The organism is Pseudomonas sp. RIT-PI-q, assembly GCF_001297125.1.
Classification (GTDB): Bacteria; Pseudomonadota; Gammaproteobacteria; order Pseudomonadales; family Pseudomonadaceae; genus Aquipseudomonas.
The window spans coordinates 227,643-283,597 of record NZ_LHPC01000021.1; the positions used below are offsets into that span (position 1 = coordinate 227,643).

At 59.5% G+C, this 55,955-nt stretch carries 56 protein-coding genes (2 of these 56 cut by a window edge); 34 read left to right on the forward strand and 22 right to left on the reverse strand.

Annotated elements, in window-relative coordinates:
• Both AEQ67_RS07835 and AEQ67_RS07840 read left to right on the forward strand, forming a co-directional pair.
• Window positions 1–153: the end of a LysR substrate-binding domain-containing protein gene (locus AEQ67_RS07835; protein ID WP_059403311.1), read on the forward strand. Its footprint begins 795 nt before the window's first position; only the last 153 of its 948 coding nucleotides appear in the window; the start codon falls outside the window, past its left edge; its stop codon occupies window positions 151–153.
• A gap of 213 nt (window positions 154–366) precedes the next feature.
• The gene (locus AEQ67_RS07840; RefSeq protein WP_059403312.1) at window positions 367–777 is read left to right on the forward strand and encodes an HPF/RaiA family ribosome-associated protein; all 411 of its coding nucleotides are present in this window, start codon (window positions 367–369) and stop codon (window positions 775–777) included.
• 263 nt (window positions 778–1,040) lie between these two features.
• On the opposite strand, the gene fecA is transcribed toward AEQ67_RS07840, so the two are convergent.
• The 3 genes from fecA to AEQ67_RS07855 form a co-directional block, all read right to left on the reverse strand.
• Entirely contained in the window at window positions 1,041–3,374 is a 2,334-nt protein-coding gene (gene fecA / locus AEQ67_RS07845) for a TonB-dependent Fe(3+) dicitrate receptor FecA (protein WP_059403313.1), read from the reverse strand.
• Between the two features lie 174 nt (window positions 3,375–3,548).
• Entirely contained in the window at window positions 3,549–4,487 is a 939-nt protein-coding gene (locus AEQ67_RS07850) for a FecR domain-containing protein (RefSeq protein ID WP_059403314.1), read from the reverse strand.
• Complete coding sequence (locus AEQ67_RS07855) at window positions 4,484–4,972, reverse strand: sigma-70 family RNA polymerase sigma factor (protein ID WP_152974808.1); 489 nt, start codon at window positions 4,970–4,972, stop codon at window positions 4,484–4,486. The genes AEQ67_RS07850 and AEQ67_RS07855 overlap by 4 nt, the downstream gene beginning before the upstream one ends.
• A 200-nt stretch (window positions 4,973–5,172) precedes the next feature.
• Between AEQ67_RS07855 and AEQ67_RS07860 the strand changes: the two genes are divergently transcribed.
• From AEQ67_RS07860 to AEQ67_RS07885, 6 genes are all read left to right on the forward strand, one after another.
• Complete coding sequence (locus AEQ67_RS07860; RefSeq protein ID WP_059403316.1) at window positions 5,173–5,478, forward strand: DUF3649 domain-containing protein; 306 nt, start codon at window positions 5,173–5,175, stop codon at window positions 5,476–5,478.
• A complete protein-coding gene (locus tag AEQ67_RS07865; RefSeq protein WP_059403317.1) occupies window positions 5,475–7,055 on the forward strand; it encodes a PepSY-associated TM helix domain-containing protein in 1,581 nt (526 codons plus the stop codon). Before AEQ67_RS07860 ends, AEQ67_RS07865 begins: the two co-directional genes overlap by 4 nt.
• Window positions 7,056–7,382, forward strand: coding sequence for a DUF3325 domain-containing protein (locus AEQ67_RS07870; protein ID WP_059403318.1), 327 nt, complete (start codon window positions 7,056–7,058; stop codon window positions 7,380–7,382).
• Between the two features lie 4 nt (window positions 7,383–7,386).
• The gene (locus AEQ67_RS07875) at window positions 7,387–7,950 is read left to right on the forward strand and encodes an RNA polymerase sigma factor (RefSeq protein WP_152974809.1); all 564 of its coding nucleotides are present in this window, start codon (window positions 7,387–7,389) and stop codon (window positions 7,948–7,950) included.
• Entirely contained in the window at window positions 7,947–8,936 is a 990-nt protein-coding gene (locus tag AEQ67_RS07880) for a FecR family protein (protein ID WP_059403320.1), read from the forward strand. Before AEQ67_RS07875 ends, AEQ67_RS07880 begins: the two co-directional genes overlap by 4 nt.
• Window positions 8,937–9,137: 201 nt before the next feature.
• Window positions 9,138–11,567 (forward strand): TonB-dependent siderophore receptor, encoded by a 2,430-nt coding sequence (locus AEQ67_RS07885; RefSeq protein ID WP_059403321.1) that lies wholly within the window; start codon window positions 9,138–9,140, stop codon window positions 11,565–11,567.
• 141 nt (window positions 11,568–11,708) lie between these two features.
• Here the strand turns inward: AEQ67_RS07885 and AEQ67_RS07890 are convergent, their stop codons facing one another.
• The gene (locus tag AEQ67_RS07890; RefSeq protein WP_059403322.1) at window positions 11,709–12,584 is read right to left on the reverse strand and encodes a helix-turn-helix domain-containing protein; all 876 of its coding nucleotides are present in this window, start codon (window positions 12,582–12,584) and stop codon (window positions 11,709–11,711) included.
• 138 nt (window positions 12,585–12,722) lie between these two features.
• Here AEQ67_RS07890 and AEQ67_RS07895 point away from each other — a divergent pair, with 138 nt between their 5' ends.
• A complete protein-coding gene (locus AEQ67_RS07895) occupies window positions 12,723–13,625 on the forward strand; it encodes a DMT family transporter (RefSeq protein ID WP_059403323.1) in 903 nt (300 codons plus the stop codon).
• A 90-nt stretch (window positions 13,626–13,715) separates the two neighbouring features.
• Here AEQ67_RS07895 and AEQ67_RS07900 read toward each other — a convergent pair whose 3' ends face one another.
• Complete coding sequence (locus tag AEQ67_RS07900; protein ID WP_059403324.1) at window positions 13,716–14,690, reverse strand: 2-hydroxyacid dehydrogenase; 975 nt, start codon at window positions 14,688–14,690, stop codon at window positions 13,716–13,718.
• A gap of 191 nt (window positions 14,691–14,881) precedes the next feature.
• On the opposite strand from AEQ67_RS07900, the gene AEQ67_RS07905 reads away from it, so the two are divergent.
• On the forward strand, window positions 14,882–15,139 hold the full coding sequence (locus AEQ67_RS07905) for a hypothetical protein (protein ID WP_007905458.1): 258 nt from the start codon (window positions 14,882–14,884) through the stop codon (window positions 15,137–15,139).
• A gap of 154 nt (window positions 15,140–15,293) precedes the next feature.
• Here the strand turns inward: AEQ67_RS07905 and AEQ67_RS07910 are convergent, their stop codons facing one another.
• The 5 genes from AEQ67_RS07910 to norR form a co-directional block, all read right to left on the reverse strand.
• Window positions 15,294–16,043: a YkgJ family cysteine cluster protein gene (locus tag AEQ67_RS07910; protein WP_059403325.1), complete on the reverse strand. Its 750-nt coding sequence runs from the start codon at window positions 16,041–16,043 to the stop codon at window positions 15,294–15,296.
• A gap of 95 nt (window positions 16,044–16,138) precedes the next feature.
• On the reverse strand, window positions 16,139–16,465 hold the full coding sequence (locus tag AEQ67_RS07915) for a hypothetical protein (protein ID WP_059403326.1): 327 nt from the start codon (window positions 16,463–16,465) through the stop codon (window positions 16,139–16,141).
• 173 nt (window positions 16,466–16,638) lie between these two features.
• The gene (locus tag AEQ67_RS07920; protein ID WP_059403327.1) at window positions 16,639–17,097 is read right to left on the reverse strand and encodes a GNAT family N-acetyltransferase; all 459 of its coding nucleotides are present in this window, start codon (window positions 17,095–17,097) and stop codon (window positions 16,639–16,641) included.
• Window positions 17,098–17,124: 27 nt separating this feature from the next.
• A complete protein-coding gene (locus AEQ67_RS07925) occupies window positions 17,125–18,027 on the reverse strand; it encodes a chemotaxis protein CheV (protein ID WP_059403328.1) in 903 nt (300 codons plus the stop codon).
• A gap of 270 nt (window positions 18,028–18,297) precedes the next feature.
• A complete protein-coding gene (gene norR / locus AEQ67_RS07930; RefSeq protein ID WP_059403329.1) occupies window positions 18,298–19,848 on the reverse strand; it encodes a nitric oxide reductase transcriptional regulator NorR in 1,551 nt (516 codons plus the stop codon).
• A gap of 156 nt (window positions 19,849–20,004) precedes the next feature.
• On the opposite strand from norR, the gene hmpA reads away from it, so the two are divergent.
• The 9 genes from hmpA to AEQ67_RS07980 all read left to right on the forward strand — a co-directional run bounded on the left by hmpA (window position 20,005) and on the right by AEQ67_RS07980 (window position 29,091).
• Entirely contained in the window at window positions 20,005–21,186 is a 1,182-nt protein-coding gene (gene hmpA, locus AEQ67_RS07935) for an NO-inducible flavohemoprotein (protein WP_059403330.1), read from the forward strand.
• Window positions 21,187–21,474: 288 nt separating this feature from the next.
• Window positions 21,475–21,984: a disulfide bond formation protein B gene (locus tag AEQ67_RS07940; protein WP_059403331.1), complete on the forward strand. Its 510-nt coding sequence runs from the start codon at window positions 21,475–21,477 to the stop codon at window positions 21,982–21,984.
• Between the two features lie 829 nt (window positions 21,985–22,813).
• Window positions 22,814–23,758 carry a ubiquinol oxidase subunit II gene (gene cyoA, locus AEQ67_RS07950; protein ID WP_059403332.1) on the forward strand — a complete coding sequence of 315 codons (945 nt, stop codon included), beginning with the start codon at window positions 22,814–22,816 and terminating at the stop codon, window positions 23,756–23,758.
• A gap of 3 nt (window positions 23,759–23,761) precedes the next feature.
• Window positions 23,762–25,792: a cytochrome o ubiquinol oxidase subunit I gene (gene cyoB, locus AEQ67_RS07955; protein ID WP_059403333.1), complete on the forward strand. Its 2,031-nt coding sequence runs from the start codon at window positions 23,762–23,764 to the stop codon at window positions 25,790–25,792.
• 3 nt (window positions 25,793–25,795) lie between these two features.
• Window positions 25,796–26,422, forward strand: coding sequence for a cytochrome o ubiquinol oxidase subunit III (locus AEQ67_RS07960; RefSeq protein ID WP_059403334.1), 627 nt, complete (start codon window positions 25,796–25,798; stop codon window positions 26,420–26,422).
• Window positions 26,423–26,770 carry a cytochrome o ubiquinol oxidase subunit IV gene (gene cyoD / locus AEQ67_RS07965; protein WP_059403335.1) on the forward strand — a complete coding sequence of 116 codons (348 nt, stop codon included), beginning with the start codon at window positions 26,423–26,425 and terminating at the stop codon, window positions 26,768–26,770.
• Window positions 26,771–26,781: 11 nt separating this feature from the next.
• Entirely contained in the window at window positions 26,782–27,669 is an 888-nt protein-coding gene (gene cyoE / locus AEQ67_RS07970; RefSeq protein WP_027922713.1) for a heme o synthase, read from the forward strand.
• 347 nt (window positions 27,670–28,016) lie between these two features.
• Window positions 28,017–28,655: a DUF6036 family nucleotidyltransferase gene (locus AEQ67_RS07975; RefSeq protein WP_059403418.1), complete on the forward strand. Its 639-nt coding sequence runs from the start codon at window positions 28,017–28,019 to the stop codon at window positions 28,653–28,655.
• Window positions 28,639–29,091 (forward strand): hypothetical protein, encoded by a 453-nt coding sequence (locus AEQ67_RS07980; RefSeq protein ID WP_059403336.1) that lies wholly within the window; start codon window positions 28,639–28,641, stop codon window positions 29,089–29,091. The genes AEQ67_RS07975 and AEQ67_RS07980 overlap by 17 nt, the downstream gene beginning before the upstream one ends.
• Before the next feature lie 176 nt (window positions 29,092–29,267).
• Here the strand turns inward: AEQ67_RS07980 and AEQ67_RS07985 are convergent, their stop codons facing one another.
• The gene (locus AEQ67_RS07985; protein WP_059403337.1) at window positions 29,268–30,677 is read right to left on the reverse strand and encodes an aminotransferase-like domain-containing protein; all 1,410 of its coding nucleotides are present in this window, start codon (window positions 30,675–30,677) and stop codon (window positions 29,268–29,270) included.
• Window positions 30,678–30,825: 148 nt separating this feature from the next.
• Between AEQ67_RS07985 and AEQ67_RS07990 the strand changes: the two genes are divergently transcribed.
• From AEQ67_RS07990 to AEQ67_RS08035, 10 genes are all read left to right on the forward strand, one after another.
• Window positions 30,826–31,926: a hypothetical protein gene (locus AEQ67_RS07990; RefSeq protein WP_059403338.1), complete on the forward strand. Its 1,101-nt coding sequence runs from the start codon at window positions 30,826–30,828 to the stop codon at window positions 31,924–31,926.
• A 42-nt stretch (window positions 31,927–31,968) separates the two neighbouring features.
• Entirely contained in the window at window positions 31,969–33,249 is a 1,281-nt protein-coding gene (locus tag AEQ67_RS07995) for an ATP-grasp domain-containing protein (RefSeq protein ID WP_059403339.1), read from the forward strand.
• Between the two features lie 50 nt (window positions 33,250–33,299).
• A complete protein-coding gene (locus tag AEQ67_RS08000; RefSeq protein ID WP_059403340.1) occupies window positions 33,300–33,794 on the forward strand; it encodes a RidA family protein in 495 nt (164 codons plus the stop codon).
• Between the two features lie 83 nt (window positions 33,795–33,877).
• Window positions 33,878–34,330: a cupin domain-containing protein gene (locus AEQ67_RS08005; protein ID WP_059403341.1), complete on the forward strand. Its 453-nt coding sequence runs from the start codon at window positions 33,878–33,880 to the stop codon at window positions 34,328–34,330.
• Between the two features lie 213 nt (window positions 34,331–34,543).
• A complete protein-coding gene (gene yfcF / locus AEQ67_RS08010; protein WP_059403342.1) occupies window positions 34,544–35,188 on the forward strand; it encodes a glutathione transferase in 645 nt (214 codons plus the stop codon).
• 32 nt (window positions 35,189–35,220) lie between these two features.
• Window positions 35,221–36,561 (forward strand): KamA family radical SAM protein, encoded by a 1,341-nt coding sequence (locus tag AEQ67_RS08015; RefSeq protein ID WP_059403343.1) that lies wholly within the window; start codon window positions 35,221–35,223, stop codon window positions 36,559–36,561.
• 24 nt (window positions 36,562–36,585) lie between these two features.
• Window positions 36,586–37,458, forward strand: coding sequence for a branched-chain amino acid aminotransferase (locus AEQ67_RS08020; RefSeq protein WP_059403344.1), 873 nt, complete (start codon window positions 36,586–36,588; stop codon window positions 37,456–37,458).
• A gap of 21 nt (window positions 37,459–37,479) precedes the next feature.
• On the forward strand, window positions 37,480–38,238 hold the full coding sequence (locus AEQ67_RS08025; RefSeq protein WP_059403345.1) for a TauD/TfdA family dioxygenase: 759 nt from the start codon (window positions 37,480–37,482) through the stop codon (window positions 38,236–38,238).
• Between the two features lie 66 nt (window positions 38,239–38,304).
• Window positions 38,305–39,264 (forward strand): diiron oxygenase, encoded by a 960-nt coding sequence (locus AEQ67_RS08030; RefSeq protein WP_059403346.1) that lies wholly within the window; start codon window positions 38,305–38,307, stop codon window positions 39,262–39,264.
• A gap of 14 nt (window positions 39,265–39,278) precedes the next feature.
• Window positions 39,279–40,079, forward strand: a complete 801-nt coding sequence (locus tag AEQ67_RS08035; RefSeq protein ID WP_059403347.1) for an N-acyl homoserine lactonase family protein — start codon at window positions 39,279–39,281, stop codon at window positions 40,077–40,079.
• 125 nt (window positions 40,080–40,204) lie between these two features.
• Here AEQ67_RS08035 and AEQ67_RS08040 read toward each other — a convergent pair whose 3' ends face one another.
• The 5 genes from AEQ67_RS08040 to AEQ67_RS08060 all read right to left on the reverse strand — a co-directional run bounded on the left by AEQ67_RS08040 (window position 40,205) and on the right by AEQ67_RS08060 (window position 45,602).
• The gene (locus AEQ67_RS08040; RefSeq protein WP_059403348.1) at window positions 40,205–41,635 is read right to left on the reverse strand and encodes an aminotransferase-like domain-containing protein; all 1,431 of its coding nucleotides are present in this window, start codon (window positions 41,633–41,635) and stop codon (window positions 40,205–40,207) included.
• A 220-nt stretch (window positions 41,636–41,855) separates the two neighbouring features.
• Window positions 41,856–42,560 carry a hypothetical protein gene (locus AEQ67_RS08045; protein ID WP_059403349.1) on the reverse strand — a complete coding sequence of 235 codons (705 nt, stop codon included), beginning with the start codon at window positions 42,558–42,560 and terminating at the stop codon, window positions 41,856–41,858.
• A gap of 245 nt (window positions 42,561–42,805) precedes the next feature.
• On the reverse strand, window positions 42,806–43,306 hold the full coding sequence (locus tag AEQ67_RS08050; protein WP_059403350.1) for a hypothetical protein: 501 nt from the start codon (window positions 43,304–43,306) through the stop codon (window positions 42,806–42,808).
• A gap of 65 nt (window positions 43,307–43,371) precedes the next feature.
• Complete coding sequence (locus tag AEQ67_RS08055; protein ID WP_059403351.1) at window positions 43,372–44,889, reverse strand: sensor histidine kinase; 1,518 nt, start codon at window positions 44,887–44,889, stop codon at window positions 43,372–43,374.
• A complete protein-coding gene (locus AEQ67_RS08060; RefSeq protein ID WP_059403352.1) occupies window positions 44,886–45,602 on the reverse strand; it encodes a response regulator transcription factor in 717 nt (238 codons plus the stop codon). The genes AEQ67_RS08055 and AEQ67_RS08060 overlap by 4 nt, the downstream gene beginning before the upstream one ends.
• A 264-nt stretch (window positions 45,603–45,866) precedes the next feature.
• On the opposite strand from AEQ67_RS08060, the gene msrB reads away from it, so the two are divergent.
• From msrB to msrA, 3 genes are read left to right on the forward strand one after another with little or no spacing between them, the layout of a single operon-like run.
• Window positions 45,867–46,385, forward strand: a complete 519-nt coding sequence (gene msrB / locus AEQ67_RS08065; protein WP_059403353.1) for a peptide-methionine (R)-S-oxide reductase MsrB — start codon at window positions 45,867–45,869, stop codon at window positions 46,383–46,385.
• Between the two features lie 32 nt (window positions 46,386–46,417).
• Entirely contained in the window at window positions 46,418–48,193 is a 1,776-nt protein-coding gene (locus AEQ67_RS08070) for a cytochrome c biogenesis protein DipZ (protein WP_059403354.1), read from the forward strand.
• 31 nt (window positions 48,194–48,224) lie between these two features.
• Entirely contained in the window at window positions 48,225–48,929 is a 705-nt protein-coding gene (gene msrA, locus AEQ67_RS08075) for a peptide-methionine (S)-S-oxide reductase MsrA (RefSeq protein WP_059403355.1), read from the forward strand.
• 43 nt (window positions 48,930–48,972) lie between these two features.
• Here the strand turns inward: msrA and AEQ67_RS08080 are convergent, their stop codons facing one another.
• Entirely contained in the window at window positions 48,973–49,878 is a 906-nt protein-coding gene (locus AEQ67_RS08080; protein WP_059403356.1) for a LysR family transcriptional regulator, read from the reverse strand.
• Between the two features lie 102 nt (window positions 49,879–49,980).
• Between AEQ67_RS08080 and AEQ67_RS08085 the strand changes: the two genes are divergently transcribed.
• The gene (locus tag AEQ67_RS08085) at window positions 49,981–51,156 is read left to right on the forward strand and encodes an aspartate aminotransferase family protein (protein ID WP_059403357.1); all 1,176 of its coding nucleotides are present in this window, start codon (window positions 49,981–49,983) and stop codon (window positions 51,154–51,156) included.
• Window positions 51,157–51,164: 8 nt separating this feature from the next.
• Here the strand turns inward: AEQ67_RS08085 and AEQ67_RS08090 are convergent, their stop codons facing one another.
• From AEQ67_RS08090 to AEQ67_RS08110, 5 genes are all read right to left on the reverse strand, one after another.
• A complete protein-coding gene (locus AEQ67_RS08090; protein WP_059403358.1) occupies window positions 51,165–51,419 on the reverse strand; it encodes a Txe/YoeB family addiction module toxin in 255 nt (84 codons plus the stop codon).
• Complete coding sequence (locus tag AEQ67_RS08095; RefSeq protein ID WP_059403359.1) at window positions 51,416–51,670, reverse strand: type II toxin-antitoxin system prevent-host-death family antitoxin; 255 nt, start codon at window positions 51,668–51,670, stop codon at window positions 51,416–51,418. The genes AEQ67_RS08090 and AEQ67_RS08095 overlap by 4 nt, the downstream gene beginning before the upstream one ends.
• 162 nt (window positions 51,671–51,832) lie before the next feature.
• Complete coding sequence (locus AEQ67_RS08100; protein ID WP_059403360.1) at window positions 51,833–52,354, reverse strand: adenylate kinase; 522 nt, start codon at window positions 52,352–52,354, stop codon at window positions 51,833–51,835.
• Between the two features lie 64 nt (window positions 52,355–52,418).
• Window positions 52,419–54,335: an alkaline phosphatase D family protein gene (locus AEQ67_RS08105; RefSeq protein WP_059403361.1), complete on the reverse strand. Its 1,917-nt coding sequence runs from the start codon at window positions 54,333–54,335 to the stop codon at window positions 52,419–52,421.
• A gap of 87 nt (window positions 54,336–54,422) precedes the next feature.
• Window positions 54,423–54,971, reverse strand: a complete 549-nt coding sequence (locus AEQ67_RS08110) for an NAD(P)H-dependent oxidoreductase (RefSeq protein WP_059403362.1) — start codon at window positions 54,969–54,971, stop codon at window positions 54,423–54,425.
• 91 nt (window positions 54,972–55,062) lie between these two features.
• Here AEQ67_RS08110 and AEQ67_RS08115 point away from each other — a divergent pair, with 91 nt between their 5' ends.
• Window positions 55,063–55,955: the 5' portion of a LysR family transcriptional regulator gene (locus AEQ67_RS08115; RefSeq protein WP_059403363.1), read on the forward strand. It continues 13 nt past the right edge of the window; 893 of the gene's 906 nt are visible here — the first part of the coding sequence; it begins with the start codon at window positions 55,063–55,065; its stop codon lies beyond the right edge, outside the window.

Sequence of the window (55,955 nt, forward strand, 5' to 3'; positions counted from 1 at the left end):
TTTGGCCTGGCGGTGCCCAATCACAAGCGCTACATGCTGCTTTATGCCCCAGGGGCGCTGAGCCATCCGGGCGTGCGCGCGGTGCATGACTGGCTGGTAGAGGAGGCGGGGAATTTTCGCAGTTTGCACCCGCTGGCGGAGCAGCAGATGTGAGTAATTATGACAAAGAAGCGAGGCGACCCAACTCCCGACCTTAACAGCGCTTTTACCGGTTGTCCGGCTTTTTTTGCGAATCCATATTTATCTTTTTTTAGGGGTTGAAATGTTCTGCGCACAGACCGATTGTGTAAGTAAGAGGTCACGGTGATGACGCCCAAGGGCTAGCCGAAGGGCCTCTAGCGAGCTAGCTGAAATAAGGGATGAACTATGCAAATCCAAGTCAACAGCGATAACCATATTCAAAGCAGCATCCGACTGGAGGAGTGGGTACGTACTACCATTGAGAGCACGCTCGAACGTTATGAAGAGGACCTGACCCGCGTCGAGGTTCACCTGCGGGACGAAAACGGCGACAAGCCCGGACCGCACGACATGCGCTGCCAGCTGGAAGCGCGGCCAAAAGGCCACCAACCGATTTCTGTCACCCATAAAGCTGACTCCCTGGAACTGGCGATCGACGGGGCAGCCACCAAACTTGAGCATGCGTTGGATCACCTGTTTGGCAAACTGCGGGGCAAACCACGCGCCGCTGTGGTGCCGTTCGAGAGGGGGGCTCACGCAGATGTGCTCTTGGAAGAAGAGTTTCTCGAGAACGAACAGGCTGCGCAAAACGGCTGAAGCCTGATTTGATTTTTACCTTTCCACTGACAAACGGGTCTGCAATTGCAGGCCCGTTTTTGTTTGTGCGTTCATTCAACTCCGCCGCAATGCGCTTCTTTGTAGCAGCTGCCGAAGGCTGCGTTCGGCTGCGAAGCAGTCGTAAAACCTGAGTGCGCGATCATCCTGAATCACCGCACCGTCTGACTTGACGACTGCTGCGCAGCCGAACGCAGGCTTCGCCAGCTGCTACATGGAGTGTTACGTCTCTATAGGGCGTTCGATCAGAACGCCACAGACGTCTGCACATAAACCGTCCGTGGTTCCCCCACATACTTGCCCTTGTTGTTGTCATCGAACGACCGTGTGAAGTATTGGGTGTTGAAGATGTTCTTCACCCCCACCGCCACATTCAAATCCGATAACTGCGGGCCAAAGTCATAGGCGGCCCGGCTGCTGAACAACATGTACCCCGCAATCTTGCCCGTGCTGCCGTCGACGCTTTCGGCCGAGGTGTTGGCGTTGTCGGCAAACTGGTCGCTCTGGTAGCTGCTGTCGAGATTCAACTTCCAGGCGCCTTCGGTATAACCGACGCCCAGCGTGCCTTTGTGTTTCGAGGAGAACGGCACACGATTGCCTTTGTTCGGCCCGTCTTCGCGGATGGTCGCGTCCACATAGGCGTAAGTGGCATAGACATCAAAACCCGCCAACGAGGGGCTCAGGTCATCGAGTGCGTAGTTGACGCTGGTTTCGATGCCTTGATGGTGTGTTTCGCCACGGGCGATCACCGAGTCGTTGGTCTGATTACTTTCGTACTGGTTGTCGAAGTTGATCAGGAACGCACCGATTTCCGCTCTCAACGCACCGTTGTCGTAACGGGTGCCCAGCTCCCAGGTGCGAGCCTTCTCCGGTTTGACTTCACCGCTGGTCACCCGGTTGGGCATCTGACTGTATTGCACGCTGCCGAAAGAGCCTTCGGTGTTGGCGTAAAGGTTCCAGCTGTCGGTCAGGTGATAAAGCACATTCAACGCCGGCAGCGCGGTGTTGTAGTCGCCCTTGTACTTCTCGTTCGTCAGGTTGTTGGTCTGTTGCGAGTCAATCATTTCGTAGCGGATACCTGGCGTGAGCGTCCATTTGCCAATGTCGATCCGGTCATCGACGAAGAACGCATTGGCTTCGGTGCCGCCTCGGGTGTCGCGGTCGTTGCGGCTGCTGGTGGTCGGGTACTCGTTGCTGGCGATCGGCGTGCGGTAGCGCAGTTCGTGGCCGGCCTCGTTGATGTAGCGATAGCCGACGCCGACTTCATGGCTGGTCGGCCCGAGGTCGAAGCCCTGGGCAAATCGGGTCTCCAGGCCACGCACCCAATACTCGCGAGGCGACAGCGAGAGGAAGGTGCCCTGATCCAGATAGCCACTGCGCAGGGTTTTGGTGAAGAAGGTATTGGCGGTGAATTCGCGGCGATCTTCCTGATAGCGATAGCCGAAGTTGAACATCGTCCGTCGACCCCAGAACTGATCCTTAGGGCGGGTCGATTGGTACGGGTCGGCATCGTAATCGGCGACGTTCAGACCACCGGGCATATCGGCCTTGCCTTCGTAATACTGGGCCATGGCGTTGAAACTGTTGGCGTCGTCGAGCTGGTATTTGCCCTTGAGAATCAGGTCGTCGATTTCGGTGTCGCTGTGTTCGCGCCAGTCGCCACCACGCGTGCCGGAATACAGCAACGCGCCGCCCAGGCCATTCTCGGCAGTGCCGCCGGCCAGCAGGTTGCCGGTGGTTTTGAAACCGTCGTGGCTGGAGGACGGGCTGGTTTCGGTCTGGAAGCCACCCTTGACCGTCGGCTCATCGGGAATCGCCCGGGTCACGAAGTTGACCACGCCGCCGACGTTCTGCGGGCCGTAGCGTACTGCGCCGCCGCCGCGCACCACGTCGACGGCATCCATGTTGCCCATGCTCACCGGGGCGAACGACAACTGCGGCTGGCCGTAAGGCGCAAACGGCACCGGAATGCCGTCCATCAGCACCGTCGATCGCGACGCCAGCCGCGGGTTGAGCCCGCGAATACCGAAGTTCAGCGCCATGTCATGGCTGCCGGTGCCGTTGTTGTCCGGAGCATTCACGCCGGGGATGCGGTTGAGCACGTCCCTGGCCTGGGTCGCGCCTTGACGTTCGAACTCTTCACGGCGGATCACGTCGCGCGCGCCGGGGTGTTCGAAGACGTTGATGGCTGCCGCATCGCTGAGCCAGTCGCCGACGACTTTGGAGGTGTCCAGTTCCAGCGCGGCATCGCTCGCCGGTTGCAGGCTGAAGGCGTTGTTGCCCTCGGCGCGGGCTTGCAGGCCGGAGCCTTTGAGCAAGGCGTTCAAGCCTTGTTCCGCGGTGTAGTTGCCTTCCAGGCCACGACTCTGCATACCGCTGGTGACTTGCGAGCCAAAGGAAATCAGCACACCCGCCTCACGGCCGAACTGGTTGAGGGCGCTTTCCAGCGAGGACGGCGCGATGTGGTACGACTTGGCGTCAGCGGCGTATGCCAGCGACACGGCAGCGAAACTCAGGCTGGCGCCCAGCAAGAGTTGGCGCAGGGTTCGGGCCAGCGGGGTGAGGCGGGGGGGGGGCATGAAGGACGATCCTGAGAAGGTGGAATCAAGGTGGCTTTCCTTCTCTGTCACGCCAGATCTGAAAAACGGCTCATTTATTTTCAAGATCAAAAGATCGCAGCCTTCGGCAGCTCCTACATGGATCGGCGTACACCTGTAGGCGCTGCCGGAGGCTGCGATCTTTTGATCTGGCTGTTAAACCTTCGCCTCGACCGTCACCCAATACCGCGTAAAGCGCTTCACCTTCACCGGCAAACTGATTTCCAGCAGGTCGAGAATCCGTTCGCTGTCGTCCAGTGGATACGTCCCGGAGATCAGCAGATCAGCCACCTTCGCATCGCAATGAAGTTGCCCGCGACGATAGCGACCGAGTTCATCGAGGAAATCCCCAAGGCGCATGTGCGCCGCCACCAGCATGCCCTCCGCCCAGGCACCGCTGTTCGCGTCCAAGGGCAGCGGTTTGCCGACACCGCGCGCGCCAAAGCTCAACTGCTGGGCGCTTTGCAGCCTCAGCGGTGAACCACCATCGGGCGTCAACTCGACGCTGCCCTCGAACACCGCGACTTGGGTGTGATCGGAAAACTGCCGCACGTTCAGGCGCGCGCCTTGGGCCCGCAACAGGCCTTGGGCGGTGCGAACTTGAAACGCTTTGGCGGCGGTGAGCAACATTTCGCCTTCGAGCAAACGGATCAGCCGTGGCTGACTTTCAACGCGCACATCCACCGCGCTGGCAGTGTTGAGCTGCAACTGGTTGCCATCGCCCAACGCTACTTTGCGGCGCTGGCCGATGGGGCTGCGGTAATCGGCCAGCAACGCCGGCAGTGGCGTGTGCTCGCGCATGCCCCAGGTGACCGCCGAGCCGGCACCGAGAATCAGCAGCAGCTTCAACGCCTGACGACGGCCGGCGGATTTCGGCGCGTTGAGGGTGGCGTGAGCCAAGGGCGAAGACAAGCCGCGCAAGCGCTGATTGACCCGCTGGATATGCTCCCACGCCCGTTGATGCTCACTGTGTGCATCGTGCCATTGCTGCCAGGCGTGTTGCTGGCGCGGGGTCAATGGCCCTTGCTGCATTTCCATCAGCCAATGCACCGCCTGTTCGGCGACCTGGGAGGAAAAGTCCGGCGAACCGTTCATAGCGCGAAATAGCAGCGCATTGCCGCTTTGTTCAGGTGCCGCTTGACCGTGGCGATGGAAATGCCCAGCTCGGCGGCGATCTGTGGATAAGTCAGGCCATCGACCTGCGCCAGTAAAAACGCGCGCTTCACCAGCCGTGGCAGGCCATCGAGCAACTGATCGAGTTCCATCAGGGTTTGCAGGATGATCGCCCGTTCTTCCTCCGACGGCGCAACCCTCTCCGGCATCTGCGCCAACGCATCGAGGTAAGCGCGCTCCAGGTCCTGACGGCGGTAATAGTTGAACAACACCCGTTTCGCGATGGTCGTGAGGAAGGCGCGTGGCTCGATGATCTGCGGGGTTTCCCGCGCAGTCAGCACCCGCATGAAGGTGTCCTGGGCCAAATCCGCGGCGCTGTCAGGGCAGCCGAGCTTGCGCCGCAGCCAACCGGTGAGCCAGTTGTGATGGGCGTGATAGAGGACTTCGACGGTATTGGCTGGCTGCAACAGAACCCACTCCGAGCGCATTCGAATGCGTTAGAGAACAAGAATTGTTCGCATTGTAGTGGTGTGTAACGGCATCCGGCAATCGGCGGTATTGGCGATATCGTCGGAGCCTTTTGCGTATGAGAATATTTATCATTAATATTGAGCCCTTGTTGGCTCCGTGACGTGCGCGCGGCCTCACCCGGTTTCAAGGTCGAAACATGAAAGGCAAAACCACCTCGCTTCCCGTTTCCTACCGATTGGCGGTCACCTCGCGGGTGCTCGCCGCCGTGCTGGGCGGTTATCTCGTTTCGGCGCTGGCCAGCGTCAGCCTGACGATGTGGCTGCCCATGGCTCGCGCCGAAGCCGTCGTGACCGGGATGATGAGCTCGTTTCTGGTCTATCTGGTGGCGGTGCTCTGGTGCTTTGCCTGTCGCAACGCGTGGCAGGCCTGGATCGGTTTGATCGTGCCGAGCCTGGTGTTGGCGGCCGTTTCGGGGCTGGCGTACTGGATGGGCCACTCATGAAAGAGGGCTTTCGCCAGGCCATGGCCTGGCTGCACACCTGGGCCGGTTTGATCTTCGGCTGGCTGCTGTTTGCGATTTTCCTGACCGGCACACTGGCCTATTTCAACGATGAGATCAGCCACTGGATGCAGCCGGAAATTCCCGCACGTTCGGTGTCCTCCGAAGCCAGTTTGACCCTGGCGCAGGATTATCTTCAGCAGCACGCCGCCGGCGCCTCGCGTTGGCTCATCGAGTTGCCGAACGCTCGGGAACCTGGCCTGTCAGTGCGCTGGCAACAGTCGCCGGCCAAGCGCGGTGAACGCGGCCGCTTCACGGAAAAACTCCTCGACCCGCAAACCGGCGCCGAAGTGCAGGGCCGCGAGACGATGGGCGGCGACTTCTTTTATCGCTTCCATTTCCAGCTGCAAATGCCTTATCCGTGGGGCCGCTGGTTGTCGACGATCGCCGCCATGGTGATGTTCATCGGTCTGATCACCGGGATCATCACCCACAAGAAAATCTTCAAGGACTTCTTCACCTTCCGCCCGCGCAAGGGCCAGCGCTCTTGGCTGGATGGGCACAACGCGGTGGGCGTTCTGGTGTTGCCGTTTCACCTGATGATCACCTACAGCAGCCTGGTGATTTTCATGGCGATGGTCATGCCAGCGAGCATTCTGGCCTCGTATAAAGGGGATGCCAGCCAGTTTTACGCCGAGGTCTTTCCGGCGTCCAATACACCGGAAGTCGCTGGCAAACCCGCGCAGTTGGCGCCTTTGGCACTGCTGCTGGAAAAGGCTCGCGAACAATGGTCCGGTGGGCGAGTAGGGCGGTTGACGGTGAACAATCCGGGCGACGCAAATGCCTCTGTCGTGCTGGCACGTGACGGCAGCGACCGTGTGGTCCACGACTTTGGCAGCGCGGTGACGTTCAACGGCGTGACCGGCCAACTGCTCGGCACGACCCCGAAGCAAGCACTGCCAGTGGCGATTGCCGGGAGTTTCTATGGTTTGCACATGGGGCATTTCGCCGGTCCGGTGTTGCGCTGGTTGTACTTTATTTGCGGTCTGGCGAGCACGGCGATGATCGGCACCGGGTTGGTGATCTGGCTCGGCAAGCGTCAGCTCAAACATGCCAAGAGTGGCGTGATGCCGTTCGAGTTGCGCCTGGTGGAAGTGCTGAACATCGCCAGCATGTCCGGGCTGGTGATCGCAGTAGCTGCGTTCTTCTGGGCCAACCGCTTGTTGCCGGTCGAGATGGCCGGGCGAGCGGAGTGGGAAGTGAACAGCTTCTTTATGGTCTGGGGCTTCAGCCTGTTGCATGCCATGGTCCGCCGTGGCCGCGCGGCGTGGGTCGAGCAGTTGGCGCTGGCGGCCCTGTTGTTTTGCGTGGTGCCGTTGTTGAACGCCCTGAGCACGCCGTATCACTTGGGCGTCACCCTGGCGCAGGGCGATTACGCTTTGGCCGGTTTTGATCTTGCGTGCCTGGGCAGCGGGCTGTTTCTCGCTTGGGCAGCGTGGAAAATGCAGCGTTCGGCAAAGGCCGATACCGTTGTTCGCAAGCGTGCTCAACCGATCACGCTTGAGCGAGGAATCAACTGAATGCTCCTGGCCCTGATGCTCTGCTATGGCGGTTTCACCGCGCTGTGTTTATCGATGGATCGGCATCACACCGACCTGCTTGGCAGTAAACCATCGGCCCGTCGTCGCCAATGGCTGAAACTCGGTGGCTGGCTGTTGCTGGGCGTGTCGCTGTGGGCGGTGGTGTCGGAGACCGGTTGGGGCCTGGGATTGGTGGAATGGTTCGCGGTGTTGATGCTTAGTGCTTTGTTGCTGGTGCTGTTGCTGCCGTATCGCCCGCGCCTGGCGCTGGGGTTGGCTGGCGTGAGCCTGCTCGCCAGCCCGGTTGCCGTGTTAGTGCAGGGCTGAACTGATGATCGCCAGTCCCCCGGAATCCCATGACGATGAACACCGCGGTGCGCGTGCGCATTTTCTGCAGGTGTTCCTGTCGCAGCGTTCGCAGATGGAAGCGCTGGTGAACCGGCGTGTCGGTTGTCGGGCGACGGCGGCCGACCTGGTGCAGGATTTGTTCGTACGTTTCTGGCGTCGGCCGCTGGTGCAAGTCGAGGAACTCAGCACCTACTTGTTGCGCTGCGCCGGCAACATCGCCATCGATCACTTGCGCAGTGAAGGCACGCGGGTGCGGGTCAACGAAGGCTGGATGCCGGAGGCGCCGGACAGCCAGGGCAGTGAACCGCAAGCAGCGCTGGAGGCGGGCAACGATTTGCGTCATGTCGAAGCGGCGTTGCGCGCGTTGCCTGAGCGCACGCGGCAGATCTTTTTGCTCAACCGCATCCATGGCCGCAAATACGCCGAGATCGCCAAGGCCATGGGCCTGTCCCAAAGCGCCGTGGAAAAACATATGATGCGCGCCCTCGAAGCCTGCAAGGCCAGCCTTCGAGAACCCGAACCGCGCACGCCAGGGAAAGCACCGTGAACAACTTCGAACGCGTCACACCGACGCCCGCTCAGGAACAGGCGGCTTTTGCCTGGCTGAGCCTGTTGCATGACCAGCCCAGCAGCGGTGATCAATCCACTTTCAGTCAATGGCTGCTGGCCGATCCCGCCCACGCCGAGGCTTACGCCCAGGCGCAAGTGGTGTGGGAATTGAGCGAAGGGCCGGCACGCACCCTGGCCGATGAAGAGGCGTTTGCCTTGCAGGGTTATCTCAACGCAATGGATCGTTCGCGCCGCAGCAGCGTGCGTCGATGGTCCGGTGCGCTGGCGATGGCCGCGTGTCTGTTGCTGATGATCAGCCTCGGTGCGGGCTGGCAGCCGACGCGCTGGATCGATGACCTTAGTGCGGATTACGGGTCGGCGCCGGGGGAGATTCGCACCGTCACCTTGGCCGATCAGTCGCAAGTGACCCTGGATGCCGACAGCGCGATTGCCGTGGATTTCAGTCGTGGCGAACGGCATGTCCAGGGGCGTCGTGGTGCCGGATTTTTCAGCGTGACCCACACCGGCGAGCCGTTTGTGGTTGATGCGGAAAAGGGTCAGGCGCGGGTGCTGGGCACGCAGTTTGAAGTACGCCTGCAACCTCACGGCGCGCAGGTCACGGTGTTGTCCGGACGGGTTGGCGTGACAGCGGACAAAAACGCCGAGCAGCAAATCCTCACGGCTGGCCAGCAAGTGGCCTATGGCGGTGGCTCGGCAGAACAGCTCCATGCAGTCGACAGCGAAGCGCAGTTGGCGTGGCGTCAGGGATGGCTCAATTACTACAAGGCGACACTCGCCGATGTGGTGCAGGATTTGGGGCGTTATTTCCCGGGGCGGATTGTGTTGCTCAACGACGAACTGGCGGCACGGCGGGTCAGTGGCAGTTTTCCGAGCAAGGATCCGCAGGCGGTGTTGAGTTCGTTGCAAGGCGTGCTGGGGTTTGAGCAGCACAACGTTTTGGGGCATTTGATTATTTTGCGTTGAGGCAAAGTCAAAAGATCGCAGCCTTCGGCAGCTCCTACAGGGGAACGCGTACACCTGTAGGAGCTGCCGAAGGCTGCGATCTTTTGATCTTGCTTCAAATATTTTCAAATATTTGATGAGGTAAACCCCGACGCCATCCGTGTAGTGACTGAAACTGCGAGTCATTCGCATTCCGTAGCGGTTCTACACAGGTCATGAGCAATGAAGTCCAGGGCAAAATCGGGTTCGGTCAAACAATGGTTGGGTGTTTCTGCATTGAGCTTTTCGGCGCTGGCATTGCTGCCGCTGAGCGTAGCGCTGGCCGCTGAAACCGGCACTCGCCAGCTGCGCACGCAGTTCAGTTTCGCGATGGCCGCCAAACCGCTGCCCCAGGCCTTGAGCGACTTCAGCCGGATCACCGGCATCAGCGTGGTCTACACCGATGAAGCGCCCTACGGCCTCAATGCGCCGGCCGTCAGCGGGCAGATGAGCGCCGAACAGGCGATGCAGCGTTTGCTCGGCGGTTCGGGCTTCACCTTCCGCCGTACCGATGGCCACACCCTGGTCCTTGAACCACTGCCAACCGAAGGCGCGCTGAACCTGGGCGCGACCACCATCACCTCGGTGATGGATCAATCCATGAGCTATCAGCCGCCTCCCACCAGTTCGGTGATGCGCTCTTCGGCCTTGCTCCAGGAAATCCCGCAGACTGTTAACGTCGTTGCCGCCCAGGTCATTCGCGATCAGGCGCCGCGCAATCTCGATGACGCCCTGGCCAACGTCAGCGGCATTACCCAGGGCAACACGCTGGCGAGCACCCAGGACTCGGTGATGACCCGTGGCTTCGGCGACAACCGCAACGGCTCGATCATGCGCGACGGCATGCCGATCGTGCAGGGCCGTGGCCTCAACGCCAGCGTTGACCGGGTCGAAGTGCTCAAGGGCCCGGCCTCGTTGCTTTACGGCATCCAGGACCCGGGCGGCGTAGTCAACATGGTCAGCAAAAAGCCCGAGCTTGAACAGTACAACGCCCTGACCGTGCGCGGCTCGAGCTACGGCGACGGCAAAAACGGCAGCGGCGGCGGCCTCGACAGTACCGGTGCACTCGGCACTTCCGGCCTCGCTTACCGCATGGTGCTGGACCACGAAGACGAAGATTACTGGCGCAACTTCGGCACCCATCGCGAAACCCTGGTGGCGCCATCGCTGGCCTGGTTCGGCGAAAGCACCAAGCTGTTGTTCGCCTATGAACACCGCGAGTTTCTGACCCCGTTCGACCGCGGCACGGTGATAGACCCGCGTGATAACCACCCGCTGGACATCTCCCGTGAGCGTCGCCTCGACGAGCCGTTCAACAACATGGAAGGTCGCTCGGACCTGTATCACTTCGAGGCCGATCACGAGCTCAACGACAACTGGAACGCCCACTTCGGCTACAGCTGGAATCGTGAAACCTACGACGCCAGCCAGGTCCGCGTCACGGCCATCGACACCACTAAAGGCACGCTGACACGGAGCATGGACGGCACGCAAAACGCGATCAGTACTGATCGCTTCACCACCGCCAGCCTCGAAGGCAACGTCAATGTGCTGGGCATGCAACATGACCTGGTGTTCGGTGTCGATGACGAGTACCGCAAGATCTACCGCGAAGACCTGATCCGGCAGAAAAGCCGGGGCAACTTCAGCTACGTCGACCCGGTCTACGGCCGCGAAGTTGCCGGCACCACGGTCAGCCCGGCGGACAGCGCGCAGACCGACCTGCTGCGCAGCGACTCGGTATTTTTGCAGGATTCGATCCACCTCACCGACCAGTGGATTCTGGTCGGCGGCGCGCGTTTCCAGGCGTACGACCAGTACGCCGGTAAAGGCGTGCCGTTCCAGGCCAACACCGACAGCAACGGCCAGAAATGGGTGCCCCGCGCCGGCCTGGTGTATCGCTACACCGACGCGTTGTCGTTCTACGGCAGCTACACCGAATCGTTCAAACCCAACTCGACCATCGCGCCATTAAGCGGCAGCAGCACCGTGCTCGACGGCAGCGTTGCGCCGGAGGAAGCCAAGTCCTGGGAGGTCGGCGCCAAGCTCGATATGCCGGGGCGCGTGACCGGTAACGTCGCGCTGTTCGACATCAAGAAACGCAACGTGCTGGTCGCCAACTCCGAAGGCCCGGTGACGATCTACAGCGCCGCCGGTGAAGTGCGTTCCCGTGGGTTGGAAGTGGACCTGAGCGGCCAGCTCAGCGATCGCTGGAGCCTGATCGGCAGCTATGCCTACACCGATGCCGAAGTCACCGAAGACCCGGTTTACAAGGGTAAAAAACTGCAGAACGTGGCGAAGAACAGCGGCTCGCTGTCGGCGGTGTATGACTTCGGCACCATTGTCGGCGGCGACCAGTTGCGGGTCGGCGCAGGGGCGCGGTATGTCGGGGAACGGGCGGGTAACGCCGTGAACGATTTCGACTTGCCGAGCTACACCGTGGCCGATGCGTTCGCTACTTATGACACCAAGGTCGAAGGGCAGAAGGTCAAGTTTCAGCTCAACGTGAAGAACCTGTTCGACCGCACCTACTACACCTCGGCGGCGAGCCGGTTCTTTGTGTCGATGGGGGATTCGCGGCAGGTGATGTTGTCCAGCACCTTGGAGTTCTGACGGTAGACCGCGTCATCGTTCATCGCGGGCAAGCCCGCTCCCACAGGAATAGTGTCGAACCCAACTTTTGTGATCGACACATACCCTGTGGGAGCGGGCTTGCCCGCGATGGCGGCCTGACAGGCCAAGAAAATCCCGGGATTACCGCAAAAACGCCTGCCGATACTCCCCAGGCGTCCCACCCAAGGCCTGACGGAACCGATTGGTAAAGTGACTGGCACTGGCAAACCCGCACGCCAAGGCAATCTCCCCCAACGGCTGTGACGTCGAGCGCAACAATTCCCGCGCCCGGCTCAGTCGCCGCGCCAACACATACTGATGCGGCGGCAAACCAAAGCTCTCCCTGAACATCCGCGCAAAGTGGTATTCCGACAGCGCGCACAACCCCGCCAATTGCCCCAGGCTGATGGCCTCGGCCAACTGACTGTCGATGAACTCCACCAACTGCCGCCGCTGATGCGCCGCCAAGCCACCCTTGAGCCGCAATCCCTCGCGCATGCCGACCTGGCTGAGCAGCGCGTGGCTGAGCATTTCATGGGCCAGGCTGCTGGTGAGCACGCGTTCGCCCGGTTCCTCCCAATTCAGCGTGATCATCTGCCGAAAGCGCCGGGCTTGCTGCGGGTCGTCGAGAAAGGTGCTTTCGCGCAACTGCAGTTCACGCGGCTCGCGGTCCAGCAGCGTGACGCAGCCGAGGGCGAATTGTTCGGGGCTGAAGTAAAGGTGGGCCAGGCGAATGTCGCCGTTGATCACCCAGCCAGACTGATGGTCGGCCGGCAGAATGCATAGCTTGTCCGGGCCGCCCTTGGTGCCGGGCTGGTCGCGGCGGAAGGTTCCGGTGCCACCGGCGATGTAGCAGGACAAGGTGTGGTGGCTCGGCGCTTCGTAATCCTGGGCGTCGTGATGGTTGCTCCACAAGGCTGCAGCCATGCCGTCACCGAGCTCGGCGCTGAGCTCGAGGCGAGCATTGGGCGAGCGGTTGAGGGCTTGAAAGACTTGCAACGTTTCCAGTGCGGGCATGATCGGTTCTCTCCAACGCCTTGCATCCTACTCCGTAGACGTTGGCCTGCCAGCCTGCCACCCGACAAAAGCGCAAGTTTATGCAAGTGCTGCGCAGCTCGACGCAGGACACTGAACGCCTATTCAGGAGTCTGTGCCATGAACCTTTCTTTGTACCTGCTGACCGTGTTGATCTGGGGCACCACCTGGATCGCCCTGAAATGGCAGTTGGGCGTGGTGGCCATCCCGGTGTCGATCGTCTATCGCTTCGGCCTCGCCGCGCTGGTGCTGTTCGTGATGTTGCTGCTGAGTCGACGCCTGCAAGTGATGAACCGGCGTGGACACCTGATCTGTCTGGCGCAGGGCTTGTGCCTGTTCTGCATCAACTTCATGTGCTTCCTGACCGCCAGCCAGTGGATCCCCAGCGGCCTGGTCGCCGTGGTGTTCTCCACTGCCACCCTGTGGAACGCCCTCAATGCGCGGGTGTTCTTCGGTCAGAAAATCGCCCGCAATGTGCTGATGGGCGGCGCGCTGGGCTTGTTCGGGTTGGGGCTGTTGTTCTGGCCTGAACTGGCCGGCCATACCGCGAGCCCGGAAACCTTGCTCGGCTTGGCCCTGGCGCTGCTCGGCACCCTGTGCTTTTCGGCGGGCAACATGCTCTCCAGTTTGCAGCAGAAGGCCGGGCTCAAGCCGCTGACCACCAACGCCTGGGGCATGGCGTATGGTGCGGCGATGCTCTCGGTGTGGTGCCTGGTCAAAGGCATTCCGTTCGATATCGAGTGGAATGCGCGCTACATCGGGTCGCTGCTGTACCTGGTCATTCCGGGCTCGGTGATCGGCTTCACCGCGTACCTGACGCTGGTCGGGCGCATGGGGCCTGAGCGTGCCGCCTACTGCACCGTACTGTTTCCGGTGGTGGCGTTGAATGTCTCGGCGTTTGTCGAAGGGTATCAATGGACCGCGCCGGCGCTGGTCGGGTTGGTGCTGGTGATGCTGGGGAATGTGCTGGTGTTTCGCAAACCCAAGGCGCCGCTGGTGCAGGGCAATGGCACGTTGGCTTGATTAAGAGCAAAAGATCGCAGCCTGCGGCAACTCCTACACAGGAATGAATTCCCCTGTAGGAGCTGCCGAAGGCTGCGATCTGTTGATTTATTAGCCTTTCCACACCTGCGGGTTGACCAGATCCTGCGGCCGCTCACCCAACAAGGCGCTGCGCAAGTTGGCCAAGGCACGATTAGCCATGGCTTCGCGGGTTTCAGTAGTGGCTGAGCCAATGTGCGGCAAGGTCACGGCGTTTTTCAGCTGGAACAGCGGCGACTCGGCCAGTGGTTCTTTCTCGTAGACATCCAGCCCGGCGCCACGGATCCGGTTGTTTTGCAGTGCTTCGATCAATGCCGGTTCGTCCACCACCGGACCACGGCTGATGTTCACCAGAATCGCGCTCGGCTTCATCAGCGCCAGTTCGCGATGGCTGATCAGGTGTCTGGTTTTTTCGCTGAGCGGCACCACCAGGCAGACGAAATCGGCTTCGGCCAGCAGTTGATCAAGGCTGCGCAACTGCGCGCCGAGTTCTTGCTCCAGTTCGGTCTTGCGGCTGTTGCCGCTGTAGATGATCGGCATGTTGAAACCGAGCCGACCGCGACGGGCGATGGCCGCGCCGATATTGCCCATGCCGACGATGCCCAGGGTCTTGCCGTGCACATCGCAACCGAACAGCTGTGCGCCGACGGTCGCTTGCCATTGGCCAGCCTTGGTCCAGGCATCCAGTTCGGCTACGCGTCGGGCGCTGCTCATCAACAAGGCGAAGGCTAGGTCGGCGGTGCTTTCGGTGAGCACGTCGGGGGTGTTGGTCAGCATGATCCCGCGTTCGTTGAAGTAGGCGACGTCGTAGTTGTCGTAGCCGACCGAGACGCTGGAGACCACTTCCAGTTTGGCGGCGTTTTCCAGTTGTGCGCGGCCCAGTTTGCGGCCCACCCCGATCAGCCCGTGGGCGTGGGGCAGGGCTTCGTTGAATTGCGCGTTGATGTCACCGTTTTTCGGATTCGGCACGATGACGTCGAAGTCCTGCTTGAGGCGTTCGATCATTTCGGGAGTGATGCGGCTGAAGGCGAGGACGGTCTTTTTCATGGGAGGAGGGCTCGTCGGGCGAAGGTGAATGGTAAGCACGCTAACATTCTTCACGGGATTTGTGCGAGCCGAACGTCAACCGCTCAACGGCGGTTGCAAGCTTGAAGCTTGCGGCGCGCCATCCAGTTATACTGCCGCCTTTCGCGGCTCGCTCACCGGGCCCGACTTTATGTGTATCACCCGGAGCTTTCATGACTTCCCCGACACAACCGCCGGTTGCCGACGCCTTGAGCGACGACCAGGCAGACCTGCCAGACAGCGTCGACTCCAGCGCAGACAGCGAAACCAAAGCCGCGATCCCCGCCTTCAAGTTCCCGTTCAAACCGGGCGAACTGGCGGCTGCGAAGAACGCCAGCCAGCCTTGGTACAAGAATGGCGCGAAGAACGGCCACACCAAGACCCCGGGCGCTGCGCCTCCGGGTACTCGTCGTTCGATGGGTAAGCGCTAGGATTTCAGCGTTGCGGTGATGCGGCTGCCGTCTTCGCGGGCAAGCCCGCTCCCACAGTGGATCATTGCTGTACACAAAATCTGTGTTCACTGAAGATCATTGTGGGAGCGGGCTTGCCCGCGATGAGGCCGACACTGACGCCAAATCTTTTGGATCAAACCGCCCGCAACGAAATAAACCCATAGTTCACCGGCTCATCCGCCACCACTTGCGCGCCCGCCGCCACGACTTGCCCGGCAATGTCATCCCCCGACACATGAAACAGCCATTCGCTGCTCCACTCCGGCAATGTCTGCCCGGTCAACTCGTCGATGATCGTGGCGAACTCCGTCATGTCCGGCAGATAAGCGGTAAAGCCATCGCCCTTCAACGCTGTCGTCCTGAACCCCAATAACGCGCAAATCGCATCCTTGTACGGGATGTCATCGCGATCCGCTTGACGCGAGCGCTCGATCAAACCCGCCAGTTCCTGATCCACCAACTCACCACCTACAATCAGCTCCGGTCCTTTTTCCCACGACTCCGGCGGACATTCCTTCACGGCGGTGTTCAGTGGAATTTGCGGATTGATTTCCATCGGGTAGATACGGCACACCAGTGGCCGGCGTTCATAGATGCGGCAGAGGTTGTCTTCGTCAAGATTCCGGCAGGGACCGACGTTGTACGCCGCAAAAGTGATGGCGACATACGCCTCGGACGCGCCGCTTTGAACCAGCGCCGATCGGCGTGTGGCATGCTCGCGTTGTTGCACCGGCACCCCCAGGCCATTGCCCAGGAAACCTTCCACCAACACGATCACCTGACCACCGTCGGCCGCCCACAGGCGGGCTTCAGCCAGGGTCAGGGAGACATGATGGTCATTGCAGCATTTGCCACACCCTACGCAGGAAAACGTCGTATTCATTGAACGGTCTATCGCCTATGAGGGCACGAAACGGCGACAGAATGCCGCCGCAAAGACCGCTGTCGAAGCAAGTTATGCGCCAGACCCTTTGCGGGTCATTGGGCCTTGGCGGTTGGGCGGATGGAGTCCCATTCGGTGACGTAGGCGGTTTTGTCCTTCTTGTTATAGAGGCACAGCTCGGTGCCTTGCTGGCCTTTCATGTGCTTTTGCGGGTACTGGCCTTGCAGCAGCAATGCGGTGTAGCCAACCCGGTCATCGAACTGCGCGGCGTTGCCGACGGGTTTGGCGTTCTTCAAACCGCTGGCCTTGGTGCAACTGGCGAGTACGGCTTTGTCGTAGGCGGCCCAGGCGTCGGGGCTGGAGGCATGGGCCTGGGTGGCGAGCGCGGTGAGGCAGAGGAAGGTCAGGGTGACAGCTTTCATGGTTCAGGCGTCCTTGGGGTGTTTTGGCCAAAGCGGGAGTATGCCTGATGTTATGTGGGTGTTTATGCTGGCCCCATCGCGGGCAAGCCCGCTCCCACAAGGTTTGGTGGTGTACATAAAATTGGGGTTCACGCTGCCCCTGTGGGAGCGGGCTTGCCCGCGAATGCGGTGTCTCAGACCGGAACCGGCTCCCTGCGGACCACGTACATCCCGGCACTTTCATACAACCGCTGCGCCCGCAGGTTATCTTCCAGCACTTTCAAATCGACAAAACCTTCACGCCGCTGCGCAAACACGTTGAAAGCATGCAGCAGCAAGGCACGGCCTAATCCCAGCCCCTGAGCCCGTGAATGCACCACCAGGCTTTTAATGTAGGCGCTGGTCCAGCACTGGCACACACCGACGATGCCGTCTGCATCCAGGGCTATAAAACACAGGGTCGGATCGTATTCGGGGTCGGTTTCAAAACGCCGTTGCCAGACGTCCAGCGCCGGGACGCGTCCGCCCCCTTGCGCATAGCCCAGCTCCATCAAACGATGAACGTCGGTTGCCAGTTCCGGGCGGTATTCGCTGAGGACAATGCCCTGCGGCCAGATGATCGCGGGCACCGCCTCGGCGAGGTTGCGCCGCATCAGAAAGCAAAAGTCCCTGGTCAAGACTCAATGACCTTGTTCGGCGACGGCCTTGGCCGCTTCGATCAAACACTTGGTCAGCTCCGGCGAGGAGAACTTGGTCAGCACCGCGTTCGCCCCGGCAAGACGCGCTTTTTCGCTGTTCATCGCGCTGTCCAGCGAGGTGTGCAGCAACACGTAGAGGTGCGCGAAGTCCGGGGTTTCACGCAGGGTGCGGGTGAAGGCGTAACCATCCATCTCGGACATTTCGATGTCCGAGACGATCAGGTTGATCTGCTGTGCGGTGCCTTGCAGGTCCAGCAGGCAGTCAATCGCTTCCTTGGCGCTGCGGGCGGTGTGGCATTGCAGGCCGAGGTTGCGCAGGGTGTGCACCGATTGCTGCAACGCGGTTTGGCTGTCGTCAACCACCAGGATGCGTGCGTTACCCAGCACTTCGGCGTCTTCCATGCTGAGTTCGGTCGGGGCCATTTCGATCTGCGCCGGGGCGATGCCGTGGATGACTTTTTCGATATCCAGCACCTGCACCAGCGTGCCGTCGACCGAGGTCACTCCGGTGATGTACGACCGCACGCCGCCGGAGCCAAAGGGCGGCGGACGGATGTCGGTGGTCAGGCAATGGACGATCTTGCTCACCGCCTGAACATGCAGGCCCTGCTTGGAACGGCTGACGTCGGTGACGATCAGGCAACCGCCGTTCGGGTCTTCCAGCGGCCGCCCGCCGATGGCCCGACTCAGGTCGATCACCGACAGCGACGCACCGCGCAAAGTGGCGATGCCTTTGACGTGAGGGTGCGACTCCGGCAGCTTGGTCAGCGGCGGGCAGGGGATGATTTCACTGACTTTCAGCAGGTTGATCGCCATCAGCTTGCCGCTGCGCAAGGTAAACAGCAGAAGCGAAAGTGAGTCTGCGCGGGCTTTGTTGGAAGACATAAAAACCTTCTGTGGAAAAAGGTGATGGGCAACCGCGAGGATCGCCAACAGCTATCGATGCCGGGTTATCGACTTGTTGGGGGCAGGCTTTAGGCCAACTCCCCGGTATTGCCGACCAACGCGACCCCGTGTAGCAGCTGCCGAAGGCAGCGTTCGGCTGCGAAGCAGTCGTAAACCCTGAGCACGCGGAGCATCAGATACAGCGCGGTGAATGGTTTAGCGAGGACTGCGTCCTCGGACGCAGCCTTCGGCAGCTGCTACAGGGGGTTGTTATTTCATGCCTAGCCGCTTGGCCATCCGTCCGAGATTTGCCCGATCCAGGCCTAGCTCGCGGGCGGCACTCGCCCAGTTATCGTGGTGCCGCTCCAGGCAGGCGCTGATCAGTTGGCGCTGATAATTCTCGGTCGCTTCACGCAAATCTCCCGCCACCAACGGCACCGGCGCAGCGCTGGGTTGTTCGGCGGCGACTTCAATACTGCCACTGGGCAAGTCCAGATCCGCTGCACTCAAGCTGAGGATTTTCGGCCGTTCCTTGCAGTTACCCAACGCTTTCAGGGCGCTGCGGCCGATCAAGTGTTCCAGCTCGCGCACATTGCCCGGCCAGTCGTATGCCAGCAACGCGGCTTGGGCATCGCTGTTCAGGCGCAGGCTGTTGAGGCCCATGCGTGAGCGGTTCTGTTCCAGGAAATAGCCGCTGAGCAGCAGCACATCGCGCCCACGATCGCGCAATGCCGGCACCAGCAACGGGTAAACGCTCAGGCGATGATAGAAGTCGGCGCGGTAGCGACCGCTGCGCACTTCTTCGGCCAGGTCGCGGTTGGTCGCCGCGATCAGGCGCACGTCGACCTGATGTTCTTTATCCGAACCCAGTCGCTGCAGCTGACCGCTTTGCAACACGCGCAGCAATTTGGCCTGCACCGTCAGCGACAGTTCGCCCACTTCATCAAGAAAAAGTGTGCCGCCATTCGCCAGTTCGAACTTGCCGCGCCGATCGTTCATCGCCCCGGTGAAGGCGCCGCGAACATGACCGAACAATTCGCTTTCCACCAACGTGTCGGGCAGCGCGGCGCAGTTGAGGCTGATAATCGGTTTGTCGGCCCGGGGTGAGGCCGCGTGGATGGCCTGCGCGACCAGTTCCTTGCCGACCCCGGTTTCGCCGGTGATCAGCACGGTAAGGTCGCTGCCGCCGACCAGATTGATCTCTTCCACCAGCCGTTTATGGGCCTTGCTCTGGCCGATCATCTCGCGGTTCTGCTGGCCGCTGGCCTGACGGTAAACCTCGGCGCGCTGGTGTTCGTCTTCGGCGCGATTGGCCAGGCGTTCGATACGCTCGGCGGCGTTGACCGTGGCCGCAGCGAGGCTGGCGAAGGCTTGCAGGGCGTCGAGTTCAATCGGTTCGAAGCGCTCCGGATCGAGTGCGTCGAGCGTCACCAAACCCCACGGACGCTCATCGATAAACAACGGGCAACCCATGCAGTCGTGGACTTCCAGGTGATCGTCGAGGCCATCGATCAGCCCGTCGTAAGGATCGGGCAAGTCGCTGTCGGCGGCGAAGCGGGTCGGGCCGGGACTGCTGAGCAAGGCTTCAAAGCGTGGGTGTTCGCTGACCTTGAAACGTCTGCCGAGGGTGTCGGTGCTCAACCCGTCGACGGCCAGCGGCACCAGCCATTCGCCATCGAGGCGCAGCAGGGCGGCTGCGTCGCAAGGGAGCAGGGCGCGCATGGCTTCGAGCAGGCGCCGATAGCGCTCGCCTTCGGGCAGTTCGCGAGACAGGTCCGAGACCAGCGGGAGCAGGGCGGTCAGCAAGGATTTTGCAGTCATAGTGACTCCATGTAGTCGGTATGACTATAAAACAGTCTTGGTCGATATGACTATAGAGTTATTAAGCTATTGATTTGTATGGATTTAATTATTGGCACGAAAACTGATAAGCATGGGGCAGTCATTTGGTAATCCAAGAAGCTCAGGAGTCACTCTATGCTTAGCGTTCAAGACCGTGCAATCGTCAAATCCACCGTGCCGTTGCTGGAAAGCGGTGGCGAAGCGTTGATCACTCACTTCTACCGCATGATGCTCTCCGAATACCCGGAAGTCCGCCCGCTGTTCAACCAGGCTCACCAGGCCAGCGGTGATCAGCCGCGTGCGTTGGCCAACGGCGTATTGATGTATGCGCGGCACATCGACCAGCTCGACCAGTTGGGCGACCTGGTGGCGAAGATCATCAACAAGCACGTGGCCCTGCAGATTCTGCCGGAACACTACCCGATTGTCGGCGCCTGCTTGCTGCGCGCCATCTCCGAAGTGCTGGGTGACGAGATCGCCACCCCTGAAGTGATGAGCGCCTGGGGCGCGGCCTACGGTCAATTGGCCGAGATCCTGATCGGTGCCGAAACCAGCATCTACGACCAGAAGGAACAGGCACCGGGCGGCTGGCGTGGTGCGCGGGACTTCATCGTCGCGGCCAAGGTGGAAGAAAGCGCGGAAATCACCTCGTTCTACTTCGAACCGGCTGACAAAGGACCGATTCTGGCGGCAGAGCCCGGCCAGTACATTGGCATGAAACTGATCCTCGATGACGAGGAAATCCGTCGCAACTATTCACTGTCGGCCTTGGCCAACAATGGCCAGTACCGCATCAGCGTCAAACGTGAAGCCGGTGGCCGCGCCTCCAACCACCTGCATAATCAACTGCACGTCGGTTCGAGCATCCAGCTGTTCCCACCCTCGGGCGAGGTCACCCTGACCGCCAGCGACAAGCCGTTGGTACTGATCAGCGGCGGCGTCGGCATCACTCCGACCCTGGCCATGCTCGAAGCGGCGCTGGCCACCGAGCGGCCGGTGCACTTTATTCACTGCGCACGTAACGGCAGCGTCCACGCCTTCCGCGACTGGATCGATGGATTGGCCGAGCGTCACCCGCAACTCAAGCGCTTCTATTGCTACGCCGAAGATGATGGCGTGAGCCCGGCGGCGGATAAAGTCGGTCTGCTGAGCCAGGAGCTACTCGGCGAATGGTTGCCGCAGCAGCGTGACCTGGATGCTTACTTCCTCGGGCCTAAGGGGTTCATGGCGGCGATCAAGCGTCATCTCAAGGCGTTGGGTGTGCCGGAGAAGCAGAGCCGGTATGAGTTCTTCGGGCCGGCTTCTGCGCTGGAGTAAACGGTTGCGGCGACTTGGGGGACCGAGTCGTCTGCTTCGCGGGCAAGCCTCGCTCCTACAGGTTTTGTGTCGTTCTTGATTGATAGGAACGACGCAAAACCTGTAGGAGCGAGGCTTGCCCGCGAACGCTTCACCCCAATCCCAATTCACAAAAACCCGCAAAAGTTAATCCCTCCTTAACCGGCCTGTCGTCTATTCCCCCCTACATCCCCCAACACGCACCGGGCTCTCAAAGGTCCGAGCCTGCGTGTAGACTTGCGGGCAATCGATATTCAGAAGGGAAACGCGATGAGCGAGGAAACGATGCGGTTGGGACGTGAGCGGCGCTATCTGGTGCTGCTGGGCATCATCTGCCTGGCGCTGATCGGCGGCGCGCTGTACATGCAAATAGTCTTGGGCGAGGCGCCGTGCCCGCTGTGCATTCTGCAGCGCTATGCGTTGCTGCTGATCGCGATCTTCGCCTTCATCGGCGCGGCGATGCGTACGCGTCGCAGCATCACGGTGTTTGAAACCCTGGTGGTGGTCTGCGCCCTGGCGGGCGTCGGGGTGGCCGGGCATCACGTCTTTACCCAGTTCTATCCGGCGGTCAGCTGCGGCATCGATGTGCTGCAACCGATTGTCGACGGTCTGCCGCTGGCGAAGATCTTCCCGCTGGGCTTCCAGGTCGACGGTTTCTGCTCCACGCCGTATCCGCCGATCCTTGGTTTGTCGCTCGCCCAATGGGCGCTGATTGCCTTTGTATTGATCGTGGTGCTGGTGCCGCTGCTCATTTCGCGTAATCGAAAAGCGCTGCGCTGAGGTCATCCGTCCCCTCGTTACGTAACGCAAAAAAAACGCCCCGGTCCTCATTCAGAGGGCCAGGGCGTTTTGCATTTCGGTGGTCGGCAAAATGACCTTGATGCGCGACAAGTTCGGGTGCGGCACATGTGCGACATGTTGTCACAGCGCGAGTGTCGCAAGGCGTTTCAATGTGCCTGATTGGTGTACGGCTTTGCAACAGAATGGGGGTTTTTTAACAGCAGGCGATGTCAGACCGGAAAAGCCGTAACAGGCAGTTTTAACAGGCCTCGGCGAATTGCCAGAGCCCTTGTCATATAGGGGCTTGAGCGAGGTCGGAGGACGGTGCAGAGCCTTCGATACTGTCTGAACTGCGTGTGGTAGACCTACTATTTTTGGTGTTTTTGTTGAGAATTAATTTCGATAACATGCCGGACTTTTGCAGAAACCGTTAATGATTGTTGCTGGAATGGATAAAAATTATTTCGGGATGAGACATGGTTTATGAATCGCTACGTATCTACAATCGCCACCACTGAATTCCCGGCGCTGCTCACCTTTACTCAGGTGCTTGAGCAGTAATAGGGCGTCGAGAGGCCGGATGGCTTCATGCGACTCCCAGGTGTCGGTGCCTTCCAACTATCCGCACCAAATGGAATTGGTCTGTAACAAGGCCTTTGACCACGAATTCGAATAAGAACTCAACGCTAGCCCAGGATTTGTCGAACAGCGTCTGACGCGCGACGGGCAGCCACTTATTCAATCCAAGAAAAATGCCAACCCTTGGCAGGGTGAAGTGTTGGCGATCAAAACCCAACTGCATTGCGCAAGCTGCTTTAGAGGTCGTGAGATGAGTAAAAACAGGTACCCCAGACTACTAGGCTTATTGCCGCTGCTCGGCACACTGTTGCTGTCAGGCTGCAACATGACCTTGCTCAATCCCACGGGCCAGGTTGGCCTGGAGCAGCGAAACCTGATCATCACCGCAACGTTGCTGATGCTGTTGGTCGTGGTCCCGGTCATCGTCATGACCTTCCTGTTCGCCTGGAAATACCGCGCGTCGAACACCAGCGCGACCTACACCCCTAAATGGAACCACTCCACCAAGATTGAAATCGCGGTGTGGACCGTTCCGATCCTGATCATCATTGCCCTGGGTTACATCACCTACAAGTCGACCCACGAACTGGACCCGTACCGTCCGCTGGAATCCGACGTCAAGCCAATCACCATTGAAGTGGTCGCGCTGGACTGGAAGTGGGTGTTCATCTATCCGGAGCAGGGGATCGCCACCGTCAACAAGATCGTGTTCCCGACGAATACGCCGGTCAACTTCAAGGTGACGTCGGACTCCGTGATGAACTCGTTCTTCATCCCGGGCCTGGGCGGCCAGATCTACGCGATGGCCGGCATGCAGACCAAGCTGCACCTGATTGCCAACCGTGACGCTGAAATGGAAGGCATCTCCGCCAACTACAGCGGCGCGGGTTTCACCGGTATGAAATTCAAAGCGATCTCAACGTCTCAGGAAAATTTTGACGCCTGGGTCAGTGAAGTCAAAAAGGCACCTAAACAGCTTGAACAAGCTGAATACGCAGCCCTTTCCAAGCCAAGCCAGAACAACCCAGTCGAGCTCTACTCCTCGGTCACGCCAAACCTGTTCCAGATCATCGTCGACAAGTACGAAGGCATGAATCCGGGGCCGAAAGTGAACCACGAGAAGAAAGAGAAGGAAGTGGCCGCCACGCAAGGGATGGACATGAACGCGCATTCAGCTGCCGGGGCAGAGGAGTAAACGATGTTTGGTAAATTAAGTTGGGAAGCGGTCCCGTTCCACGAACCGATCGTGATGATTACCATCGCCATGATCGCGCTTGGTGGTCTGGCGCTGTTCGCAGGCATCACCTACTTCAAGAAGTGGACCTACCTGTGGACCGAGTGGCTGACCTCCGTCGACCACAAGAAAATCGGCGTGATGTACATCATCGTTGCCATGGTCATGCTGCTGCGCGGTTTTGCCGACGCCATCATGATGCGTACCCAGTTGGCCATGGCCACCGAGGGTTCGCCTGGCTACCTGCCGCCTGAACACTATGACCAGATCTTCACCGCTCACGGTGTGATCATGATCATCTTCATGGCGATGCCATTCTTCACCGGCCTGATGAACCTGGCAGTGCCGCTGCAGATCGGCGCGCGTGACGTTGCCTACCCGTTCCTGAACTCCCTGAGCTTCTGGCTGCTGGTATCCGGCGTAGTACTGATCAACCTGTCCCTGGGCGTTGGCGAATTCGCCAAGACCGGTTGGGTTGCCTATCCGCCGCTGTCGGGCCTGCAATACAGCCCTGGCGTGGGGATGGATTACTACATCTGGGCGCTACAGCTATCCGGGTTGGGTACGACGCTGACGGGGGTCAACTTCCTGGCCACCGTGCTGAAAATGCGTACCCCTGGCATGAAGCTGATGGACATGCCGATCTTCACCTGGACCTGCACCTGGGCCAACGTCCTGATCGTGGCTTCGTTCCCGATCCTGACCGCTACCCTGGCACTGCTGACGCTTGACCGTTACATGGATTTCCACATTTTCACCAATGAACTTGGTGGCAATCCAATGATGTACGTCAACCTGTTCTGGGCTTGGGGTCACCCCGAGGTTTACATCCTGATTCTGCCGGCGTTCGGTATCTTCTCCGAAGTCATCTCGACGTTCTCGGGCAAGAAATTGTTCGGCCACCACTCGATGATCTACGCATCGGGCGCGATCTCGATCCTGGGCTTCATGGTCTGGCTGCACCACTTCTTCACCATGGGGTCGGGTGCCAACGTCAACGCCTTCTTCGGTCTGGCGACGATGCTGATTTCGATCCCGACGGGGGTGAAGCTATTCAACTGGCTGTTCACCATCTACCAGGGCCGTCTGCGTTTCACCAGCCAGGTTCTTTGGACCCTGGGCTTCATGGTGACCTTCGCCATCGGCGGCATGACCGGCGTACTGCTGGCCATCCCGGGTGCTGACTTCGTCCTGCACAACAGCCTGTTCGTGATCGCTCACTTCCACAACGTGATCATCGGCGGCGCGGTATTCGGCTACATCGCAGGCTTCGGTTTCTACTTCCCGAAAGCGTTCGGCTTCAAGCTGCACGAAGGTTGGGGTAAAGCAGCATTCTGGTTCTGGATCACCGGCTTCTTCGTCGCGTTCATGCCGCTCTATGTACTGGGCTTCATGGGCATGACCCGTCGTCTGAACAGCTCCACCAACCCTGAGTGGGTGCCGTACCTGTACGTGGCTCTGTTCGGTGCGGTACTGATCGCCTGCGGTATTGCTTGCCAGCTGATCCAGCTCTACGTGAGTGTGCGTGATCGCAACAAGCCAGAAAACATGTGCGAACACGGCGACCCGTGGAATGCCCACACCCTGGAATGGTCGACCTCGTCGCCACCGCCGTTCTACAACTTCGCTGTGCTGCCGAAAGCAGAAAGCATCGACCCGTTCACCGAGGCCAAGGAAAACGGTACTGCGTACCAGGCTCCGACTCGCTACGAGCCGATCCACATGCCCAACAACACCGCCACCGGTGTGGTCATGGGTGCTCTGCTGACCGTGTTCGGTTTCGCGATGATCTGGCACATCTGGTGGTTGGCCATCTTCGGTCTGGCCGGCACCGTGATCTATTTCGCGATCCACGCTGCACGTGATGACCAAGGCTACATGGTGCCGGTCGAGACAATCGAACGCATCGAAGCCGAGCAGCACAAGCGTCTGGTAGCGGCCGGGAAAATTCCAGCCACCGCCACCCGTGTTGAAACCTCGTTGGAACAGGCTTAAACCATGTCGAACTTAGTGACCAATGCTGGACACACCCATGTCGATGGACATGGGCACGATGACCATCACCACGACTCGGGCGAGATGACCGTATTCGGTTTCTGGCTCTACCTGATGACCGACTGCATTTTGTTTGCGTCGATCTTCGCGGTGTACGCGGTACTGGTTAACAACGTAGCGGGTGGCCCGTCGGGCCACGACATCTTCGAGCTGCCATACGTGCTGGGCGAAACCGCTCTGCTGTTGTTCAGCTCGATCACCTACGGCTTCGCCATGCTGGCGTTGTTCAAAGGCAAGAAGACGCAAGTGCTGGGCTGGCTGGCGATGACCTTCCTGTTCGGTGCCGGCTTCATCGGCATGGAGATCAACGAGTTCCACATGCTGATCTCCGAGGGCTACGGCCCTAGCCGCAGCGGCTTCCTGTCCGGGTTCTTCACCCTGGTCGGCACCCACGGTCTGCACGTGACCAGCGGTCTGATCTGGATGGCGATCATGATGTACCAGGTGCAGAAAAACGGCCTGACGGCGACCAACAAGACCCGTCTGAGCTGCCTGAGCCTGTTCTGGCACTTCCTGGACGTCGTGTGGATCTGCGTATTCACCGTTGTTTATCTGATGGGGACTATGTAAATGGCTAACTCAGCTCATTCCCACGCTGGCCACGATGACCACGACGCCAGCCACGGCAGCGTCAAGTCCTACGCCATCGGCTTCATCCTGTCGGTGATCCTGACCGTCATTCCTTTCGGCCTGGTGATGTACCCATCGCTGCCGAAAGCCATGACCCTGTGGATCGTACTGGCCTTCGCAGTGATCCAGGTGCTCGTTCACCTGGTGTACTTCCTCCACCTGGACCGCTCCGCTGCCCAGCGTAACAACGTGATCGCGTTTGTCTTCGCAGCATTGGTGATCGTTCTGTTGGTAGGCCTGTCGCTGTGGATCATGTTCAGCATCCACACCAACATGATGGCGCACTGAGGAAACTCCGGATGTCCTTTAAGCACTTTATCCAAATCACCAAACCGGGGATCATTTTCGGTAACGTGCTTTCTGTGGCGGGCGGATTTTTCCTGGCCTCGAAAGGGCATGTCGATCTGGCCATCTTCCTGGCGGCGATGATCGGCACCTCCCTGGTCGTGGCCTCCGGTTGCGTGTTCAACAATTGCATCGACCGCGACATCGACCTGAAGATGGAACGCACCAAGAACCGGGTGCTGGTCCAGGGCTTGATCTCCCTGAAACTGGCCCTGGCCTTTGCGACCGTCCTGGGTGTTGCTGGCGTGGCGTTGTTGTACAAGGTGGCGAACCCATTGGCCGCGCTGTTTGCGGTGATTGGTTTCGTCATCTACGTCGGCTTCTACAGCCTGTACCTCAAGCGCAAGTCGGTTCACGGCACGCTGGTGGGCAGTCTGTCGGGGGCGATGCCGCCGGTGATCGGCTACGTTGCCGTCACCAACAGCTTCGACATGGCCGCGCTGACGTTGCTGGTGATGTTCAGCCTGTGGCAGATGCCGCATTCCTACGCCATCGCGATCTTCCGCTTCAACGATTACCTGGCCGCATCGATTCCGGTGCTGCCGGTGAAGCGCGGGATTCAAGTGGCGAAGAAGCACATCCTGATCTACATCCTGGCCTTCCTCGTGGCGACCTTGATGCTGACCTTCAGCGGCTACGCCGGCATGAGCTACCTCGCCGTCGCCGCGGCCATGGGCATGTACTGGTTGTACATGGCCTGGACCGGTTACAAGGCAGTGGATGACACAGTCTGGGCACGCAAGCTGTTCGTGTTCTCGATCTTCACCATTACCGCGTTGAGCGTGATGATGTCGCTGGATTTCAAGGTGCCGACCGAGTTGTTGCTGACTTACGCGCCTTAAGCGTCGGATGCTGTAAAGAAAAACCCCGCCATCGAGAGATGTGCGGGGTTTTTTATTGGGTGTTTTCTGGTTGACCGAGTCGCCGCCATCGCGAGCAGGCTCGCTCCCACCTTTGATCGGCGTTGCCACCCATTTTGAGCGCAACGCCATTCCAACTGTAGGAGCGAGCTTGCTCGCGATGACGGTCTGACAGACAACAGTGTTTATTGGTCAGTTCAGTGGAAACCTCCCACAGAGCTTTCAGGTTGTCGGTCGGAAGTCGCCTCTCTAACCTTCGAGACCTTACCCATTCAGCGGCGACACTTCCTGGATGTCGCGCCATGCAAGTCAGTATGGAGGTCTCGACCATGGAACTGCCGGACGCAATCGTTCCCAGCCTTAATACGAGCAAAGCGTTGGGGCAGGCTTTGATTTCGATGTTCAAATCCGTCGAAGCGGAGCTGGTACTCGAAAGCGCAGAACCGGGCGCGGTCAAAATCATCGTTTTCGGTGGATGTGCAGTTCACCTTTATACAAATCACCGTGTTTCCACGGATGTCGATGCTGAGATTTATGAGGCGAATGTCCCGGAAGCTCTTCACCTTCAAACCATGCTCGCGGAGATCCCTGAGCAGTTTTTCGATGAGCAATCCGGACGATTGATGGAGCTGAACTATGACCTTCAATACAACACAAGCTTTGGCCCAATTCACGAGGACTACTGGGAACGGAGCCTTCCTCTGACGGAGTTTCCGATTGAATCTCCTTTGCACGTCCATATTGCCGCCCCCATCGACATTGCAATCTCTAAATTGGGCAGGGCTACCGATCAGGACATCGGCGATATCATGGTGCTTCTCAGGAGCGGCTTCATAATAAGCACCGAGCTCCATCGACTGGCGTTGCAGGCGATTGATGTATATGTTGGCAACAAAGAGCCACCAACCTCGGTTCTCACCCATATCTTGCAAGATTACCTGGAGTACACAGATGACGAAGCCCGTTAACGGCCACGTCCTCTCATCCGCCTTGGACACGCTGGTCAAAAGCCCTCTGAATCAAGCAGATGAGGCTGCACTTGTGAGTGCCGCCAAAGTTGTTTGGTACTCGAACTCTAACCTCGAAAGTGAAATAACAGCTTTTCTGAACTGCCACACAGACGAGGTGGAGGTCCGACGTGCGGGGTATCTGCTTGAAAGATTCACTCGGTTTGCGTGCGTGTCTGATATCCGAGTGTCGGAAACACTCAATGCGCTCGAGCTTTTTGTGCATACGACTTCCACGCAAGAGGTGGCGCCACAAGCAGTCGTCCCACTTCGCCAGCGTCGCGATGAGCTCGCTGTCTCTTGGGGGTTGAGTGAAGGACTTGGTTTGAAAGCCCAAACCCTCATGCCTTTCCAGACGCGGCATTACGAAGCTGAACAGCGCACAGCGTTTTCCTGAATCAGCTTTGCATAACAAAAATCCGGCATATGTCGGATTTTTTGTGTCTGCAAAAAGATGTGTGTTGCCTGCAAATTGGGCAGCAAGTCGGCATAGGCACCACGTTTGTGACCGGCGTCACACTCATGTAGGAGCGAGCCTGCTCGCGATGGCCGCACCGCGGTGTATCAGGAAACTCAGCTACCGAGCAGTCGGAAAAACCGCTCGCGCACTTGCAAGTTGTCACTGTGGGCAACGTTGAAACGCAGGAAGTGACTCGCGTTCGGCGCTTTGCTCAGCAAGGTGCCGGGTGCCAGTACAAGGTCGATGTCCAGGCCTTTTCTCGCCAGCGTTTCGGCATGAAATCCTTCGGGCAAACGCGTCCAGAGAAACAACCCTTCATGCGGCAGCGATGACACCGAACAACCGGCTTCCAACAACCAACTGGTTACCCGACTGCTCGACTCATAAAGCCGATCCACGGTGCGCCGGGTATGTTTGGCATAGCTGCCATCATTGAGCATCGTGCAGATAATCTGCTCCGCCAGTTCCGAGGTCATGCCCCCACAGGTCATTTTCAGCGTAACCATCCGCGCCGCCAGTTGCGGTGACAATACCGCGTAGCTGACACGGCTGTTGGCGGTCAGGGTTTTGGAAAAACCGGAGATGTACGTGACATTGTCCAGCCCGCCTGCGGCCAGGCGCGGCGTCCTTCGTTGCTGCATGTCGCAATACAAATCGTCTTCGAGGATGTGGAAACCATAACGGTGACTCAACTCCAGCAAGCGATAAACCTGCGCCGGGGAGAACGAGTGGCCGGTCGGGTTGTGCAGGGCATTGTTGGTCATGTAGAGCACGGGACGATGGGCGATCAGCAATTGCTCGAAGGCCTCCAGGTCCATGCCGTCAGAATCCCGGGGAATGGTAATGACCTTGGCACCGTGCAACGCCAGGTTGGCGTGCATGGTGAAGTAGCACGGATCGTCGAGCAGCACCGTATCGCCGGGTTTGACCAGCAGGCGCATCAGCATGTCGATGGCCTGCACGGTGTTGGCTGTGGTGATGATCTGGTCCACCGGCACTTCGATGCCCAAGGTCGACAGTTTGACCCGCAACGCCTCTCGCAGCGGCAGGTAACCGCCGGCAACGCCGTATTCGCCCATGCGCAGGGAGGTGGCGCGCAGGGTGCCGCGCACGGCTTTGAGCAATTCTTCAGCCGGCAGCCACGAGGACGGCAGAAAACCGGCACCAGGGCGCAGCGCGCCGTTGTCCTGCAGCACCGCGCGGCGGACCACGCTCAGGGTGTCTTGTGGTTGCAGGTCGGGGCCGGCATCGGTATGGAGTGTGACGGTGGAACGGTGCACGTAATGCCCCGAGCCCTGGCGTGAAACCACCAGGCCCTTGGCCCGCAAGCGGTCCAGGGCATCGACCACCGTGGACTTGCCCACGTTCATCAAGTCGGAGAGCTCGCGAATCGGCGGCAGCCGGGAGCCGTGGGGCAGGCCACCCTGGTTGATCGCCACGGTCAGTTGATCGACGATCTGCTGGACCAGCGGTACGCCGGGCTGGAATTCGATGGCGGCGATCACTGCACGTTGAACCTGCATTTTACTGGTCTCTCCGGCAGTAAAGTTCGTTCGATTCTATACGAACTTGCTCTGATCAGAACAAGTGTCGCTCTCTACTATCACCTTACAGTCTTTCTCGATTGTCGGCGCACGTAGCCCCGCAATCGCCTGGTTTCAGAGGTGTTGCATGAGTGTCGAAACAACGGTCGCCATCGCCAAGCCGGTGATCAACATTCGCCTGTTCACGATCCGGATCATCACCGCCGTGTCGCTGTTCGCGGTGTTGGGCAAGGCCAACGTCTGGCTCGACACGGCCACCAACAGCATCCTCGCCCTCGGTTATCGGGCCTTGCTGTTGCTGCTGCCACTGACATTGCTGGTGCTGGGCCGCCGTTCCCTGAGCGTTACGCTGCTGTGCGCGGCCCTCGGGCTGGTGCTGCTGGCGGTCACCAGCAATCAAGGCATGGTGATGTTTGCTGCCGCGTTGTTCGCTTATGGCATCGCCATCGCCGGTTACCTGATCAAGAGTGAAGCCGCCCAGACCAAAGAGGGCGCGGCCTACAACCGAGTGGCGATGAACATGGGCAGCCTGCTGGCGGGGCTGATCCTGCTTTCGCCGCTGTTGACCCCAACGATGTTTTTCCTCGGCGCCGCGAGTTTCGTCCTGCTGTGCCTGCCCATCGCGATGGGTGCCACCTTCACCACTGAACCGGCCATTGCCCGCCCGGCGAGCCAGGACGGCAGCGGCTGGCGCAACAAACTGCCGTGGGTGATCGCCGGCGTCATCATGGGTATCAAGCTGTTCGGCGTGTTCTCGATCCTGCCACAAGCCATCCTCCTCGAAACCGGTGAATTGCCGGCCTGGTACGGGTTGATGCTGATCCTCAACAGCGCCGTGGTGGTCTTCGCCCAAGTGCCGGTGATGAAGCTCATCGAGCGCACCGGGCGCTTCAAGGTGGTCGCGGTGATCGGGATCATCATCGGTGGCTTTGCGGTGCTCTCGTCACCGGCCGCGTTTCACGTCGAAACCCTCGCCGGTGCGCTGATCTGGGTGGCGCTGCTGTCCCTCGCCGAATGTGCGTTCAGCTACCTCGACTACTTCTCCGTCAAACAAAACAACATGTTCGTCAAGGAAGTCTCCCTTGGCGTCGGCGCCGGGCTGACGGTGCTGATCATGCGGGTGGTGCCGCCGCCATACAACGCTCTGGTGCTGGCCGCCATCGGCGCGGGCGGGATTCTGGCCTGGTACTGGCTCAACCGAAAATCCAACGCGTCACTGCATGACTGAGTTATCGCGTTTCCGTTTATTTCTTCACAGGTCGGGTGCTTCATGAATACGACATCTTGCGTAGTGGTGGTCGGGTACAACGGCAATCGGGTTCACGATATCCAGAAGCTGCGCGACCTCTGCAGAAAGCTCTACAACGCCCGACTCATCCTGCTGGTCGAGAAAATCCAGGCCGATGACGATCAGGTGGCCGATCACGTCTGCAGCACTTCACTGGCGCCCGAAGACGTCGCGAGTTCCCTCGAACTGGTGGCGGGTTGCCTGAATGCCGACAGCTGGAAGCTGATCGGCGTGCTGCCGTTCTCCGACCGCGGTGTGCTGCTCGGCGCGGCGCTGGCGACCCATTATGGCTTGCCGGGCATTACGCCGGGTGAGGCGCGGGCGGGGCTGGATAAACAGATTTTCCGCAAGCTGGAAGCGGCCGCCGACACTTCGCCGGACGATTACCGTCCGGTGTTTTCTGCGCGCATCGAGAGCCTGCCCGAGCTGCGCAAAAAAGTCGTCGAACTGGGCGGCAAAGCGTTCATCAAGCCGGCCTGCGAAGGCGCGAGCAGAGGCTGTCGGGTCATCCATCATCCGTCGGAATGCGACGAGGCCTGGCTGGCACTCAAGCCGTATCGCGAAGGCGGCATCGTCCTCGAAGAGTTGATCCAGAACGCCCGCGAGTACAGCTGGGATTACGTTGCCGGCAGCACTTGGGTCACCGAAAAAACCACCACCGAAGGCGCCTACCGCGCGGAAATCCAGCAAATCGTGCCGGCACCGTTGGCCGCCGACGCACAGATTCGCCTGGCGGCTGCCGGTCGACACATGTCGGGCCTGGTGTCGCTGGATAACGGCGCCTATCACAACGAGATTTTCCTGCGCCGCGACGGCCTGACCTCGGCGGTGGAAACCAACATGCGTCCCGGCGGCATGCACATCTGGGACCTCGCGCGCCTGGCGTTCGTCGATTTCGATCCTTGGGAGCGCTGGGTCAGATGGGCGGTGGAAGGCACGACCGACGCTCACGACCCCGTCGCTCGCGGCTATTGCGGCATTCGCCTGCTCCGGGCACCGGCCGGCGGTCTGTTGCGCTACGTGCCGGACATCGAGTCCCTGGCCCAAGAACTGAACATCGAACTGGTGGAGGCGGTGTACGCCAAGCGCCTCAGTGACTCGGTCACGGCACTGGTGCAAGACAACACCTCGTTCATCGGCCACATCGTGTTGTTCAGCGAGAACTACGCACAGCTCAGCGACAACCTGTTGCGTCTGGCCGAGGCGATCGAATCACGCGTCGAGGTCACCTGCCTGGCGCGGGCCTCAAGAGCCGTGGGCTGAGCCTGCGCGATCATTGTCTTTTTGCAGTATTGATTGAGAGGGTTTGGTAAATGATTGAGCGAATGAGCTGTGATGAACGTTTCATCACCCTGGCCAAAGAACTCGACTACGACATCTACGGCGAGAACACCGCTGGCGGGCATTACGCTCCGCTGGTCCGGCATCACGACGAGCTGTATATCAGCGGAATGGTGCCGCGCATGAACGGCAAAATTCAATACCCCGGCCGAGTGGGGCTGGAACTCAGCCTGGCGGATGCCCAGGCGGCAGCGAGTATCAGCGCGATGCGTGCGCTGGCGCTGATCGTCGATGCCATCGGTTCGCTGGATAAAATCAAGTCACTGATCCGTGTAACGGTCTATGTGAAATCCACGGCGGACTTTGTTGATCTCAGCGAAGTGGCCAACGGCGCGTCGGATGTATTCAGTCATGTGCTGGGAGATGCCGGCAAACATACCCGGACGACCATCGGGGTGTATCAACTTCCGAAAAATGCTGCTGTTGAAGTGGACATGATCGCGGCGCTGCGACCTTCGGCGTTATAAGTATCGTTTGTTCGGCTTTACAGCACTTAATGGTTGGCCTAAGGTTCGGTCATTAAAGTCGACAAATAAGTTGGTGCTTGCGGATGAATAACGTTCAAGGTGCGTTTTTTTCATATAAGGACTTTCGCCAGAGCTTGCACCAACCACCGGTCAGTGCACGGGTGTGGAAACATGGCGAACTTACAGATCTGCGTCAGAGCCTTGAAGCCAGCGAAATCGATATTGTCGCACTGGCCCACGATAACAGCATCGAAGGTTGCAAGTTGACGCCCGGGATGGCGGTGTCGATGCAATGGTTGAAGCCGGGCGCGGTGCTTGATGGGCATGCGCATTCGTGGTGGCACCTGTTCATTATTCAGTCCGGCAGTGGCACGTTGAGCCTGGGCGATGCCGACGCAGTGAACGTCAGTCCCGGCGATGTGTTGCTGGTGCCGGCCTGGACGCAGCACGGGTTCGTCAATACCAGCAGCACTGAACCGCTGGCCATGCTGAACATGAGCAACATGCCGCAAATGGCGCAGCTCTCCATTTCCTGAACGCCCGCCCGCTAAAATTTCCCTTCCGTTGCACACCAGGGGGTCCGCATTCGCTGACTCCCTTTTTGTTTTCTGTCGCCCCTCCCGAACCTGCTTTTGCGAACTTCTGTATCGATAGAAACAGATAATTTCTGTATCTGTTCAGCGCTTGATCAACTTACTACGATCGCTTCCATGCAACGGATTAATGTGGTTAAAGCAAGGAAACGATCTATGGAAAGTACGAAGCTTAAACTCTATGTGGGTGTAGATTTTGTCAGTGCGTTTGCAATGTCGGCTTTTGTGGCGCTTAAGGAAAAGCAACTTCCATTTGACTTGGCGACTGTCGACTTAAAGAGCCGTGAGAACTATCTCAGGCCTTACCAGGATTTATCGTTAACCTGCAAAATTCCAACGTTGGTTCACGGAAGTTTCGCGCTGTCTGAATCTTCGGCCATTGCCGAATATTTGGATGAGCTTTCCCCAGGCCATAAAAAACTACTCCCGCTGGACATCAAACAGCGCGCCCGCGCCCGTCAACTCCAGGCCTGGCTGCGCAGTGATCTGCTGGTCATTCGCAAAGAGCGCCCGGCGGACCTCATCTACTTCGGCAAGAAAGATAACCCGCTGTCCGACGAGGCCCTGGCCGCCGTCGACCGCTTGTTCTTCGTCGCCGATCGATTGCTGGAAGGAGGCGCTGAACACCTGTTTGGTGACTGGAGCATTGCCGACACCGACCTGGCAATCATGCTCAACCGGCTGGTCGCCAATGGCGATCACGTGCCCGCCCGACTCGCCGCGTATGTCCATCGGCAGTGGGATCGCGACAGCGTTCGGGCATGGATGGATATAGAGCGAGTAACGCCCGCCATCCAGTAACGACGGCCAGGCAATCATTCAGGAGCGCTGCCATGCAGGGAATGTCGGAGCACGAAAGATACAAACCCTATAACTCACGCACCATTCGCGACACGCCGTACTGGCAGAAACTGACGCCAGCGTTGCAGGAAGCCATGACCGTGGTCGCGCGGGTCATGCCGTTTCGCACCAATGAATACGTGCTGGGCACGTTGATCGACTGGAACAACATCCCTGACGATCCGATTTTCCGCATGACCTTTCCCCACAAGGACATGTTGCTGCCGGACGAGTACACGTCGCTCAAGCAACTGATCGAGCAGGATGACGCTGTCGCCATCAAGCGGCGGATCGAGGCGATCTGGCTGCGCATGAACCCGCATCCGGCCGGGCAGTTGACGCACAACAGCGTGATGCACAACGGCAAAGTCCTCTCGGGCATCCAGCACAAGTACCGCGAAACCGTGCTGTTTTTCCCCGGTGCCGGTCAAACCTGTCACGCCTACTGCACCTTCTGTTTCCGCTGGGCGCAGTTCATCGGCGAGGAAGAACTCAAGTTCAACGCCCGCGAATCCCAGGAGCTGGTGAGTTACCTGCGCGAACACACCGAAGTCACCGACGTGCTGATTACCGGTGGCGATCCGCTGATCATGAACACGCGCTCGCTGGCGGGGTACATCGAGCCGCTGCTGGAACTGAGCCACCTGAAGAGCATCCGCATCGGCACCAAATCCGTGGCGTATTGGCCGCAACGGTTTGTCAGCGACAAGGATGCACCCGAGCTGCTCGAACTGTTTAAACGGATCGTCGCGGCGGGGAAAAATCTATCGATCATGGGCCATTACAACCATCCGGTAGAGATCCACCAGGACATCGCCCGTCAGGCCGTCGAACAGATTCGTTCGACCGGGGCGACCTTGCGCATGCAGGCGCCGGTGATTCGGCACATCAACGAAAACCCCGCCGATTGGGCCGCGCTCTGGACCGAAGGCGTGCGGCTTGGGGCGGTTCCCTATTACATGTTCGTCGAGCGCGACACCGGCCCCAGTCATTACTTTGCGATGCCTTTAGCCCGGGCGTTTGAAATCTTCCAGGCAGCGTATCGCACGGTGTCCGGATTGGCGCGCACGGTTCGCGGACCGTCCATGAGCACCTTCTACGGCAAGGTGTTGATCAACGGCATCGAAACCGTGGCCGGGGAAAAAGTCTTCGTGTTGCAGTTCCTTCAGGCGCGTAATCCGCAGTGGGTGCTGCGCACGTTCTGTGCGCGCTTCGATCCACAGGCGACCTGGTTTGATGAGTTGCGACCGGCGTTCGGCGAGCGCTCGTTCTTCTTTCAGACCGAAGCTGTAGCGACACCCGAATTGATACCGGTCCTGCTCGAAACGGCGTAGGACGATTCATCAGGAGATAGGGATATGAGCGGCATCCCGTTTGATCAACGCGAAGGATTGATCTGGCTCGACGGCGAGTTCGTCGAGTGGTCCCAGGCGCGGCTACACGTGCTGACCCACGGCCTGCATTACGCAAGCACGGTGTATGAGGGGGAGCGCGTCTACAACGGCAAGATCTTCAAATTGCGCGAACACAGCGAGCGGCTGTATCGCTCGGCGCAGTTGATGGACTTTGCCATTCCCTATGAACTCGCCGAACTCGAAGCGGCGAGCCATGAACTGCTCAAGCGCAACCACGTGGTCGACGGTTACCTGCGGCCGGTGGCCTGGCGCGGCAGTGAAATGATTTCCACCTCGGCGCGCTTCAATCGCGTTCATCTGGCGATCGCCTGTTGGCAATGGCCCAGTTACTTCGACCCGGCGGCGCGCATGGCCGGCATCCGGTTGAAGACCGCCGCTTGGCGTCGTCCGCCACCGAGTTGCAGCCCCTTCGAGGCCAAGGCGTCCGGGCATTACCAGATTGCCACGCTGAGCAAGCACGACGCGGAAAACCACGGCTACCACGATGCCTTGATGCTCGACTGGCGTGGCCATGTGGCCGAAGCCACCAGCGCCAATGTGTTCTTCGTCAAAGGCCGGACGCTGCACACGCCACTGGCGGATTGTTTCCTCAACGGCATTACCCGTCAGACCGTCATCGACCTGGCCAAGGCACTGGATTACCCAGTGCTCGAAAGAACCATTCTTCCCACAGAGCTTGGCGACTTCGACGAGTGTTTTCTGACAGGCACCGCCGCTGAAATCACACCCGTGCAGAGCATCGATGAACAGCACTATCGACCGGGCACTGCCTGCAGCGAACTCATTGCCGCGTACACCTCAACCGTAAACGCCTGATCAACCGCCAGGAATACCACCATGACCGACCAAGGGATTGCTGCGTCTGTACCTTACGTTTCACTGGGCCACCGCCATGAAGAACTGTCGGCGCGAGGCTGGACGGTGCTGACGCCCGACGAATTTGCCGATGATGTTGTCGGCACGCTGCAGGAGTTCGGTCCGATCATTCCGCAATTCAATGGGCAAATGGCGTTCGCCATTACCCGTAAGCCGGGGTACGAAGACTTGCCGTATTCCCAGAGCATGAATGGCATCGGCCCGCACACCGAAGCGCCGGTGTATGGACCGCCGCCGCGTTATCTGGCGTTGCATTGTCACCAACAGGCAACGTGTGGTGGCGGGCATACGGGGTTGGTCGATGGTCTTGAGTTTTTAAGTTTTCTTCAACACACCGATCCTGAGTTGCGCGAGTGGATCAACGACACCCCTGTCGAGTTCGTCGCCACCGCCAAACCGGGCGAAGCCGCGCAACGCCGGGTCAAGGAGTACATCCTGACGCCTACAGAGGACGGGGATATTTTCCGCTTCAGCTACAACCAGTTTCACTACGGCGACGTCAATCCTTCCAAGGAAGATCTGCTCCACTCGCAGGTCGCCAATAGCTCCTCACCCTTGGCCAGGTTCGCGGTGCTGGGCGAAGCCTATTTCGTCGAGCACAACACCCCGGTGCTGATTCCCGACGGGTGCATGCTGATTTGGGACAACTGGCGAATGATTCATGCGCGCAGTCGTTACACTGACCCGGCGCGAAACCTGACCCGCTACTGGCTGGCCTGATTCATCCGTCGCCCAATATTCCATCGGCGTACCCCACGGGGGTACGCGTCCTACAGGTATCGCGTCATGCAAACTGCAATCGAGATCGCCACAGTCGATCATCAACTGGTGATACGCCTGAATCAGGCGTGGACCAAACGGGCCACGGTCTGCTCACCGGACCGGGCCAGCGTCAGTGAAGCGTTCGACCCGGCGCGGCCGGATTATCCGGAGTGCATGGTGCCGTTTTTCCATCACCCGAAATTCCAGGCGCTGAGCGATGAACTCAAAAGCACCGTGGTGACCTGGGGCTGGATCGGTTACAACCTGCGCACGGTGACCGCCGAAGAACACGTGGTGAACCCGGCGCTCAGCGTCATTGCCAATCAATACCTGGGCAAGGACGACTGGCATTTTCGCGAGGCGATGCAGCAGACCTTGATCGATGAGCACTACCACACGCTCATGCACTTGCGGGCCGTTGAGCGGACCAAAGTGGAACGGGCGCTCGATCAGGATCTGGACCTGCCGCCATCGGTGACTTACCTGCGCCTGGTCGCACTGCGCGAACAACTGTCGGAACAATGGCAACGTGACCTGGCAGCGATCACCTTTGCGGTGGTCGCCGAGATCAGCGTCAACGCCTATCTGGACCTGCTGGCCGACGACCAGAGCATTCAACCGCAAAACCGCCGCGTGGCCGATCTGCACAACCGTGACGAATATGCCCACAGCAAGATTCTCGCCGAAGTGGCGAAGGTCATGTACGCGAACATGCAGCCGATCCAGCGGGCATTTTTCGCACGCACGTTGTCGGTGGCGCTGAGTGCTTTTGTCGCTCAGGACTACTCGATGTGGGAGGCGATTCTGACGCAGCTGGGGGTCGAGGACGCCGCACTGATCATCGCCGACACCCGCGAGAGCAATAAGAACGCGACGATCATGCGTGACTACAGCGGCCTGCATCGTCTGGCGCAGGACCTGGGCATCAGCGACCAGATTGATTTCGACTTCCGTCCGACCCTCAAAGCCACCGCCGTGGCCTGAATCAGGAGGTGAATATGTCCGTTCCTGTGTACGAAGTGTTCGCCATCCGTGTCGGCGCCAATGCCCAGCGCACCGCCAGGGAGAATTTTCTCTACGATGCTTGCTGTGGTGATCCGAATGCGTCGATGCCGCTGGATTACTACTTCTGGGTCATCCGTAACGATCAGCATGTGGTGGTGGTCGACACCTGTTTTCAACCGGCCACGGCCGATCGACGCAACCGTCAGATGTATCGCTTGCCGGAACAATCCCTACGCCAACTGGACATCGATCCGGCGCAGGTCGAGACCTTGATCCTCACCCATTTGCACTGGGATCACGCGGGCAACCTCGGGCTGTTTCCGAAGGCGACGGTGCATTTGCAGGAGGCAGAATTGCGATTCTGCACCGGACCGAAAATGGCCCATCGTACGGTGAACAAAACCTACGAAGTCGACGACGTGATGTCGGCGCTGCCGCCGCTGTTCGAAGGGCGCATGCGTTTGCATAACGGCACCGTCGAGGTGATTCCCGGTGTGACGCTGCACCCGGTAGGCGGGCATACACCCGGTAGCCAGGTGGTGCGAGTCAATACCGGGCGCGGGTGGATTGTTCTGGCGTCGGACGCTGCGCATTTGTGGGCGAACATCCGTCAGCGCAGTCCGTTTCCGATCCTGGATGATCTGGCGCAGACACTGGAAGCGTTCAGCCTGATCGACAGTTTGGCCGACAGTGAAGACCATGTGATCCCCGGACACGACCCGCTGATTGGCGAACGCTTCCCGCACTGGAACGATGACCCACACATCATTTGCCTGCACCAAACCCCGATCTAAAACCCAACCCCAAACCCTGTAGGAGCGAGGCTTGCCCGCGAAGAACGATAACGCGGTCCATCAGACTGACCGCGTTATCGTTCTTCGCGGGCAAGCCTCGCTCCTACAGGGGATTGGGGTGTGCGTTAGCTTTGGTTTTTCAGCAGTTGGCCAACGGTCGCCAGGGCTTCATCGATTCGCGGTGAATACGGCGCGCCGCAGCCGATGCGCACAAAGTGGTTGAAGCGCTTGGTGTTGGAAAAGATATCCCCAGGTGAAATCTGGATGCCGACTTTCAACGCCTCATGAAACAGCGCCATGGACGAATGGTGGCGCGGCAGTTCCACCCACAGCAATGTGCCGCCTTGAGGTTGGGTCACCCGGGTGCCTTCGGGGAAGTATCGAATGATTGACGCGCTCATCTGCTGGCGTTGTTGCGTGAGGATTTTCCTCAACCGGCGCAGGTAACGTTCGTAGGACGGTGTCCTCATGAACGCACTGACCGCCAGTTGCGACAATGCTTCGCATCCCCGGGACTGAGTGTGCTTGAGCATTTCCACGCGATCGTGCCATTTCCCTGCGCTGATCCAGCCCAGACGCATGCCGGGCGCCAGGGTTTTGTTCAGCGATGCGCAATAAATCACATTGTCGGTACGGTCCCAGTGTTTGAGCGTGGACAACGGCTGCTCGGTGTCCACCAGGTCGCCGTAGGTGTCGTCTTCGATCAGCACGGTGTTGTGTTCGGCGCACAGTTGCACCAATCGCGCCTTGTTGGCATCGGGCATGATGCTGCCCAGCGGATTTTGCAGGTTGGGGATGACGATCAGCGCATGAACCCGCTCGGGGCTTTGCAGCAGTTGTTCGAGGGCAAACAGATTGATTCCCGCGTGCGCCGTCGCCGGGACTTCCAGCACCCGCAGGTTAAGACTCTCGAGAATTTGTAGCAGACCAAAAAAGGTCGGCGACTCCACCGCCACGGTGTCGCCGGGTTGGGTGACCGCACGCAAGGCCAGGTTGATCGCTTCGGTTGCGCCGTTGGTGATCACTATCCGCTCCGCTGTCAGGTTGGCTTTGGCGGTCAGCGCCCGGCGGGCAAGGATGTGGCGCAACGCGCTGTTGCCGCAGGTCGAACCGGCCGTGCCGAGCAAATGCGTGTCATGGCGCAGCGCCTTGATCATGTGGTCCTGCAGAATCTTCAGTGGGTAGAGTTCCGACGCGCAGTAAGCGCTGGCGAGATTGACCTTGATCATCGCGCGCTGACTGGTCTTGAGTACCGATGACACCTGTTGGTGAATGCCGGCGTACACGCCCATGTCCAGTGGTGGGGGAGGTGCGAAGGTGATGGGTTTGGCCAATGTGTCGGGCTGGCGAATGTAGTTGCCGGAGCGCGGTCGGGCTTCCAGCACGCCACAGTCTTCAAGCTCCCGGCAAACCTGCACCGCAGTTGACAGGCTGACCGCATGTTTTTCCATCATCAGCCGAATGGAAGGAAACCGTTCACCGGTTTTCAAGGTGCCGCTGCGGATGGCGTCGAGGTAATGATTAGCCAACTGACGGTAGAGGGGAGGCGTGTGCATGATGACCTCAGCAATCGCACCACCGAGGTCTTGGGCTGGAAAGTGAGTTGACGATCCCTGCAAGCGGACCCGTGATGCTGAAGGGTTAGGGAAAGTGTTTTTCTGCTGTTGATACTGGAAGAGTAATCGCGGTTTTTGTGGAAACGCAGGCAATAAAAAGCCCCGCTCTAGGGCGGGGCTCTTGGGTCAGTGGCGCTGGACGCGCCGCTGGGAGGGCGGGTTACTGCGCGGCGATGCTGTAGCCGTCAAATGCAGTTTGCTGCTGAAGTGCGGTGATGATGTTCTTGCGGTTAACCGCTTGTTCGGCCCCGGCATTGTCCAGGAACGTTTCGCTTTCCAGCTCTGCTTCTTCGCCTTCGCCGACGAAGGTGAAGCCCAGGAACTCCAGCGCTTCACGGTCAACGTTCAGTCGCGAACGCGGGGTGCGCAGCGGCAGTGTGACGCTGATGCCGTCTTTGCTGATGGTGAACACTTCGACATCTTTCTTGGCGCGAGCCGCTTTGCTTTTGCCGCTGCTCGGGTTGCTGATGGCCTGATGGGTCTGGTTCAGCACTTTCAGCGCCAGACCGTAGACGATTTCCTGAAACGCCGGGTCGTCCTTGAAGCTGGAAAGAATCCGGCTGATCGGGAATTTGCTGCTCAAGTCTTCCAGGGCCGCAATGTCGGCAGCCTCAGCGTCCTTGAGTTGCTTGAGTTCGCCCATCAGTTCGTAGGCTTTATCGTCGTCGAAGCTGTCGTGAGCCTGGCGAATCGCGGTGCGCAGCTCGCGAATCTGGTCGCTTTCCCGGGTGGACTGGAAAGCGTCCAGGACCATCTCGGCGATGGTCTTGGCCTGGGGCACGTGCTGTGAAAGATTGATGGAGTTTTCGTATTCCGCTTTGGACGACAAGGTGACTACGGATTCAGCGGTATTGGAATCGGACATTGAAATTTCACTACTTCTTTTAACTTGGATTGAGGCGAGAAAGCACAGGGCCTTTTCAGGCCGCCTAATCTATTGGACCTACGCTGCGTTGTCACGGCCCAACAGGCCAACGGGCAAAAGATCGCCCTCGACCCCCTGTAGGAGCGAGCTTGCTCCGGGCGGCGTTCCGACGATGGTCGTTAACGATGACGGGTTAAGCCTGATACCCCGTGGCGCTCTCAGGTTTTTCGCGAGCAAGCTCGCTCCTACAGGTATGCGGTCTTCAGGTTGTGGAATATCTGGTAAAACTTGATTGAGCGCCCACAGAACAAACCACTGGCAAAGCCTGACGCACAGGCCTTGAGCGAGATCATCTGGAGCGTCGTCGATTGCTCTGGATGCACCTCGGCCTGATAGCCAAAGTAATAGTTAACGGCAAAAAACAGCAGGTAGAGCGCCAGGGTCTTTATTGTGCCCGGCACGATCAGGCCGGTTTGCGCACCATCCAGCTCAACGCCCTTGCGTGTGAACATCATCAGTGCGGCGAAGCTGCCCAGAATAACGGCAGCCAACCAGCAGCTCACCAATAGCTGTGGATTCTCTGGCAGATTTAGAGAGTACAACGACCAGCCCAACAAAATCGGCGGCGTGATCAGCAATGAGATTCTGCTTTCACGCGTGGGGGACAGGGCTTTGACGCCGAAGTAACAGAGCAGCAGAAATACCGCGTAAACCCACAGTGGGGTGTTTTGCAGAGTGTTGAGCATTGCACAGCGTCCTTGCCGAAAATGAGTGCCGGGATAATAGCCGTTGCTGCGTCCAAAACCGTCGACTATTTCCCCAGCGAATTGACGTTCATCGAGCGTACCGCCCATTGCTCTGCTGTCTGCTGATCCACCGGTAACGAGAAACGGAAGGTCGCGCCGCGTCCTGGAACATCGATCAACTGGATATCGCGGCCGTGCAATTGCAGGATGCGATGCACGATGCGCAGCCCCAGTCCGCCATCGCGTCGGGCACCGCCAATGTTGAACGGGCGCAGGAACAGGCCTTCGCGCAGATCGGCGGCGATGCCGGGGCCGGTGTCGCTGACGGTGACTTCGATAAAAGCGCCTTGAGGGCGCAGGCTGAGCTCGATTTCCCCGCCTTGCGGCGTATGGCGCAGGGCGTTGTCGAAGAGGTTGGTCAGCACCCGCTCGATCAACCCGAGGTCGGCGCAAGCCGCCGCAACATTTGGTGCGAAGGTGGCTTTCAGTTCGACCTGGCGTGCCTCGGCCGTCAGTTCGAATTTCTGAAAGATGTCCTGCACCAGGTCAGTTAGCGAGAAGCGCTCCAGCACCGGTTGCACAAAGCCGTGCTCCAGTCGCACCAGTTCCAGCAGCGATTGCGCCAGGCCACCGACCTTGCGGCTTTGGTCCAGGGCAATGCCGAGGTAGCGGCGACGATCGGCGGGTGACAATGTAGCGTCCTTCAGCGACAGGGTTTCCAGATAGCCGTGCAACGAGGCCAATGGCGTGCGCAGGTCATGGGAGATGTTCGCCACCAATTCGCGGCGCTCCTGATCCTGACGGGTCAACGATCGCCATTGTTCACTGAGGCGCGCTTGCATCTGCCGGAAGGCTGCATCGAGTACGGCGATTTCATCATGGCTGGCGGCTTTTTCCACCGGGACGGATGCCGGTGGCGCTTGCGGAACGCCGTCGATGTCGAACCGACTGACGTTTTCGGTCAGGCGGCGTAGAGGACGGGTGATCAGGGCAAATGCCGTGAGACCGGCGATCAGGCATAACAGCGCCACCAACCCGATGGACCACAGGGCGGTGTTGAGGGCCGCGCTGGTGGCGCCGCGCTCGGCGAAGCGGTCGTGTTCTTCACTGAGCAACACAACATAGAGATAGCCCGCCGGTTTGCCGTTGACCTTCAGCGGCGCGGCGCTGAACACTTTGCGACCCTCGACGCTGCGTGGATCGTCGCCAAGAATCGGCAGGGCATCGCCCTTGAGCAGACGCTGGATCGGCGCCAGGTCGACGCGCTCCCGACGTATCCGACCTTCGGGCGCCGCGCTGCCGACAATTTTGCCCTCGGTGTCCAGCAGGTAGACCTCGACACTCGGGTTGACCAGCATCAGTTGGCTGAACAGGTTGCGCACGGCACCGGGCATCAGGCCTTGGGTGTCCATCAGCACGGTGTCACGGGCGATGTGTTGAGCGAGATCGCGCGACAACCCTTGCACCACTTCCAGTTCATGCATCTGATTGGAGCGCACCTGCATCCAGGCCGATGTGCCGCAGCACACCAACAGCAACACGGCGAATACCAGCGACAAGCGTTGAGTCAGGGTCAGCCTCATGGCTGCTCCTCCTTGGCCGCGAATTTGTAGCCACGTCCCCAGACGGTGAGGATGCGTGCCGGTTGCGCCGGATCGGCCTCGATTTTCGCTCGCAGGCGATTGATGTGGGTATTGACCGTGTGTTCGTAGCCTTCATGGCTGTAACCCCACACGGCGTTGAGCAGGTCCATGCGCGAGAACACTTTGCCGGGCTGCCGGACGAAGAAATACAGCAGGTCGAACTCCCGTGGCGTGAGGTCGAGGCGGCGGCCGTCGAGGGACACGTCGCGGGTGATCGGGTCGATGGACAGGCCATCGACGATCAGGCTGCCGGCGTCCATTTTCAGGTTGCGGGCCATGGCGTCGACCCGGCGCAGCAGCGCCTTGACCCGAGCCACCAGTTCGAGCATGGAAAAGGGTTTGGCCAGGTAATCGTCGGCGCCGAGTTCCAGTCCGAGAATCCGGTGCACCTCACTGGAGCGCGCACTGGTGATGATGATCGGGGTGTAGCGGGCCATGGCCCGGGCGCGGCGGCAGATTTCCAGGCCGTCGACGCCGGGCAACATCAAATCGAGGATCAGAGCGTCCCAGCTTCCTTGCTGCAGCAATCGCATGCCTTCATCGCCATCGGCGCAGTGCACCACCTCGAACTGCTCATCGCGTAGATGCAGGCAGATTAGGTCGGCGATATGCAGGTCGTCCTCGACCACGAGGACGCGTTTGGTCTGTTCCATCAAGCTCAATCCTTCAGCGCAATGAGCGCATTGTGCGTAAGTCCACTGTAGGAGCGAGCTTGCTCGCGATGGTGTGTCAGTCGACACCCATGTACCTGACACACCATCGCGAGCAAGCTCGCTCCTACATGAGTGCACAGGCATTGTGCGGGTTTTCCGGCGCCTGAGTTATCACGAATTATTTAACTCTTCGTGAGGATTTGGCGATCAACCCAAGCCTAGGCTGTGTTCCATGAAAGGCACCCTGGATTTTCGGAGCAGACCATGTTTTCACGACGGCAGTTTCTTTTAGCGAGCGGCGGGCTGGGGGTTGCAGCCCTTGCAGTCGGTGTATTGCCAAAATTTGCCGCGAGTTCTGCACTGATCAGCGAGGCCAGTGCGGCGCAGGTGTTCGAGGTGACTCACAGCGACAGCGAATGGCACGCCCTGCTCAGTGACGAACAGTACGAAATCCTCCGTGAAGAGGGCACCGAACGGGCCTATAGCAGCGCGCTGAACAATGAGCACCGTGACGGCACGTTCGCCTGCGCCGGGTGTGACCTGCCGCTGTTTTCCTCTGCAACCAAGTTCGACAGCCGCACCGGTTGGCCAAGTTTCTGGGCGCCGCTGGACAAGGCCGTGGCCACCCGTCAGGACCGCTCCTTCGGCGTGGTCCGCGAAGAAGTTCACTGCCGACGCTGTGGCGGTCACCTTGGCCATGTTTTCGATGACGGGCCCAAACCGACTGGTCTGCGCTACTGCATGAACGGTCTGGCGATGAAATTCGAGCCTCTGGCGGCCTGATTCCTTTTACTCACTCATGCAGGTCGACGTTTATGTGGCTTCTGGTCCTCGCTTATCTCGGTGGTGTGCTGACGATTGTCAGCCCGTGCATTTTGCCGGTACTGCCGTTTGTCTTCGCCCGCACCGGGCAACCGTTCATGAAGAGTGGCTTGCCGTTGCTGGCGGGGGTGGCGATCACCTTCGCGCTCGTTGCCACGCTGGCCGCCGTGGGTGGCGGTTGGGTGGTGCAAGTCAATCAGTACGGTCGCTGGCTGGCGTTAGTGTTTGTGGCCTTGTTCGGGCTGACACTGCTGTTACCTCGACTGGCCGAGCGCCTGACCCGACCACTGGTGGCGGCCGGTAGTCGACTGTCGGAAGCGGCGGGCGCCGATGCCCGGCCGCGCCCCGGCGCATCGTTTCTGATCGGCGTGGCCACGGGGTTACTCTGGGCCCCTTGTGCCGGGCCGATACTGGGCCTGTTGTTGACGGGCGCGGCGCTGCAAGGCGCAAGCATCGCACCCACCTTGCTGTTGTTGGCTTACGCCGCTGGGGCCGCCACGTCCCTCGCCGTGGCGCTACTGCTGGGCGGTAAGGTTTTCGCGGCAATGAAACGTTCCATCGGCGCTGGCGAGTGGGTGCGTCGAGGTTTGGGCGCGGCGATGCTGGCCGGTGTGGCCGCGATCGCCCTGGGGCTGGATACCGGCATTCTGGCGCAGGTTTCGACGGCTTCCACTGGAGGTATCGAACAGGCCTTGGTGGGCCGGTTGGCCGGTAAATCACCGAGCGGCAGCGGGGCGATGATGGCGCAGAACACGGTGCGTGGTGATGCGATGAAGGTGGCTGACAAAGCGCCGGGTACATTGCCGATTGAAGGCAACCTTCCACCGCTGGATGGTGCGGTGCAATGGCTCAACTCGCCGCCGCTTACCGCGCAGGCGCTGAAAGGCAAAGTCGTGCTGGTGGATTTCTGGACTTACTCCTGCATCAACTGCCTGCGCACGTTGCCATATGTGAAGGCCTGGGCCGAGAAGTACCGCGATCAAGGCCTGGTGGTGATCGGCGTCCATGCGCCCGAGTTTGCCTTCGAACGCAATGTAGGCAATGTCACCAAAGCCATGAAGGACGTGGGGATCAACTACCCGGTGGCCATCGATAACGACTACAAGATCTGGCGAGCTTTCAACAACGAATACTGGCCGGCCCACTATTTTGCCGACGCCCAGGGACGCATTCGTTATCACCACTTTGGTGAGGGCGATTACGCCGAATCGGAACGGGTGATCCAGCAGCTGCTACGTGAAGCGGGCGCCGCGAAGGTCGCGGACGGTCTGATCAATGCCAGCGCCGAAGGTGTTCAACTCGCGCCGGACATGAGCGAAGTGCAATCGCCGGAGACCTATGTCGGCTACCAGCGTGCGGAGCATTTCGTACCGGAAACCAGCCTGGTGCCGGACAAGGTGTCGGCTTACAACCCACCCTCCGAGTTGGCACTCAATGACTGGAGCCTGGGCGGTCAGTGGAATGTCGGTTCGGAGCGGGCGATTTCAAGCGCGCCAGCCAGCCGTATCGTCTACCGCTTCCGTGCTCGAGACCTGCATCTGGTGCTCGGTCCCGGACCTGACGGTAAGCCCGTGCGCTTCAAAGTGCTAATCGATGGCAAGGCCCCCGGCGATGCCCACGGTACGGACGTGAACGCTGATGGCAGCGGCAGCGTGACCGAGCAGCGCCTGTATCAATTGGTGCGGCAAACCGGCGGTGTAACGGACCGGACCTTCAGCATCGAATTTCTCGATCCGGGTGTATCGGCGTATGCGTTTACGTTCGGTTGATCACTCTTTCAGCTACTCAGGAGTCAGCATCATGAAATCCCTGTTCACCTGGCGCCGCACCCTGTTGGGCGTGGTCGCTGCCGGGATCATCGGCCAGTGTTCGGCATTCACTTTCGGCACCGAAGATGCGGTCGTCATCGCGCCACCGGCCCTCGACGAAACCACCCAGGCCCACAGCGAAACCGCAGTGTTCGCCGGCGGCTGCTTCTGGGGCGTGCAAGGGGTGTTCCAGCATGTCAAAGGCGTGAAGAAAGCCGTCTCCGGTTATGCCGGCGGAGCAGCCAATACCGCTCAGTACGAACGCGTCAGCGATGGCAATACCGGCCATGCGGAATCGGTTGAAGTCACCTTCGATCCGGGTCAGGTCAGCTACGGCACCTTGCTGCAAATCTACTTCTCGGTGGCCCACAACCCTACTGAACTCAATCGCCAGGGACCTGACAGCGGCACTCAGTACCGGTCGGCGATTTTTCCGGAAAACAGCGAGCAGCAACGCGTCGCTCAGGCCTACATCGCCCAACTCGACGCGGCCCATTCGTTCAACAAACCCATAGTGACCAAACTGGAAACGTACAACGGTTTCTATCCGGCGGAAGAGGAACATCAGGACTTTCTGACCGAACACCCGACCTATCCGTACATCGTGATCAACGATCTACCGAAGGTCGCGCAGTTGAAGCAGCTGTATCCGGACCGGTATCAGGAGAAACCGGTATTGGTGAAGGCGGGGATGTAAATGACGATGGGCTATGCCCAGTGTGGGCGTTCCATTGAATTGGTTAGTGCTTGCCCCACCTCTGCATGGCGAAGTCGACGAAGCGGCGCAGTTTCGGCAAACGGTAGCGATCCTGGGCGTAGACCAGATTCAGTGGCCGGCTTGGCAATTGATAGCCGTGCATCACGGCCACCAGTTTTCCGTCCTTCAGGTCTTGCTCGATCAGTGCATCGGGCAACATCACGATGCCCATCCCTGTCCGAGCCGCTTGATGCAGCCCCGCCGAGCTGTTGATCAGCATCGGTCCGCTGACCGCCACGCGGATTTCGCCTTCGGGCCCAGCCAGGCGCCATTGTTTCGCGACCGAGTGCCAATCATCCCCATCCGGATAGGCGAAGGACAGGCAGTCGTGGTGTTGCAGATCATCGGGGTGTTCGGGGATTCCGCGACGTGCCAGGTACTCCTTCGATGCGCACATCGTCAGGGTGTAGTCGATGAGTGGGCGGGCGATGATGTTGGACGGCTCTGTTTCCCCCAAGCGAAAGGCTGCATCGAAACCGTTTTCGAGAAGGTCCGGTCGCGCATTGGTAAGCACCACGTCCAACTTGACCTGCGGATAACGCAACGTGAATTCGCTCAACGCCGGCGCCAGTTTCTCGGTGCCAAAGGTCAGCGGTGCAGTGATGCGCAAGGTGCCGCTCGGTTCATCAAGTGCCTGCTCGGCCAGGCGCTCGGAGTCGGCCACCAAACCCAGCACTTCAAGGCAGCGTTGATAGTAGGCCGTGCCGAATTCCGTCAATCGCTGGCGCCGCGTCGTGCGGTTAAGCAAGCGCACGCCAAGGCGTTGCTCCAGCGCCCGCAGGTGATTGCCGACCATGGTCGTGGACATACCGCACTGAAAAGCGGCGGCGGTCATGCTGCCGGTTTCCACCACCCTGACGTAAACGGTCATTGCCTGGAATAAATCCATTAACAAGCTCAGCTTTAAAATGATTGAAGTTTTGCAGCGTTTATCCAGCTCTAGTGGCTAACCATACTGCAAAAACACCGACAATTGATGGAGCTTGATGTCATGACCGCCGCCTGCCTGATGACCACTTACCAACCACTGGCCTTGAGCTTCATCAAGGGCTTGGGCACACGCCTGTGGGATCAGGCCGGTCGTGAATACCTGGACGCGGTGGCGGGCGTGGCGGTGACCAACGTTGGCCATTCCCACCCGAAAATCGTCAGCGCGATCAGTGAACAGGCAGGCCTGTTGTTACACACCTCCAACCTTTACAGCATCGACTGGCAACAGCGGCTGGCGCAGAAACTGACCCGGTTGGCGGGCATGGAGCGGGCGTTCTTCAACAACTCCGGTGCCGAAGCCAACGAAACGGCGCTGAAACTGGCGCGGTTGTTTGGCTGGCACAAAGGCATCGAGCAACCGCTGGTGGTGGTCATGGAGAACGCTTTTCACGGCCGGACGCTCGGCACCTTGTCTGCCAGTGATGGCCCGGCGGTGCGCCTGGGTTTCAATGAGCTGCCGGGAGACTTCATCAAAGTGCCGTTCGGCGACCGCAAGGCGCTGGATAACATTCAGCAAGCCCACGGCCCGCGCATCGTGGCGATCCTGATGGAGCCGATCCAGGGTGAAAGCGGCGTGCAACTGGCCCCACCCGGTTACTTGAAAGCCCTGCGCGAACTCTGCGACCGGCGTTCATGGCTGCTGATGCTCGACGAAATCCAGACCGGCATCGGCCGCACTGGCCAGTGGTTCGCGTTCCAGCACGAAGGCATCGTCCCCGACGTCATGACCCTGGCCAAAGGGCTGGGCAACGGCATCCCCATCGGCGCCTGTCTTGCTCGGGGCAAAGCCGCCGACCTCTTCACACCCGGCAGCCACGGCAGCACCTTCGGCGGTAATCCATTGGCGTGCCGCGTGGGTTGCACCGTGCTGGAGATCATCGAAGAACAAGGCCTTCTGGAAAACGCCAGGCTTCAGGGCGAACACCTGCTTGCCAGATTGCGCATCGAGTTGGCCAATAACCCCAACGTCCTGGCGATCCGTGGCCAGGGCCTGATGATCGGCATCGAACTCAAGCAACCGATACGCGACCTGACGCTGATCGCCGCGCGGGATCACGGCTTGCTGATCAATGTAACGAGGGGCAAGACCATTCGCCTGCTGCCACCGCTGACGATCGATGAGCGGGAAGTGGAAATGATTGTCAGGGGCGTGTGTCGAGCGCTGAATGTGATCTGAAATTGTCTTCAGTAGTGGTATCTGCACAATACGACGCGTATCTCACCGTCCTCAACTGCGTAGATCAAACGATGCTCAGCGGTAATCCGGCGGGACCAGAGGCCGCTCAAATTGTGTTTGAGCGGCTCAGGTTTACCCACACCTTCAAATGGCTCCCGCTGGATCGCTTTAATCAACAGGTTGATTCGTTTGAGTCCGGCCTTGTCGTTTTGTTGGAACCATAGATAGTCATCCCAACCTTCTGTCGTGAACTCGATATTCATTCTTCGATGAGTTGCCTTGCTTTGGTTTTCCCGGCTCGAAGGTTGCCGACCGATTTGATCAGGCGTTCGGCATTGGCGGGGGAACGAAGCAGATAAGCTGTCTCTTCGAGGGCGTTGTACTCCGCCAGTGACATCATCACGACGGGCTCGCCTTTCTGGCGCGTAACTAACAATGGGGCACGGTCTTCATTCACCCGATCCATGGTTTCGGCCAGGTGCGCACGTGCGGTGGTGTAATTAATGGTTTGCATGTTGTAGTCCTCGCTTGAAGCAAAGAACGTACAGAAATGAGTACAGGATGACAAGGCGATACCTACGAGTGGTTGTTACGCAGACGACGCATCTGCGCTTGCATTAAGTATCGCCGAAGGTTCTTCGAGACGTTTCCGCGATCGATGTAATCCCGATCCGATTTAAATGCCATCCCTTGGTTGTTTTCCCAACCTGTGCACCCGTATGAAAGCCGTCACCTCAGAGCGGTCCATCAGTTGCAGCTTCGAACCACTAAACCCATCGAACAGACACTGATGCGCGGCAAATCCACTGGACCCTTCGCGCATGCGATAGCTGCCGGCCCAGTCCAGCAATGCAATCATCAAATCGTCATTCTCACCACGCTGTGCCTCGCGCTGGCGAATGTTGGCGACGCATTCTTCATCCTCAACACACAGCCAGATCAGCGCCGTGGCTCGGTGGATAAGCTCGCTGACCATCCAGCCATAAACGCCCTCAATCACCCAACGCTCATCACTCGCCGCAACACGTGCCATCCCCAACGCCTCGGCCCGTGGGCGGGCAATGCTGTCTTCATCCGACACCCAGTGAATAGAATCAAGATCGACCCACGGCACTTGCAGGTGTCCGGCCAAACGCGAGGCCAGCCAACTCTTCCCGGAACCGGAGTTGCCAATGATCAAGGTTCGGGTGAGGTCCATAAACAACACCGATCAATTGTAGGAGCAAGCTTGCTCGCGAAGCAGGCAACACGGCTCGCCTGCCTCACTCTCCAGTTTCAGGCGCCACCATCCGCGTCTTCACCGACCCATCCGCATTCAGCTGATAGATCTCCCGCGGCTGGCCCTTTTCATTAAAGAACACCTGCCCGATCCCCGCCGAATTCCACAGCCGTTCACCGGCCTCCGCATGTTCGGGAATGTGCGGAACAATGCGCATGCGCCGACGTTTGGTCAGCCAGTTCAACGGCGAGCGTGGCGAGTAGAGCCAGCGGTTGAGGCGATCGAACCACTCGAGCAGCGCAGGCGGGAATTCGTTTTTGATGCCGCTGCTGGTGACCTGCCAGATCCGTGGACCGGCCTTGCGGTGTCGGATCAATACTTCGTAGACGAAGGAATAATGCACGTCGCCCGACAGCACCACGTAGTTTCCGGGTGTGCGCGAGTGTCGGAAAATGTTCAGGATCACCTGGGCAGCGCCGCGATGGGCCATCCAGTTTTCGGCATCCACCAGCAGCGGATAACCGCACCAACTGAACACGCGTTGCACGGTTTCGATCAGCTTGACGCCGAAGATCGGTGCCGGCGAAACGATGATCGCCGAGGGATGATCCAGCAGTTCCTGTTGCAGTTCGCTGAGGGCTTCCCAGTCCAGCAAACCCGACGGTTGCTTGAGCGTCATCTCACTGCGCCAGCGCCGGGTGCGGGTGTCGAGCACCACCAATGCCGGGCTGGTGGGCAGCACGTAATGCCAGTGCTGAAAGGTCAGCAGCTCATCGATCAACGCGTCCTGCACGTCGCTGTCGAGGTAGTGATCATGCCCCGTGGCACTCAACAGGCGGGTTTTTTCCAGCACCCCGCCGAACGCATCCGGGTTGTTGCCCCAGCCCTGGCACAACATGTAGGCGATCAACGCATTGCCGATGATCCGCTTGGAGAACGGATGGCCGTAGGCCGTTTCCTCCCATTGCGCGGAAAGATTCCAGTCATCGGTAATATCGTGATCATCGAAGATCATCAGGCACGGCAGGTGCGCGAACGCGCGGGCGACACCACCAAGGCCAGCCTTGAAGCCATCGATGCGCGTTTGCTCAAGCGCATATCGCTCGCGTCTTTCTGGGATCAATTTGGGCGGTTTGGGCGCGATCAACGTCCAGGGTGTTGGCGACCACACCAGCAGGTACATGGCCATGACTTCGGCGAATGTCACCAGATGGTTGTCGGCACTGCTGCTGGTGAAAATCGGCTTACGCACCCCACCGAAAAATCGCTCGCGCAGGGTTTCGTTGCTCTGTAGGGCCGGTAACAAATCCGCACGATGGTAGTAACTGGCCGCGTGTTCGTAGAGCTTGGCGCTGTCGCTGACGACTGCTCCTTCGAGATGTTCGCCGAACAATCCCAGCCGTGCGATCAAGGCATGGATGGCCCGCAGCATCGGCCCCGCGACGTCGTCGGCGTAGACCTGATCGCCGCTCATCATCAACAGGGCCGGGCGCTTCGACACATCGGGCTCGGACGCCAGCAAACGATCAACGCACAGCAACCCGTCCGGCGCCGGGAAGTGTGGCTTGCGGCAAGAGCCATGCAGCAGTTGATCAATGCGTGAGTGCAATACGAAGTTCGGACGGCTCGCCTCGCCATACAGCAGATGCGGCGCCCAGTCGGCGATGCCCGTGTCATCAATCAACAGGTCATATTCGATCAACGTGTCGCAGGGCAGCGCGGCCTCCAGCGGCACATCGATCAAATGGATAAACGCATGAGTGCCGACCGGGATGACCGTGCACTGTTCAGCGTTCAAGGGGATATCGCCAATACCCTCCAGGCGTAACGTCAGCGATAGCGCCTGGGAACCCACCAGCCACAGCACCAGACGCGTGGGTTCAAGGCGCCGCAACAGCGGCCCGACCAGAACAGGTGGCAGTGAGGTGCATTCGTCAGGCAATGGCAGTGATTCGGACATCCGGGGTCAAGGCTCTTGGCGCACAGGCGGGGGATGATAACGCAGGTGACTGCAGATGCCTGTCACGCCATGTGAACGATTGGCCTGTTACGCACGGGTTTGTTGAAACCGCTCTATCCGGCCGCGGTAGTGAGTGGCGACGGCATCCAGTTCTGTCCTCGGCAGTTTATTGGCCCGATGAACCAGAAACGGATCGTTCCAGGCCCATTGGCAGCGGTGCGCAGTGGCGCGCAAAGGCTGCAACAATTGCTCGAGGGGAAACAGATTAACCCCCGCTTCGCTGTAGGCCTCGGGTGTGTTTCCGGCAGTGGCCACGACCATGACCGGCAAGCCCTCAAGCTTCTGACCCTGAGCCTCGTAGGCAATGTAGTACATCTGTGTCAGCACTTGGTCCTGCCAGTTTTTCAGCAGCGCCGGTGTCGAGTACCACTGCACCGGAAATTGCAGCACCAGCCGCTGAACTGATAATAAACGCTGGACCTCCGCCGTTATGTCGACTTCATCGGTCGGGTAAAGCCCGTACACATCGACGATGCAAACCCCCGGCAGATCCTTCACGGCATCGAGCATGGCGCGGTTGGCGTGGGAGCGTCCCAGGTCAGGGTGAAAACTCAGAATCAGGGTGGTGTCGTTCATGGCTTTGCCGGTTCAAGTGAAGGGAGCCACAGCGTGCCAGCGTGCTATACATTGCTCCAATGGATGGTTTGTCTAATTAGGTATTGATTCAATGAATCTACGTTCGGTGGACCTCAACCTGTTGACCGTGCTCGATGCGTTGCTCGACGAAGCCCACGTCTCCCGCGCCGCCGAACGTGTCGGCCTGTCGCAACCTGCGGCATCCAATGCGCTGGAGCGTTGTCGGCATCTGTTCCAGGATCGCTTGCTCGAACGTCTGCCTGGCGGCATGCAGCTGACCCCCAAGGCCCAGGCCTTGCGCGGCCCGTTGCAGCAGATATTGGGTTCGGTCAGCACGCTGGTCGGTGCCGCCAGCACAGAGCTGAGCACCCTGCGCCAAACCGTGCGCATCGTCATGGCCGACTTCCCGGCGATCATCGTCGCGCGGCAGTTGCACCAGCGACTCGCCGAATTGGCGCCGGGCATCGATCTGGTGATTCAGCCCTGGCAGGGCGGCGAGGCGGCCCAGGAAAGTTTGAGTCGCGGGCAAAGTGATCTGGCCATGTCGGTCTTTCCCCCGCTCGGCCCTGACTTCACCCGACGCCTGTTGTTGCACGAACATTTCGTGGTGGCGATGCGCGCGGGGCATCCTGCAATCGCGGACTTCGATCTCGACCGTTGGCTGAGTTATCCACACGTGCTGGTGTCGGGGCGGGGCGCAATCTGGGGCCCGCTCGATGACATGTTGAAAGGGTTGGGGCTGGCGAGACGCGTCGGGATCGTTGTGCCAAGCTTTGTCATGGTTCCGGACCTGCTGCTGGGGTCGGACTTGATTGCAATGCTGCCCAGCCAATGTCTGTCGATGCCCATCGCCAAGGCGCTGCACACCGTGGCGCCGCCGATTGAGGTGGAGGGGTTTGCACTGCACCTGGCCTGGCATAAACGGCGCGATGAAGACGCGGCGGTGCAGTGCGTGGCACGGGTGTTGGAAGAAGTGATCAAAGG

Excerpts from the sequence above, each read along its gene's own strand:
- AEQ67_RS07940 (WP_059403331.1), top strand. The coding sequence starts at position 21,475 with ATGAGCGAGGAAACGATGCGGTTGGGACGTGAGCGGCGCTATCTGGTG.
- AEQ67_RS07865 (WP_059403317.1), top strand. The coding sequence starts at position 5,475 with ATGAAAGAGGGCTTTCGCCAGGCCATGGCCTGGCTGCACACCTGGGCC.
- AEQ67_RS08045 (WP_059403349.1), bottom strand. The coding sequence starts at position 42,560 with ATGTCCGATTCCAATACCGCTGAATCCGTAGTCACCTTGTCGTCCAAA.
- AEQ67_RS08020 (WP_059403344.1), top strand. The coding sequence starts at position 36,586 with ATGAGCGGCATCCCGTTTGATCAACGCGAAGGATTGATCTGGCTCGAC.
- AEQ67_RS08025 (WP_059403345.1), top strand. The coding sequence starts at position 37,480 with ATGACCGACCAAGGGATTGCTGCGTCTGTACCTTACGTTTCACTGGGC.
- AEQ67_RS07985 (WP_059403337.1), bottom strand. The coding sequence starts at position 30,677 with ATGCAGGTTCAACGTGCAGTGATCGCCGCCATCGAATTCCAGCCCGGC.
- AEQ67_RS07895 (WP_059403323.1), top strand. The coding sequence starts at position 12,723 with ATGAACCTTTCTTTGTACCTGCTGACCGTGTTGATCTGGGGCACCACC.
- AEQ67_RS08060 (WP_059403352.1), bottom strand. The coding sequence starts at position 45,602 with ATGGAACAGACCAAACGCGTCCTCGTGGTCGAGGACGACCTGCATATC.
- AEQ67_RS07905 (WP_007905458.1), top strand. The coding sequence starts at position 14,882 with ATGACTTCCCCGACACAACCGCCGGTTGCCGACGCCTTGAGCGACGAC.
- cyoD (WP_059403335.1), top strand. The coding sequence starts at position 26,423 with ATGGCTAACTCAGCTCATTCCCACGCTGGCCACGATGACCACGACGCC.
- AEQ67_RS08100 (WP_059403360.1), bottom strand. The coding sequence starts at position 52,354 with ATGGACCTCACCCGAACCTTGATCATTGGCAACTCCGGTTCCGGGAAG.
- AEQ67_RS08090 (WP_059403358.1), bottom strand. The coding sequence starts at position 51,419 with ATGAATATCGAGTTCACGACAGAAGGTTGGGATGACTATCTATGGTTC.
- AEQ67_RS08085 (WP_059403357.1), top strand. The coding sequence starts at position 49,981 with ATGACCGCCGCCTGCCTGATGACCACTTACCAACCACTGGCCTTGAGC.
- cyoA (WP_059403332.1), top strand. The coding sequence starts at position 22,814 with ATGAGTAAAAACAGGTACCCCAGACTACTAGGCTTATTGCCGCTGCTC.
- AEQ67_RS08070 (WP_059403354.1), top strand. The coding sequence starts at position 46,418 with ATGTGGCTTCTGGTCCTCGCTTATCTCGGTGGTGTGCTGACGATTGTC.
- AEQ67_RS07870 (WP_059403318.1), top strand. The coding sequence starts at position 7,056 with ATGCTCCTGGCCCTGATGCTCTGCTATGGCGGTTTCACCGCGCTGTGT.
- msrB (WP_059403353.1), top strand. The coding sequence starts at position 45,867 with ATGTTTTCACGACGGCAGTTTCTTTTAGCGAGCGGCGGGCTGGGGGTT.
- AEQ67_RS07960 (WP_059403334.1), top strand. The coding sequence starts at position 25,796 with ATGTCGAACTTAGTGACCAATGCTGGACACACCCATGTCGATGGACAT.
- AEQ67_RS07920 (WP_059403327.1), bottom strand. The coding sequence starts at position 17,097 with ATGCGGCGCAACCTCGCCGAGGCGGTGCCCGCGATCATCTGGCCGCAG.
- AEQ67_RS07915 (WP_059403326.1), bottom strand. The coding sequence starts at position 16,465 with ATGAAAGCTGTCACCCTGACCTTCCTCTGCCTCACCGCGCTCGCCACC.
- AEQ67_RS08095 (WP_059403359.1), bottom strand. The coding sequence starts at position 51,670 with ATGCAAACCATTAATTACACCACCGCACGTGCGCACCTGGCCGAAACC.
- AEQ67_RS07840 (WP_059403312.1), top strand. The coding sequence starts at position 367 with ATGCAAATCCAAGTCAACAGCGATAACCATATTCAAAGCAGCATCCGA.
- norR (WP_059403329.1), bottom strand. The coding sequence starts at position 19,848 with ATGACTGCAAAATCCTTGCTGACCGCCCTGCTCCCGCTGGTCTCGGAC.
- AEQ67_RS08005 (WP_059403341.1), top strand. The coding sequence starts at position 33,878 with ATGAATAACGTTCAAGGTGCGTTTTTTTCATATAAGGACTTTCGCCAG.
- AEQ67_RS07860 (WP_059403316.1), top strand. The coding sequence starts at position 5,173 with ATGAAAGGCAAAACCACCTCGCTTCCCGTTTCCTACCGATTGGCGGTC.
- AEQ67_RS07900 (WP_059403324.1), bottom strand. The coding sequence starts at position 14,690 with ATGAAAAAGACCGTCCTCGCCTTCAGCCGCATCACTCCCGAAATGATC.
- AEQ67_RS07850 (WP_059403314.1), bottom strand. The coding sequence starts at position 4,487 with ATGAACGGTTCGCCGGACTTTTCCTCCCAGGTCGCCGAACAGGCGGTG.
- AEQ67_RS07995 (WP_059403339.1), top strand. The coding sequence starts at position 31,969 with ATGAATACGACATCTTGCGTAGTGGTGGTCGGGTACAACGGCAATCGG.
- AEQ67_RS08030 (WP_059403346.1), top strand. The coding sequence starts at position 38,305 with ATGCAAACTGCAATCGAGATCGCCACAGTCGATCATCAACTGGTGATA.
- AEQ67_RS08015 (WP_059403343.1), top strand. The coding sequence starts at position 35,221 with ATGCAGGGAATGTCGGAGCACGAAAGATACAAACCCTATAACTCACGC.
- AEQ67_RS08105 (WP_059403361.1), bottom strand. The coding sequence starts at position 54,335 with ATGTCCGAATCACTGCCATTGCCTGACGAATGCACCTCACTGCCACCT.
- AEQ67_RS07910 (WP_059403325.1), bottom strand. The coding sequence starts at position 16,043 with ATGAATACGACGTTTTCCTGCGTAGGGTGTGGCAAATGCTGCAATGAC.
- hmpA (WP_059403330.1), top strand. The coding sequence starts at position 20,005 with ATGCTTAGCGTTCAAGACCGTGCAATCGTCAAATCCACCGTGCCGTTG.
- yfcF (WP_059403342.1), top strand. The coding sequence starts at position 34,544 with ATGGAAAGTACGAAGCTTAAACTCTATGTGGGTGTAGATTTTGTCAGT.
- fecA (WP_059403313.1), bottom strand. The coding sequence starts at position 3,374 with ATGCCCCCCCCCCGCCTCACCCCGCTGGCCCGAACCCTGCGCCAACTC.
- cyoE (WP_027922713.1), top strand. The coding sequence starts at position 26,782 with ATGTCCTTTAAGCACTTTATCCAAATCACCAAACCGGGGATCATTTTC.
- AEQ67_RS08050 (WP_059403350.1), bottom strand. The coding sequence starts at position 43,306 with ATGCTCAACACTCTGCAAAACACCCCACTGTGGGTTTACGCGGTATTT.
- AEQ67_RS08080 (WP_059403356.1), bottom strand. The coding sequence starts at position 49,878 with ATGGATTTATTCCAGGCAATGACCGTTTACGTCAGGGTGGTGGAAACC.
- AEQ67_RS07890 (WP_059403322.1), bottom strand. The coding sequence starts at position 12,584 with ATGCCCGCACTGGAAACGTTGCAAGTCTTTCAAGCCCTCAACCGCTCG.
- AEQ67_RS07885 (WP_059403321.1), top strand. The coding sequence starts at position 9,138 with ATGAAGTCCAGGGCAAAATCGGGTTCGGTCAAACAATGGTTGGGTGTT.
- AEQ67_RS07980 (WP_059403336.1), top strand. The coding sequence starts at position 28,639 with ATGACGAAGCCCGTTAACGGCCACGTCCTCTCATCCGCCTTGGACACG.
- AEQ67_RS08040 (WP_059403348.1), bottom strand. The coding sequence starts at position 41,635 with ATGCACACGCCTCCCCTCTACCGTCAGTTGGCTAATCATTACCTCGAC.
- AEQ67_RS08055 (WP_059403351.1), bottom strand. The coding sequence starts at position 44,889 with ATGAGGCTGACCCTGACTCAACGCTTGTCGCTGGTATTCGCCGTGTTG.
- msrA (WP_059403355.1), top strand. The coding sequence starts at position 48,225 with ATGAAATCCCTGTTCACCTGGCGCCGCACCCTGTTGGGCGTGGTCGCT.
- cyoB (WP_059403333.1), top strand. The coding sequence starts at position 23,762 with ATGTTTGGTAAATTAAGTTGGGAAGCGGTCCCGTTCCACGAACCGATC.
- AEQ67_RS08110 (WP_059403362.1), bottom strand. The coding sequence starts at position 54,971 with ATGAACGACACCACCCTGATTCTGAGTTTTCACCCTGACCTGGGACGC.
- AEQ67_RS07990 (WP_059403338.1), top strand. The coding sequence starts at position 30,826 with ATGAGTGTCGAAACAACGGTCGCCATCGCCAAGCCGGTGATCAACATT.
- AEQ67_RS08035 (WP_059403347.1), top strand. The coding sequence starts at position 39,279 with ATGTCCGTTCCTGTGTACGAAGTGTTCGCCATCCGTGTCGGCGCCAAT.
- AEQ67_RS08000 (WP_059403340.1), top strand. The coding sequence starts at position 33,300 with ATGATTGAGCGAATGAGCTGTGATGAACGTTTCATCACCCTGGCCAAA.
- AEQ67_RS07975 (WP_059403418.1), top strand. The coding sequence starts at position 28,017 with ATGGAACTGCCGGACGCAATCGTTCCCAGCCTTAATACGAGCAAAGCG.
- AEQ67_RS07925 (WP_059403328.1), bottom strand. The coding sequence starts at position 18,027 with ATGTCTTCCAACAAAGCCCGCGCAGACTCACTTTCGCTTCTGCTGTTT.
- AEQ67_RS07875 (WP_152974809.1), top strand. The coding sequence starts at position 7,387 with ATGATCGCCAGTCCCCCGGAATCCCATGACGATGAACACCGCGGTGCG.